Genomic DNA, 57,374 nt, shown 5'->3' with positions numbered 1-57,374 from the left:
CCGCGCGGCACGGTCCGGAGCCGCATCCCGCGTACGTCTTCGAAGTGTGCGTGCCCCACGACGGCCCGGTGCATGCCGACGCCGGCCCGGTGATCCGCGCCGCCGCAGCCGACCTGCGTGCCGGAGCCGCACCGGCGGCGATCGCCGCCCGCTTCCACGCCGCGGTGACCGCGCTGATCGTCACCCTGGCGGAACGCTTCCGGGAACAGACCGGGCTCGATGCCGTAGCGCTCGGCGGCGGGGTCTTCCAGAACGCGCTGCTGCTCGCGGAGTCCGAATCGGAACTCGCGAGCCGCGGATTCCGGGTGCTGCGCCCACATCTGCTGCCGCCGAACGACGGTGGCATCGCGCTCGGCCAGCTCGTCGCCGGAGCTTTTTGAGAGGAGGCGTCATGTGCCTTGCAGTCCCCGGCCGCGTGCTGAGCGTCAGCGACGTGGACGGCGTGCCGATGGCCGAGGTCGACTTCGGCGGGGTACGCAAGGAGGTGTGCCTGCAGTACGTGCCGGACGCGCGGCCCGGCGACTACGTGATCGTGCACGTCGGGTTCGCCATCCAGCAACTCGACGAGGAGTCGGCCCGGCAGACCCTCGCCAACTTCGAGCGGCTCGGCATCCTGGAGGAGGAGTTCGGTGAAGTACCTCGATGAGTTCAGCGACCCGGCGCTGGCCGCCCGCCTGGTCGAGCAGATCCACGCCGTGACCACCCGGCCCTGGGCGATGATGGAGGTCTGCGGCGGGCAGACCCACTCGATCATCCGGCACGGCATCGACCAGCTGCTGCCCGAGGGCGTCGAGATGATCCACGGGCCGGGCTGCCCGGTCTGCGTCACCCCCTTGGAGATCATCGACAAGGCCCTCGCGATCGCCGCCCGCCCCGGCGTGATCTTCTGCTCGTTCGGCGACATGCTGCGGGTGCCCGGCAGCGGCCAGGACCTGCTCGGCGTGAAGAGCGCCGGCGCGGACGTGCGGGTCGTCTACTCGCCGATGGACGCCCTCAAGCTTGCCCGGCAGAACCCGGACCGGCAGGTGGTGTTCTTCGGCATCGGCTTCGAGACCACCGCACCGGCCAACGCGATGACCGTTCACCAGGCCCGGCGGCTGGGCCTGACGAACTTCTCGCTGCTGGTCTCGCACGTGCTCGTCCCACCGGCCATCGCGGCGATCATGGAGTCGCCGCGCTGCCGGGTGCAGGCGTTCCTGGCCGCCGGGCACGTGTGCAGCGTGATGGGCACGGCCGAGTACCCGCCGCTCGCCGAGAAGTACGGCGTGCCGATCGTGGTGACCGGTTTCGAACCCCTCGACATCCTGGAGGGCATCCGGCAGACGGTCACGCTGCTGGAGGCGGGACGGGCGGAGATGCGTAACGCGTACCCGCGGGCTGTGCGGGACGAGGGCAACCCGGCGGCCATGGCGATGCTGCGCGACGTCTTCGAGGTGACCGACCGGACGTGGCGGGGCATCGGCGAGATCCCCCGCAGCGGCTGGCGGCTCTCGTCACGGTACGCGGAGTTCGACGCGGAGACGCGCTTCGACGTGGGCGGGGTGCGTACCGCGGAGTCGCCGCTGTGCCGGTCCGGTGAGGTGCTCCAGGGCCTGCTGAAACCGCACGAGTGTTCCGCGTTCGGCAAGCAGTGCACGCCGCGGAACCCGCTCGGCGCCACGATGGTCTCGTCCGAGGGCGCCTGCGCGGCGTACTACGCGTACCGGCTGGTGACGCTCTGATGGATCTCGACTTCGAGGGCTGGACATGCCCGGTGCCGCTGCGCGACACCCCGGCGATCACGATGGGGCACGGCGGCGGCGGGGCCATGTCCGGCGAGCTGGTCCGGCATCTTTTTCTTTCCGGGTACGGGGACGCCGGCGCGACCGGTGAACTCGGCGACTGTGCGGTGGTCGCGGCCGGCGGCGCGCGCCTCGCGTTCTCCACCGACGGTTACGTGGTCAAGCCGATGTTCTTCCCCGGCGGCTCGATCGGCGACCTCGCCGTCAACGGCACCGTCAACGACCTGGCGATGGCCGGCGCCACCCCGCTGCACCTGTCGGCGGCCTTCATCCTGCAGGAGGGCACGCCGCTCAGCGAGATCGGCCGGATCGCCGAGGCGATGGGCGCGGCCGCCCGAGCCGCCGGCGTCAAACTGGTCACCGGCGACACCAAGGTGGTGGACAGCGGCAGCGGCGACGGCGTGTTCGTGACGACGGCCGGGATCGGGGTGGTGCCGGACGGCGTCGACATCCGGCCCGGCCGCGCGGCACCCGGCGATGCGGTGCTGGTCAGCGGCGACCTCGGCGTGCACGGGGTGGCCGTGATGAGCTGCCGCGAGGGCCTGGAGTTCGGCACCGGGGTACGCAGCGACACGGCACCCCTGCACGGGCTCGTGGCCGCGATGCTGGCCACCGGGGCCGACGTCCACGTGCTGCGCGACCCGACCCGAGGTGGCGTGTCGGCGGCGCTCAACGAGATCGCCCGCGACGCCGGGGTGGGCGTCGAACTAGTCGAGCGGGACCTGCCCATTCCCGGCGAGGTGGCGGACGCGTGCAGCCTGCTGGGACTCGACCCTCTCCAGGTGGCGAACGAGGGCAAGCTGCTCGCGTTCGTCCCTTCGCCGTCCGCCGAGCTCGTCCTCGAAGCGATGCGCGCGCACCCGTACGGTAAAAATGCCCGCCGGATCGGCAGCTGCGTGACCGAACATCCGGGCATGGTGGTCGCCCGCACCGCACTGGGCGGCAGCCGGGTGATCAGCATGCCCATCGGCGAGCAGCTCCCACGGATCTGCTGACGTGAGCGAGTCCGGAACGCTCCTGTTCGCCCGCTACGCCTACCCGCCGAACGAACTCGGCTACTGCGGCCCTTCCGGCTCCGGCGTCCTGCTCTCCGGCGCCACCGCCGAGATAGCCGCGCGCGCCCGCTCGTTCGAGGGCGCGTGGGCCTACCTGGAGTTCCTGTCCCGCTCGGCGGGCATTCCCGACCCGCTCGACGACCGCGTGGTGGAGGCCTACTGGATCGGCAACGACCTGCTCGACCTCGTCTCCCCGGCGTCGCTGACCCGCTTCCTGCGGCACCGCTTCGCCGGCCAGCAGGGCGGAAGCTGGGCCTCCGCGGACGCCCGAGCCGTACCCCACCACAGCTTCCACGTGTTCGAGGTCTACCCCTGGCTCACCCTGCTGCGCCGGACCGGCAACCCCTCAGCCATCTCGGTCCTGGACCGCTGCCGCATCCGGACCGGCGTGGTGACAGCCGTCCACGGCCCCACCGCCACGGTCTCGTCGAAGCCCCTGTCCTGGGAGTCCGGCACCGTGGTCACCGGCGCCGCCCGCGAGGAGGTGGTCCGCTCCATGCCGATAGTCACTCCCGGCGACCGCGTGGCCCTGCACTGGGACTGGATCTGCGACATCCTGACCCCCGCCCAGCAGACGACCATAGAAACCCAGGAACAACGCCGCCTGGCCGCCCTCTTCTGATTCCGTCGCCGTCACCGTGTGTCAGCCGGTTCCCACCACGTCTGGTTTGTGGGGACCTGGGCCAGCGGTTCGATGAGCTCCCAGGCCTCGGTGATCAGGCCGGCGTCGATGCGCCAGAGGTCGACGACGGCGATCTCCGGTCCGCCGCCGGGAAGCCGGCGCAGCGAGTGCATCACGACGTGGTCGCCGTCGGCCAGTACCTGCTGGATCTCGACCCGCATGCCGGTGAGCGGCACCATCGCGGCACGGACGGCGTCGAGCCACTCCCGTTTGGTCGACGGGGTCGTGCCCGGCCGGTGGTGGACGAAGTCGTCACTCAGGAACCGCGCGAGCGCGTCGACGTCGCCCGTCTCGATCAAGCCGGTGAGCGCCCGCTCGACGAGGTTCTTGTTCTCCGTTGTCATGGACGCAGTGTTTCCACGGGCCCCGGCGGTTGTCGATGACATCGGACTTCATGGCGCACGGCGCGACGATGCGTACGCTTCATGACCGTGTACACCGTCGGGGAGCTGCTGCGGCACTGGCGGCAACGCCGGGGAATCAGCCAACTGGATCTCTCGATCGCCGCGGACATCTCGGCACGTCACGTCAGCCTCGTCGAGACCGGCAAGTCCAGGCCGAGCGCCACCATGATCCTCCGGCTCGCGGATCACCTGCACGTGCCGCTGCGTGATCGCAACCGGCTGCTGCTCGCCGGGGGATTCGCACCCCGGTACGCCGAGCGGCCGCTCGCCGACAACGCGCTGTCGGCCGTCTCCGACGCGATCCACCGGGTTCTGCGCGCTCACGAGCCGTACCCGGCGGTGGTCTTCGACCGCCGGTGGAACATCGTGATGACCAACCGGGCCGTCGACCCGTTCTTCGCGCGGGTGGCGCCCGACCTGCTGCGGCCGCCGGTCAACCTGGTGCGGCTGGGCCTGGACCCGCGCGGGTTCGCCCCCATGGTCGTCAACCTGGCCGACGTGCGCGCGGTGTTCCGCGCCCGGATCTCGCGCCAGCTCGCCGCCGCGCCCGACCCCGAGCTCACCGCGCTCTACGAGGAGTTGCTGGCGCCCGAACCGGAGAACCCGCCCGGTCCGCGGGTCGAGAACGACGTCGTGATCCCGATGATCATCCGCATCGGCGGGCGGGAGCTGCGGCTGTTCTCGACCATCACCACGTTCGGCACGCCGATGGACATCACCGTCGACGAGATCGCGATCGAGTCGTATTACCCGGCGGACGCGGAGAGCGCCGCCTATTTCACTCGCGATCCATGAGGTGGCGCAGGTCCGCGACGTGTTTGACGCGTTCGGCCCTGGTCTCGGCGAGCGGGGAGACCAGCAGGGTGGTCACGCCGGCTTCGGTGAGGGCGGTGAGCTTTCGGCGTACGTCATCGGGGTGACCGACCAACGACGTCGCGGCAACCAGGTCGTCCGGCACCGCGGCCGCGGCCTGCGCCCTGCGGCCCGCGAGATAGAGATCCTGGATGACCGACGCCTCGCGCGCATAGCCGTAGCGCCGCACCAGGTCGTTGGAGAAGTTGCGCTTCCGCGCACCCATGCCGCCCAGGTAGAGAGCCAGTTGCGCACGGTGCCGCGACAGCAGCGCCGTCGTGGGTTCAGCAAGGGCAAAGGGTACGGGGACCGACACCTCCAGCGGTCCCAGTGAGGGATCCCGGCGTCCCCGCCCGTCGGCCAGCGCGTCCCCGAAGACCCGGCCCGCCGCTCGTGGATCGAGGAACAGCGCCTGCCAGCCGTCAGCGACCTCGGCGGCGAGCGCCACGTTGCGCGGCCCCATGGCGGCCAGCCAGACCGGGATCCGATCCCGGATCGGGCGGTTGATCAGTTTGAGGGGTTTGCCGTATTCGCCCGGCAACGGGATCCGATAGTGATCACCCGTGTGAACCAGCGTCTCCCGCCGCCACACCGTACGGCAGATCTCCACGATCTCCCGCGTCCTGGCGACCGGAGCGTCGTACCGCACCCCGTGGAACCCTTCGATCACCTGCGGGCCGGAGGTGCCGAGACCCAGGGAGAACCGCCCGCCGGACACATAGTCGAGACCGGCCGCGGTCATGGCGGTGAGCGTCGGTGTACGCGTGTAGGTCTGCATCACCCCCGACGCCAGCCCCATCGTCCGGGTCCGCGCCGCCAGATAGCCCAGCTGGCTGACCGCGTCGAAGCTGTAGGCCTCCGGGACCACGACCAGCTCCGCGCCGGCCTGCTCGAACTCGGCCACCTCGTCGACCGCGTCCGCGAAGCCCTCGCCGCTGTAGCCGAGCTGGATGCCCAGGCGCATCAGGTCTCGCTCTGGACGATGACCTGCCGGATGACGTCGCCGCTGCCGAGGTTGCCGAGGGCCTCGCCGACCTGGTCGAGGCGCAGCCGGCGGCTGATCATGCCCTCGATGTCGAGGCGGCCGGCCTTCCAGAGGGCGAGCAGGCGGGAGAAGTCGCGCGGCGGGTCGGCCGAGCCGTAGAGCGACGGGATGATCGACTTGCCCTCGAAGAGCAACTCGAACGGGCTGAACTCGACCTGGTGCTCGGCCCGGCCGGCGCCGACGACCACGACCGTGCCGCCGCGACGGGTCGACGCCCACGCCGTACGCAACGTCTGCGGCACGGCCACGACGTCGAACGAGTAGTCGAAGCCCTCGGGGACGACCTCCATCTGGAGATCACTCAGCTCGTCGGGAGTGACCGAGTGGGTGGCGCCGAACCGCAGGGCCGCCTGGTGCCGCGCAGGAACCGTGTCGACCGCGACGATGACGGCAGCGCCGGCCAGCCGGGCACCCTGCACCGCGGCGATGCCCACACCGCCGCAGCCGATCACCACGACCGTGTCGCCGGGCCGCACCCGCGCCGTGTTGATCACCGCGCCGACGCCGGTGGTGACGCCGCAGCCGACCAGGGCGGCCACCTCGTACGGCACGTCGGCGTCGATCCGCACGGCACCGGCCCGCGGAACGACCATCTCCTCGGCAAAGGAGCCGCAGCCGGCCATCCCGAAGACCGGCAGGTCACCGGCCATGAAGCGGGGCATCACGTAGCCCGCCATCACGTGCGTCATGCACAGGTGGTTCTCACCGCGGCGGCAGTGCGAGCAGATCCCGCAGGACGGCAGCCAGTTCACCGCGACGCGGTCGCCCGGCTCCAGATCGTCCACGCCGTCGCCGACCGCGAGCACGTCACCGGCCGCCTCGTGACCGAGCACGGCGGGCACCGGCTGCGGCAGGCCACCGTTGATCGCCGAGAGGTCGGAGTGGCAGACGCCCGCGGCGCGCACCCTGATGTGCACCTCACCGGGACCGGGACCGAGGACGGCCACGTCGTCACGGATCTCGAGCTTCTCGTCCCCGATCGTGTGCAGAACGGCCGCGCGCATCCCGGCACCCCCCTCGAAAAATAGAACGCGTTCTACGCTAGTCTCGAGGGATACACCAAGCAAGCATCGGCCGCTCTGGGGCTGAGGAACTCGGCGAAAACCAAGCAAGCGTTTGGCAGGGTCTTACCATTGGCTGGTGACGAGCCCCAAAAAGGCCGCGCCCGGCTCGGAGCGGCGCGCGCATCTGGTACAGCTTGCCGGAGATCTCTTCGCGGAGAAGGGTTTCCGCGCGACGACCGTCCGCGAGATAGCCGACGCGGCCGGCATCCTCTCCGGCAGCCTGTATCACCACTTCGACTCCAAGGAGTCGATCGGCGACGAGATCCTCAGCGCGTTCCTGGAGGACGTGCTCGAGGGGTACCGCGAGGCGACCCGCGACGCCGGCGACCCCCGGCGGGCGATCGAGCAGATCGTCCGGTCGTCGACGGCAACACTGGGCAGGCACCGGGCAGCGCTGACCATGCTGCAGAACGACTGGAACTACTTCAGTGGCCAGCCGCGCTTCGCGTACCTGCGGACGGCCATGAAGGAGATCGAGCAGACCTGGATCGAGCAGTTGGAGCGGGGCAAGGAGTCCGGGCAGTTCCGCGCCGACCTGGACGCCCGCCTGATCTACCGGCTGCTGCGGGACATCCTCTGGATCCCCACGTCGTGGAAGCAGTCGCAGGGCAACGGCTGGAACGCCGATCAGGTCAACGACGGCCTCCTGCGACTTCTCTTCGAAGGCATCAACGCCCGCTGATCTGCCGCTGGCGCGGCCCGGTGCATCAGCGTTAGCCTCCCAAGCAAACGCTTGGTCGGACGCTCTTCTCCGGCCGGGGCCGAACGCTTGGTCGGACGGAGGCGCGCGATGGGGCGGCTGGACGGCAAGGTAGCGCTGATCACCGGTGGCGCGCGGGGCATGGGCAAGGCGCATGCCCGGCACTTCGTCGCCGAGGGCGCCCGCGTGGTGATCGGCGACGTGCTCGACGACAAGGGCCAGTCGGTGGCCGAGGGGCTGGGCGAGCAGTCCTGCCGGTTCGTGCATCACGACGTGACCAGCGAGGACGAGTGGGCGGCGGCGGTCGCGGCCACGATGTCGGCGTTCGGGCGGCTCGACGTGCTGGTCAACAACGCCGGGATCCTGCGGCACGCGGCGGTCGCGGAGATGGACCCGGCCGAGTTCCGGCAGGTCATCGAGGTCAACCTGGTCGGCACGTGGCTCGGCATCCGGCAGGTGGTGCCGGCCATGACCGCGGCCGGCGGCGGGTCGATCGTCAACATCTCGTCGATCGAGGGCATCGCGGGGGCGGCGGGGCTCTCCGCCTACAGTGCGAGCAAGTTCGGCGTACGGGGCCTGACCCGCTCGGCCGCGCAGGAGCTCGGGCCGCTCGGCATCCGCGTGAACTCGGTGCACCCGGGCGGCGTGATGACGTCGATGGCGCTCTCCGCGGCGCAGTTCATGACCGGGGTGGACGGCGCGGGCTTCCTGAAGCAGCTGCCGATCGCCCGGTTCGCCGAACCCGTCGAGATCTCCCGGCTGGTCGCGTTCCTGGCGTCGGACGAGGCGTCCTACACCACCGGCGCCGAGTTCCTCGCCGACGGCGGGCTGCTCAGCGGACCGGGCTACTGAGATGACGCGCACTCCCGGCCCCGGGCTCGACGGGCGGGTCGCGATCGTCACCGGTGCCGCGCAGGGACTGGGCGCGGCGGAGGCTCTCGCGCTGGCGGCGGAGGGCGCCCGAGTCGTGCTCAACGACCTGCCCGGACCCGCGCTCGACGAGGTCGCCGACCGCATCCTCGCGGCCGGGGGCGACGCGGTGGTCTGCCCCGGCGACGTCGGCGACTGGCACACCGGCGAGGCGCTGCTCAAGACCGCCACGGACACGTTCGGCGGGCTCGACGTGCTGGTCAACAACGCCGGGGTGCTCCGCGACCGGATGGTCTTCTCGATGTCCGAGCAGGAGTGGGACACGGTGATCCGGGTGCATCTGCGTGGACATTTCGTCACCACCAGGTTCGCCACCGCGTACTGGCGTTCCGCCCACAAGTCGTCGGGTGTCCAGCCCTATGCGCGGATAGTCAACACCTCCTCCGAAGCGTTCCTCCTCGGTTCGGCCGGTCAGCCGAACTACGCCGCGGCCAAGGGCGGGATCGTGGCGCTGACCCTGGCCACCGCCCGGGGATGCGCTCGCTACGGCGTGCGCGCGAACGCCATCTGCCCCCGGGCGCGCACCTCGATGACCGGTGAACTGATGGGCCCGGCGCCGGACGGACCCGACCCGATGGCGCCGGAGCGGGTGACACCGCTGGTCACCTATCTGGCCGGGCCCGAAGCGAGCCGGATCACCGGTGAGGTGTTCGTGGTGCACGGTGACGTGGTGGCGCTGCTCGGCCCGCCCACGGTCCGTGCGGCGTTCCACGCTGCGAGCGGGCAGTGGACACCGACGGAACTCGACGGGGCCCTCGCGCCGTACTTCACCGAGGACCCGCCCCGCCCCGGATTCGTGTGCGAGGAGACGATTCCGCTGGCCGAGACGACCTTCGGGGAGTAGGACATGGCGAACCAGCGCGAGACCGTCCGGATGAGCGAGGCCGAGATCGGGCAGCTTTTCGCGTACGCAAGAAAGGTCCAGATTGCCACGATCAACCTGGACGGAACCCCCCACCTGGTGACGATGTTCTTCGGTCTTGCCGACGGCAAGATCGCTTTCTGGACCTATCGCAGCTCGCGCAAGGCACTGAATCTGGCTCGCGATCCACGGCTGACGTGCCTGGTCGAGGACGGCGAGGACTACTTCGAGCTGCGGGGCGTGCAGGTCGGCGGGGAGGTCCGGGTGATCGACGACCTGGCCGGTGTCACCGAGGTCGGCAAGCTGATCGCGGCGCGCATGCCGGACGTGCCGAAAGAGGCGCTGGACGCCTACGTGGAGCACGCGGCGCGCAAGCGGGTCGCCTATGTCGTGGAGCCGCGAAACGTCGCCAGCTGGGACCACCGGAAACTGCTCTCCTGATCTATGTTGATCCGGTGCTCGAGGCGGAGATCCTGCGATACCTGGCAGATCCGGACGAAGAGGTAGCGGCGGCGGCACTCGACGAGTTCGCCACGTCGATCTGGCATCAGGGGACCGTTTTCCCGGAGGCTGTGGCGGCGGTGCCGGCGCTCGTGGAGCTGGCGACGACTCCGGGGGTGCATCAGCGCGCCCACCTCCTCCATGTGCTCGGCGCGATGAGCGACCCGGCGCACAGTCGTGGTGACGACCTGCCGGCGGTGCGTGCCGCGCTGGCCGAGCACGCCGGCTGGCTGCTGCCGTTGCTGGGCGACCACGATCCGGGCATCCGGGAGCACGCGGCCTTCGCTCTTGTGTCCGCCCCCGGGGTTACCGCGCAGGTGCTGGCGGGGCTCGAGGAGCGGTGGGCGACCGAGACCGATCCTCGCGTGCGTTCCTCCCTGCTGATGGGTCTCGCCCGCCTGGACCCGCGATCGGCCGGGCCGAAGCTGCGCACCGCCGCCGTCGAGGAGAAATTCCCGATGCCGGTGGCGGCGGCGCTCGCCCTCACCCGGGCCGGGCTGCGCCTGCCCGCCGAGACGATCCGCCCGATCGCGGACGCGCTGGCCGCCGACGAGCAGTGGGACTCCCCGTGGACGGACCGGGATCCGCTCGCCGAGTTGCTCGCCACGGTGGACCGGGCCTCTGCGGACGCGCTGACCGCGGCGATGACGAAGCCGGCCCGCCGCAGCCGGTTCGCGGGACCGAGGGCGCGGCGCCGCGCCGCGGCCGCTCTCCGGGAGTCGTTCGTGACGAGCCGGTCCGCGCCGATCCGGATGATGCCGCAGCTACGGATGTACCTGACCGACCCCGACGCCGACGTGCGCGCCGCCGCTGCGACGACAGCCGGGTGGGCCGGGACAGCGGCCGCGGCCGTCGCGGAGGAACTGCTCCCGTTCGCGTTCGGCGTGTATGACGACCTGCGCTACAGCCCCGCCCAGTTCTCCCTGGTCACCCTGATCCGCCTCGGCGTCCAGCGCTGGCGGGAACCGCTGATGGCGGCCTGGGCGGCCGGCGCCGACCCGTGGGGTGTCCGGCTCCTCGCCGCCTCGCCACCCCCTTTCGACCATGAGCTGTTCGAGGCCGCACGACAGCGTCTCGCCGCTCGGCCGACCAGTGAGGTGATCAGCCTGCTCGGCTCGTGGGGGGCGGCCGCCGCGGGGGCGGTACCTGAGATCGCCGCGGCCCTGGTCGCCGAACCGGCGGCGGTCTGCGCCGCCCTGGGAAACATCGGCGCCGCAGCCGGCGACGCCGCGTCCGAATTGCTGCGGGCTCTGCACCGTGGCATCGACGAACCGCTGCCCGGGATGATCCGCTGGCCGGACGCCGAGGGCACCCGGTTCCGCGCGGCGCACGCCCTCTGGCGCGTCACCGGCGAGACGGAACCTCTCCTCCGCACGTCGCACGACCTGCTGGCCTTCAACGGCGGCACGGCCGGCGGCTGGGAGCTGACCAGAATGGCCGACCTGGGCCCGGCCGCCGCACCGCTGCTCCCGGTGGTGAGCGCGGTGGCCGCGCAGTCCCCGGACCCGAACTCGCGGGTGGGCGCGGCCCGGGTGCTCTGGCGGGCCACCGGAGATCCGGAACAGGCACTGCCGACCGTCGAGGAGATGCTGCGCTCCGGCGATTCCCACGCCCGCGCCGCCGCCGAACTGGCAGCCGACCTGACCACCGCCGACCCGACCGCCGCCGTCCCGACCGCCGCCGTCCCGAGCACCGCCGGGCTGTTGGCGGCGGCTCCGGAGGCGGGCCGGCTGACGGTGGATTCGCCGGCTGCCCGTGGACTGATCTCGGCGCTGCGGGCCGCCCTGGGTGCCGAGTGGGCCCAGCTGGCTGCCGCCCGCGCACTCTGGCATCTCGGCACCGAGCCGGCCGACCTGGTCAAACCGCTGTTCTCCGCCATGACGACCAGCATCGACGCGAGTGACCGCGTCCGGCTGATCGTCGAGATGGGCGCCACCGGCGCGGTCGAGAGCCTCACCCGGCTGGCCGAACAGGACGAACGGATCTTCGGCGACACCGACGACACCGTCTGGCGGGACGACCGCCTGCGCCGCGACCTGTTCGAAGCCGTGACGGCCCTGACCAACCGCCGCCCCGCGCACCCGTGAATGCGGAGACTCACGGTGGCCAGCGCAGCAGTGGTATTCCGCGCTACCGTCCATGGCGCCGAAAGGTGTCTAGACTCCTCGACCATGTCCGCCGTCATCCCTCAGGGACGTCCCCGCGACCCCGGCGTCGACGACCGGATCACCCGTGCCGCCGCTGAGGTCTACGGTGCCGAGGGCTGGGCGCGGTTCTCCGTCGACGCGGTCGCGCGCAGGGCCGGCGTCGGCAAGGCCTCGATCTATCTGCGCTGGCCCAACAAGGAGGCGCTGTTCGCCGCGGTCCTGGCGAGCCGGCTCGAAGGTGTCCGCGACATCGACACCGGCTCGGTCCGTGACGACCTGGTGATGCTGGCCCGGCAGGTGCTGCACGCGTTCCTGGACGAGGCCGGCGGTGCGGTGCTGCGGCTCATGGTGGAGGCGGAGAGCATCCCGGCCGGGCGGGAGCACCTGGACCGGTTCCTGCGGTCGCAGGCCACGGCGGGCCGGGCGATCGTGCGGCGGGGCATCGAGCGCGGCGAGCTGGGCGCCGGGACGCGGGCGACGATGCTGCTCGACTGCATCAGCGGCGGGGCGCTCAGCCACGCGCTGGCCACCCCGGCGCGGTTGCGCGCGCAGGTGGCGGCGGGAGCCGACGTCTACGCCGAGGAGCTCGTGGATTTCGTCCTGACCTCAGTGAGCACGGCTGACCAGGGCCCCTGACTTCCACTTGAGATCCCCGGTCGCCACGAGCAGCTCGACGTGCGCCGCGGTCTCCGCGACCGCACCCACCCGCATCGGCCCGATCTGTTCCCAGGGGCGCGACCAGCTCAGATTCGCCGCCAGCTCCCAGACGCTCAGGGAGCCCAGCCGCTCCACCGCCGACACGATCTCCGCGCACCGCTGCCGGTGATGCCCCGTCAGCTCGGCCGCCCGGTCCGCGATACCCCGGAACCGGTACTCATGGGCCGGCAGCGCCGCGCAGGAGTCGTACTCGGCGAGTTTCGCCAGCGAGTCGATGTAGCGGGCGAGCGCGCCGTCGTCCCCGTCCAGCTGCAACCCGATGTTCGGGCTGATCCGCGGCAGCAGGTGGTCGCCGGTGAGCAGAAGTTCGGCGTCCGGCTCGAGCAGGCACAGATGACCCGGCGTGTGTCCCGGTGTCCACACCGCCCGCAGCCGCCGCCCGGCCAGGGGCACGTAGTCGCCGTCGTCGAGGAGCACGTCGGCGTCGGCGAGCGGCGCGAGATGCCGGTCCGCCTCGGCCGCGAACGTCGCGAGCAGGTATTCGATCTCCGACGCAGGCGCCTGGAAGGACCGCAGCCACCGACCGAGCCCCTCGCGTGCGCCGGTCCCCTTGTCGCGGACCAGCGCCGCCCGCTCCTTCGGGTGCATGGCGACCCACGCGCCGGACGCCTCGCGCAGCCGGCACGTCAGCCCGTGATGGTCCGGGTGCACGTGGGTGATCACGATGCCGGTGACGTCACCGAGGCGGGCTCCCGCCACGGCCAGGCCGTCCCGCAGCGCCGCCCAGCCCTCCTCGCTGTCCCAGCCCGGGTCGACCACGACCAGACCGTTGTCGCCGGGAACCAGATAGGTCAGCGTGTACCGCAGCGGGTTGTCCGGGATCGGCACGGGCACCGAGACGAGGCCGCCGGGCAGGCGCTCGACCGGCGGCAGGGTCCGCGCCCGCCAGGCGGCCTGTTGCGCTTCGCCGAGGACCTGCACACCCACCGGGGAACCCCTTTCCTAGACGAACCTCGTCTAGGAAAGGACGATAGCCGACCTCACATCATTTCGTCAGTGGTGGGGATCAGCACGGTCTTCACCTCGGTGTACGCCTCGATCGACGACCGGCCGCCCTCCCGCCCGAGGCCGGACTGCCCGAATCCGCCGAACTCCACGTGCGGCTCCAGCTGGTAACCGTTCACCCCGACCGTGCCCGCGCGCACCGCCCGGGTCAGCCGCATCGCCCGCTTCACGTCGCCGGTCCAGACCGTGGCCGCCAGCCCGTACGAAGTGTCGTTGGCCAGCCGCAGCGCCTCGTCCTCGTCGGTGAACGGCACCACGGCCAGCACCGGCCCGAAGATCTCCTCGCGGGCGATCGTGTGGTCGTTGCTGACCTCGGCGAAGACGGTCGGCAGCACGAAGTTGCCGGCCGCCAGGTCCCCGTCCGCCCGGCCGCCGCCGGTCACGAGGCGGGCGCCCTCCTCCTGGCCGCGCTCGATGTAGCCCAGCACCCGGTTCATCTGCCGCTCGTTGATCAGCGGCGACGCGGTGGTCTCCGGGTGGAACGGGTCGCCGTAGTTGACCAGGGCGGCCATCGCCTCGACGATCGCCAGGAACTCGTCGTAGACGTCACGGTGGACCAGCGCCCGGGTGTGCGCCACGCACGCCTGCCCGGAGAGCCCGAGCGTGACCGTACCCATCGTGGTGGTGGCGGCCGCGTAGACGTCGGCGTCGGCGAAGACCAGCGACGGGCTCTTGCCGCCGAGTTCGAGGCTGCTGCGCTTCATGCCGTTCGCGGCGGCGGCGAGCACCTTGCGGCCGACCGCCCGGCTGCCGGTGAACGTGATCTTGTCGACCAGCGGGTGGTTGATCAGCGCGTCGCCGGTCGGCTCGCCGGGGCCGGTGACGACATTGAGGACACCCGGCGGGAGCCCGGCCTCCTCGACGATGCGCGCCAGCCGCAACGCGCTGAAGGTGGCGTACTCCGAAGGCTTGAGCACCACGGTGCACCCGACGGCGAGGGCCGGTGCGAGCTTCTGCGCGGCCAGCAGCAACGGGCCGTTCCACGGGATGATCGCGGCGACCACCCCGACCGGCTCGCGCAGCGTCATCACCATGTGCTCACCGCCCTGATATCCGGGGAGCGTCTCGCCGCCGAGCTTGTCGATCCAGCCGGCGTGGTGGTCGAAGACGTCGGCCACGCACTCGACCGACATCGCGTACGTCTCCCCGAAACTGACCGGCACCCCGTTGTCGAGCGCGACCAGCGCCTGCAGCTCGGTGGCGTGCGCGCGGATCTCGTCGGCGATGCGGCGCAGCACCCGGATCCGGTCCTTCGCGCGAGCCCGCGGCCACGGCCCCTCGTCGAACGCCTTGCGGGCGGCGCGCACGGCGGCGTCCACGTCGTGCTCGGTCGCCACCGCGAACGAGCCGACCTCCTCGGCGGTGGCCGGGTGCGGGTGTGTCCACGTGCGCCCCTCGGCCGCCGCCCGCCACGTGCCGCCGACGAGCAACTCGCCGGTGGACAGGCCGATCTCGTCACGCTTCGTCTTGATCGAGAGAACCACGCCGCACCTCCGGAAGCCGTACGAAATTGGAACGCGTTCTACTTCTGCGGAGGGTACGCCGCACCCCGGAACTCCGCCAGGTACGCCGGCCACTCGCCGCCGCCGTGCACAGCCAGGGCCGCGCCGCTCACGTAACCGGCCAGCGGCGAGGCCAGGAGCAGGCACGCGCCGGCCACATCAGCGGGATCGGCGGCGCGGCCGGCCACCAGCTCGCCGGCCGGTCCGCCCACCGGGCCGACGACGAGGCTGTTCACCCGTACGAAAGGAGCCCATTCCACAGCGAGACTCGCCGCCAGATGCAGGAGCCCCGCCTTGGCCGCGCCGTAGGCCGCGGTCCCCGGTGACGGCCGCACCCCGCTGACACTGGCGATCATCAGGATCGACCCGCCGCCGCGCTGGTCGCGCATGACCGGGAAGGCCGCCTGCGAGACGTGCAGGGGCGCGATCAGGTTCAGCTCGATCACCTTGGCGTGCAGCCGCGGCGAGGCGTCGGCGGCCATCACCTGCGGGCTGCCACCGGCGTTGTTGACCAACACGTCGAGGCGCCCGAACCGGTCCACGGCCGTCTCGATCAGCGCGGCGGCCTGCTCGGGGTCCCGCACGTCGGCCTGGACGTATCCGGGCACCTCGGCGAGCGACCGGCCGCACACCAGCACGTTCGCACCCGCCATCCGGAACGCGTGTGCGATCGCGGCGCCGATCCCGCGCGTGCCGCCGGTGACGACCACGGCCCGGCCGGTGAAGTCGAGGGGGTTCATGTCCCGATGCTAGCTACCCAAGCAAGCGCTAGGTTAGGGTCGCGAGCATGGGCATAGGGCTGCACCGCGGCGCCGTCGCCGAGGTGGTCATCGATTTCCCGCCGGTCAACGCGATCCCCGCGGCCGGCTGGCACGACATCGCCGCCGCGCTGGCCGAGGCCGGCACCGATCGGCGGACACGCGCCGTGGTGCTCGCCGCCGAGGGCCGGGGGTTCTGCGCCGGTGTCGACATCAAGGAGATGCAGCGGACCGAGGGCCACGGGGCGCTCCTGGAGGCGAACCGGGGCTGTGCGGCGGCGTTCGCGGCGGTCTACGACTGCCCGGTCCCGGTGATCGCCGCGGTGCACGGTTTCTGCCTGGGCGGCGGCGTCGGGCTGGCCGGCAACGCGGACCTGGTGGTGGCGACCGACGACGCGACGTTCGCGCTGCCCGAGGTCGACCGGGGCGCGCTCGGCGCCGCCACGCATCTGGCCCGCCTCGTCCCGCATCAGCTGATGCGCACCATGGTCTACACCTGCCGCCCGGTCACCGCGTGGGAGCTGCACCGCTTCGGCACGGTCCTGGAGGTGGTGCCGCCCGCGGGCCTGCGCCGGGCCGCGCGGCGGGTCGCCGAGGAGATCGCGAGCAAGGATCCGCTGGTCATCCGCCGGGCCAAGGAGTCGCTCAACGGGATCGACCCGATCGACGTGAAGCGCTCCTACCGGTTCGAGCAGGGCTTCACGTTCGAGCTCAACCTGAACGGCGCCGGCGACCGGGCACGACAGAGGTTCGTGGAGGGCCGATGAACCGGGTGGTCACCATCGACGAGATCGTCGGCGAGCTGCGCGACGGGATGACGGTCGGCATCGGCGGATGGGGGTCGCGGCGCAAGCCGATGGCGCTGGTCCGGGCCATAGCGCGGGCCGGGCTGAGAAATTTGACTTTGGTGACGTACGGAGGACCCGACGTCGGTCTCCTCCTCGCCGAGGGTTGCGTCAGCCGGGTGGTGACCGGTTTCGTCTCGCTGGACAGCATCCCCCTGGAGCCGCACTTCCGTCGCGCCCGCAGCGCCGGCACCGTGGCCCTGACCGAGTACGACGAGGGAATGCTCTACTGGGGCCTGCTCGCCGCCGCCAACCGGCTCCCGTTCCTGCCGATCCGCGCCGGCCTCGGCTCCGACGTCATGCGGATCAACCCGGACCTACGAACGGTCCGGTCGCCCTATCCCGACGCCACCGAGCTGGTCGCCATGCCCGCGATCACCCTCGACGTCGCGCTGATCCACCTCAACCGCGCCGACGCGTTCGGCAACGGCCGCTACCTCGGTCCCGACCCCTACTTCGACGACCTCTTCTGTCTCGCCGCGAAACGCCGCTTCGTCTCCTGCGAGCGGATCCTCGGCACCGGCGACCTGATGGCGGCCGGCCCACCGCAGACCCTGCTGGTCAACCGCTCGATGGTCGACGGCGTCGTGGAGACACCGCACGGCGCGCACTTCACCAGCTGCGAACCCGACTACGGCCGCGACGAGGCGTTCCAGCGCGAGTACGCGACAGCCGACTGGGACACGTTCCGAGCGCGCTATCTCGACCGCGACGAGGCGGACTACCAGAAAGCGGTAGGGGCATGAGCCGCGCCGACGTCTGCGTGGTCGCCTGCGCCGAGGCGTGGCGCGGCGACGGGGCGATCCTGGCGAGCTTCGCCGGTCTGATCCCCCGGCTCGGCGCCCGGCTGGCCCAGCTCACCTTCTCCCCCGACCTGCTGGTGACCGACGGCGAGGCCACCCTGCTGCGCGACGAGCAGGTGGAGGGCTGGTTGCCCTACCGGACGGTGTTCACCATGGTGGCGGCCGGCACGCGGCACGTGATGATGGGTGCCAGTCAGCTGGACCGGTTCGGCAATCAGAACATCTCCTGCATCGGCGACTGGCACCGGCCGAAGTCCCAGCTGCTCGGCGTCCGCGGCGCCCCGGGGAACACGGTCAACCACACCACCAGCTACTGGGTGCCTCGCCACTCGCCGCGCGTGTTCACGCCGGCGGTCGACATGGTCTCCGGGATCGGCCACGACCGCGGCGCCGTGGAGATCCGTGTGGTGGTCACCGACCTGGCGGTGCTCGACTTCGCCACGCCGGACCGCTCGATGCGGCTGCGCTCGGTGCATCCCGGCGTGACCGTGGACGACGTGGTCGCCGCCACCGGCTTCGCGCTGACCGTGCCCGATCAGGTGCCGGCGACCCGTGAGCCGACCGCCGCGGAACTCGCGCTGATCGCCGGTCACCTGGATCCGCACGGCGCGCGCGAGCGGGAGATCCGGTGAGGACGCCGCTGACCGACCTGCTCGGCTGCCGGCATCCGATCGTGCAGACGGGCATGGGGTACGTGGCCGGCGCGGGACTGGTCTCCGCGGTGTCGGGCGCCGGCGGTTTCGGCATCGTCGCCTCCGCCACGATGAGCCTCGACCAGCTGCGCGACACCATCCACCGGATCCGCGAGCGCACCGCCGAGCCGTTCGGCGTGAACATCCGCGCCGACGCGCCGGACGCCCGCGAGCGCATCGACCTGCTGATCAGCGAGCGGGTGCGGCTGGCGTCGTTCGCACTGGCGCCGGACCGCGACCTGATCCGCCGGTGCGCGGACAACGGGATCCTGACCATGCCGTCGGTCGGTGCTCGCCGGCACGCCGAGAAGGTGGCGGCGTGGGGCGTGGACGCGGTGCTCGTGCAGGGCGGCGAGGGCGGCGGGCACACCGGTCCGGTGCCGACGTCGCTGCTGCTGCCGCAGGTGGTGGACGCGGTGGACGTGCCGGTCGTGGCGGCGGGCGGCTACTTCGACGGGCGCGGGCTGGTGGCCGCGCTCGCCTACGGTGCGGCCGGGATCGCGATGGGCACCCGGTTCCTGCTCACCTCGGACAGCCCGGTCGGGATGCGGGTCAAACAGCTGTACCTCGACGCGCCGGTGACGGGCACGGTGGTGACGACGAGGGTGGACGGTGTGCCGCATCGCGTGCTGCGCACCGCGTACATCCAGGGTTTGGAGAAATCGGGAAGCGTGCGCGCCCTGCTCAGATCGGCCCGGCACGCGGTCGCGTTTCGCCGCCTGAGCGGGCTTTCGTGGCCGGAAATGATCCGTGCCGGGCGCATGGCCCGGCACGGGCGCGAGCTGAGCTGGGGGCAGACCATGCGGGCGGCGAGCACACCGATTCTCTTGCGCAAGGCGATGGTCGAAGGGCAGCCAGGGTACGGAGTGATGTCCGCCGGTCAGGTAGCCGGCCTGATCGACGACCTGCCCTCATGCGCCGATCTGATCGCCCGGATCATGAAGGAGGCGGCGTCGTCACTGGACCGGGTCAACACCTTTCGATGATCGTCACGTTGGCCTGCCCACCGCCCTCGCACATGGTCAACAGTCCGTAGCGGCCACCCGACCGCTCGAGTTCGTGCAACAGCCCGGTCATCAGGCGCGCCCCTGTCGCACCCAGCGGATGTCCGAGAGCGATCGCTCCACCGTTCACGTTGACGCGAGCCGGATCGGCGCCGGTCTCGCGCAGCCAGGCCAGGACGACGCTCGCGAAGGCCTCGTTGACCTCGAAGCGGTCGATGTCGTCGACGGTGAGCCGGCAGCGGCGCAGGGCGTGGGCGGTGGCCTGGATGGGCGCGGTGAGCATCAGGACGGGGTCGTCGCCGCGGGCGGAGATGTGGTGGATCCTGGCCCTCGGGGTGAGATGGTGGCGTTTCATGGCGCGGCGGGAGGCCACCAATAGGGCCGCGGCGCCGTCGGCTATCTGGCTCGACGTGGCGGCGGTGGTCAGGCCGTTCTCGCGCAGCGGTTTCAGGGCCGCCATCTTGGCAAGCGACGTGTCCGCCCTCGGACACTCATCCGTCCTGTCGTCGACGATCTCAGCAGCCACGCCCGCCGCGCCCGCCGCCTGCGGCATCGAAGCTGTTGTCGCTTTTATCGCCTTTTCATGCGACTTAATGGCGTAATTCTCCAGCTCCTCGCGGGTCAGACCCCACTTCATCGCGATCTCGTCGGCGCTCCGGAACTGATTGATCTCTTGGCCGCCGTAGCGGTGCGCCCACCCTTTTGACCCGATATATGGCCCGCCGGGGGACATAGCGCTCCCGATCGGCACCTGGCTCATGCTCTGCACACCGCCGGCCACGACCAGCCCGGCCGTCCCGCTCGCCACCGCCTGAGCGGCGAAGTGGACCGCCTGCTGACCGGAACCGCACTGCCGGTCCACGGTCACCCCGGGAACGTGTTCCGGTAGGCCGGCCGCCAGCCAGGCCGTCCGGGCGATGTCACCGGACTGCGGGCCGAGGGTGTCCACACAGCCCAGGATCACGTCGTCCACCGCCGCCGGATCGACCCCGGCCCGCTCGACCAGGGCGCTGAGCACGCTGCCCGCCAGGTCGGCGGGGTGCACCCCGGACAGCATCCCGCCCCGGCGGCCCACCGCGGTCCGAACCGCACCGACCAGAAACGCGTCCACTGTTGACGACCTCCCCCAGGCTCGGTCTACTTGTAGAACGTGTTCTAACTTATCTGTCGGGGAGTGGGTTTCGTCCATGCTTGTGGGCTACACACCGGACCAGGAGAAGTTACGCGACCGACTGAAGGCCTACTTCTCCACGTTTCCTGAATTTACGGATATCGAGGAGGACAACGGCTACCGGGAGGCCGTCCGCAAGCTCGGCCGGGACGGCTGGCTCACCACCGACGGCCGGTCCCGCATGGACCAGCTGATCTTCGCCGAGGAGGCCGCGCTCGCCGGCGTACCCGTCCCGTTCCTCACCCTCTACACCGTCGCGCCGACCATCGAGCGCCACGGCACCCCGGAGCAGAAGGCCGAGCTCCTCCCCCGGATCGCCGCCGGCGAGGTCCACTTCTCGATCGGCTACTCCGAGCCGGACGCCGGCACCGACCTCGCGGCCCTGCGCACCCGCGCCGTGCGCGACGGCGACCACTACGTGATCAACGGCCAGAAGATGTGGACCAGCCTCATCCAGCACGCGGACTACGTGTGGCTCGCCTGCCGCACCGACCCGTCCGCCGAGCGCCACCGGGGCCTGTCCATCCTGATCGTGCCGACCGGCTCGCCCGGCTTCTCGTGGACGCCGGTGCGTACGGTCGCCGGCCCCTCCACCAGCGCCACCTACTACGAGGACGTGGTCGTGCCGGTGTCCGCGCTGGTCGGCGAGGAGAACCAGGGCTGGCGGCTGATCACCAACCAGCTCAACCACGAGCGGGTCGCGCTCACCCCGGCCGCGCCGCTGCAACGGGCGCTGCGCGAGGTGACCGCGTGGGCGGTGGAGTCCGGCGCGATCGAGAGGGAGTGGGTGCGGCTGCACCTGGCCCGGGTGCACGCCAGGACCGAGGCGCTGAAGCTGTTCAACTGGAGGGTCGCGTCGTCGTCGTCCGCCACGCCGTCGGCACCCGACGCGAGCGCCGGCAAGGTCTACGGGACCGAGCTGGCGACGGAGGCGTACCGATTGCTCATGGAAATTCTCGGCCCGGCGGCGACGGTGCGTGCCGGCTCACCCGGTGCGCTGCTGGCCGGGCGCATCGAGCGGATGCACCGGGCAGCGCTGATCCTGACCTTCGGCGGCGGCACCAACGAGGTGCAGCGCGACATCATCGCGGCCGGCGCGCTCGGCCTCCCGATCCGGCGCTAGGAGGCCGTGGTGGATTTCGAACTCAGCGGCGAGGCGGAGGAACTGGTCACCCTCACCCGCGATCTCGCGGCCTCCGGCCACTCGCTCTGGCCCGCGCTGGCCGAGGCAGGCGTTCTGGCTGCGGCTTTACCCAAACAGGCAGGAGGAGAGGGGTACGGGCTGAGCGAGCAAGCCGCGATCCTGAGCGAGCTCGGCCGCGCTGCCGCCACGGTTCCGTACCTGACGTCGATCGTCGCCGGCGCGTCCACACTCGCCCGCTTCGACCCGTCGTTCGTCTTTGTCGGGCAGGTCATTGCCGTGTCCCACAATGATCAGGTCCACGGCATCACACCGTCGTTCTCCGCCGTCCTGGTTCCCTCGTCCACGGGCGTCTTCCTCCTCGACTCCGCGATCGTTGATCCACAAGACGTCGCGGGTGGCCCCGGCACCGGCCTGCTTCGCTCGCCGCTGCCCGAGACGCCTTTCCTGACCGACCCGGCCGCCGCGCCCTGGCTGCGGACCCGCCTCACCGTCGGCGCGGCCGCCTACCAACTCGGCGTCGTCGAGCGCGCGCTGTCGATGACGGCCGAGTACGCCCGGACCCGCGTCCAGTTCGGGCGGCCGATCGGCTCGTTCCAGGCGGTGTCGCAGCGGCTTGCCGACGCGTACATCGACGTCGAAGCGCTGCGGGTGGCGCTCTGGCAGGCCGTCTCGCTCCTCGAGTCGGACCAGCCCGCCGCCGCGGCCGTCGCCACGGCCGGCTTCTGGGCCGCCGAGGCCGGGCACCGCGTCCTGCACACCGCCGCCCACGTGCACGGCGGCGTCGGCCTGGACCTCGAATACCCGCTGCACCGCTACTTCCTCGCCGCCAAGTACCACGAGTTCCTCCTCGGCGGGGCTACCACCCAACTTCTCGCCCTCGCCAAGGAGCTCGGATGAAGTTCTCCCTGGGCATCGTCTTCAGCCCTCTCGACCAGCTGACCGAACTCGCCCGCACCGCCGAGGAGTGCGGCTTCACCTCGATCGCCCTGCCCGACTCGCTGTTCTACTCCGAGCAGGTGTCGGCGTCGTACCCGTACACGCCTGACGGCCGCCGCTTCTGGGACGGCGACACCCCCTGGGCCGACCCGATGGTCGCCGCCGCCGCGATGGGCGCCGTGACCAGCCGGATCCACTTCTACACCCAGGTACTCAAACTCGACCCGCGCAACCCGGTCCTGCTCGCCCGCCAGATCAACTCGGTGGCCAACCTGACCGGCAACCGCTTCGGCCTGGGCGTAGGCCTGGGCTGGTCCCCCGAGGAGTCCCGCTGGTGCGGCACCGAGTTCCGCGACCGCGGCGCCCGCGCCGACGAGGCCATCGAGGTCCTGCGCCTCATCCTGGGCGGCGGCATGGTCTCCTACCACGGAAAACACTTCGCCTTCGAGAAGCTCCAGATGAGCCCCACCCCGACCGCGCCGGTCCCCATCTACATTGGCGGCCACACCGAACCCGCCCTGCGCCGAGCCGCCCGCGTCGGCGACGGCTGGTCCTCGGCGATGATGCGCTTCGAGGATTTACGCACCACCATCAACCGCCTGCACGACCTGCGCGCCGGGTTCGGCCGCGCCGACCGCCCCTTCGAGATCCAGGCAGTCTGCATCGACCGCTTCGGCCTCGACGGCTACCAGGCCCAGCAGTCCATCGGCGTAACCGACGCGATCGTGGTGCCTTGGCGCCGCTTCGACGCCCCCCTGAACGCCAAACTCGAAGCCCTCCACCGCTTCGGCGAGGACATCATCGCCCCACTGTCCGGATAGGCCGTCCATGGTGGCGGAGGCACCATCCCCCTTCCGGGTGAACAGCCGTTCACCGCCCGTCCAGTAGCCTCGTTGAACGTCCGGGGCAGAGTGCGGGAGCGGTGTGAGCAACTTCTTCCAGGAGAACGAGGTAGCCGCGCGCCTCGGTGACATCGCCACCAAGGTGCTGGCCTCCTTCCTCCTGGACGGCGGGTGGGGCGCACTGCTCGGCGAGACCGCGGCCTTCGTCCTGCAGCGGCGCATCGGCCAGGCGGATCCCGAGGAGGCCCTGCGCAACGAGATTCGCAGGCTGGCGAAAGGCATAGGCAAGGCAACGGTACGGGCGGCGCTCACCGACGCCCAGCGCGAGGAGGCCCTGCCCGCCGCCGACCAGGTCGCCGAGACCGTCGAAGCCGTTCCGCTCGACGACGAACTGGTCAGGCAGAGCGTTTTCCACCCGGACAAGCTCTACCGGCGATACCGCGAGGCCTACACACCGGACGGCCTCGGTGCGGGGCTCGCCGTCTACGAGAAGGTGCTCCGCGACTACTGCGAACGCCTCGTCAAGGTGCTCGGCGACTCGACGCGAACGCATCAGCAGTTGCTGCGTTACCTGCTGGAACGGACCCAGTTCCAGGACGCCGCGATCGCCGACGGCAGTCTGGCCACCGCGTTGCAGGCAGGCTCCGACAACGCCTTCATCCTCACCTACCGCTACGACGTGGTCGACCATCTCCCGTCGACCCCGTTCACCGACCCCGGCGGCATCGTCGGCGCCATCCCGCTCGCCCGCCTCGACAGTCCGCTCGACGCCACCGACGGCGTGACAGCCGGGCCGGCCGCCGAGCTTCTCACCACGGGCCGGACCACCGTCCTGACCGGCCGGCCCGGTGCCGGCAAATCTCACGTTCTCCAGCAACTCCTTGTCGAACGGGCCGCCGGCGCTTTTCCGGCGCTGCACGGCAAGATGCCCTTCTACGTCGATCTCCGCCAGCACCACGGCGTCCCGACGCCGACCGAAGCCCTCCAGGCATTCGACAAGTTCCTGGCCGAGGACGCGCCCCCACAGTGGGCCGCCCACCTGATCGGCGGAGGCAGAGCGCTCGTCCTGTTCGACCACGCCGAGGCCCTGGCCGACCTGACCAAGCTGGACCAGATGATCCAGAAGTGGACCACGGCGGGCACCACGGTGATCGTCTCCGGACGTGATCTACCCGTCCTGCGGACGTGGGCCACGGAGAAGGGCCATCCCGTGGTGACCCTGCAACCGCTCACCGCCACCCGAATCGTGCGCTTCGCGGACTCCTGGTTCCGCGCCGCCGCCGCGACGTGCCGGACGCGAGCCGAGCAGGAGGCGGTTCTCCTTCGCGGGCGCCAACTGCTGCGCACCTTCGGTCTGTGCCCGGACCTGCTCGCCCTGTCCCACAGCCCGCGGATGCTGTCCCTGATCTGCGCCGGCTACCTGGCCGAGGACTACGGCCTGCCGGACGACGCCGCCGCCCTGACCGAGAAGGTGCTCAAGGCGCTGACCGAGGCCGACGCCACCCTCGTCGACCGGACACCGGCCGACATCGCCGACCGCTACGGCGAGTTGGCCCGATGGGCGACCCAGAACCCCGGACCCTTCACCGCGGGCACAGTCCGGCGTGCGATCGAGGCGACCGAGGCCGAGATCGACCTTCTGGTGGCCCGCGCCGCCCCGCTCACACACCAGGCGGGACGCCTCTCCTTCACCAATGCGGCCCTGCGCAACCATCTCGCCGCCGGCGACTTCGTCCAGCACGAGTACGTCCCGTACCTGGTCGAACAGGCATCCCACCCCGAGCGCTCCGCCGTGGTGATAGCGGCGGCAAGCCACCTCCGCCAGGCGCGGGCCACCGCACTGGTCACCGGAATCCTCGACCGTGTCGACAGCGCGCGACCCGAGGACGACATCGCCGTTCTGTGCCTTTACGCGGCAATGCGCGCTGCTCCGAGCCTCGACAGTTCTCTCCGCGACCGGGTGGCGGACGTGGCCGGCGCTCTACTGCCACCGGACACCGACGAGAAGGTGGCCAGGGTCGTCGCCGCCGGTCCGGTCGCGCTGTCCGCCCTCCTCGCCTGGCCCCGGACCAAGACCGCCGACGCGGTCGCCGTCGCACGCTGCGTGACCCGGGTCGTCTGCGCGCTCGGTGACGACATGCTTCCGGCACTGATCCCGTTCGCGGCCGACGACCGGCATGACGTCAGAAACGCCGCACTGGAGGCGCCGGAACCGATGAATCGAACGGCCTTCGCCGAGATCGTGTTAACCTGCGGCATCGCCATCGACCCGGAGTTGCACGCTCACCTGAGCACGACTCCGCAGGCCGACGATGGTGGCGCTGCCGATGGCGAGGGGAAGTCGCCTTGCTAGTCGACGATGCAGTCACCTATCTCTCCGACGCCGTGATGCGACTGGTTGTGCGGCGCTGGCTCCGCCGTTCCTCGGATTCTGGCTTCACCCGCGTCGCGCAGATGATCGACGAGGAAGTCGTCGACAGCCGAGACCGTCAACGGTTACGACGCGAGATCGCGGACATCGAAGAGACGATCCGTGAGCGGCTCCTGACCGACGTCGCGAGCTCCGGCACACTCAGCGAATCAGAACGAGCCACCTGCATAGAGATCGTCGTCAGTTGCCTCACCTCGGCTCAGCTTTCCGAGCATGACTACGACATTGTCGGCATGAATGCCGCGGACCTCGCAGCAATCGTCGAAGAACGCGGCCGGGATCGCATCGCCAAGCGCATCCACACACTTGCGGGGCGCGTCTACTTCACCGATGTCCTGATCGGCACCTCGGCGATCCTCCTGGCAACCATCGCGGCCGGCCCAAGCCCGTCACCATACGTATTCGCCACTCTTCTACGGGAGCCGGGCGGAGTGAGCGCCGCGGTCCGCCGATCGATCGGCGGAACGGCCATCCCCGCCACTCAGCCCGAGAATGGATCTCTCTACCTCAGGACCCTGGTGACCGCGCTGGATCAGGGTGAGCTGATCGGCTTCACTCTCGCCGAGTCCCTCCGGCGGTTCCGGCTCAGTGGCGTCTACACCGAGCAGACCGTCGTGGTCGAGGACACCGAGTTGAACGCCGACATCGCGCTGGCCGACTCGCGGCGGCTGCACATCCTCGGCGTGGCCGGCAGCGGCAAGACGACGATGCTGTGCCGCCTCGCCGTCGCCTGCGCGCGCGATGATCTGCCGGAGTCGCTTGTCCACCTCCGCGGGCTGTTGCCGGTCTATGTGCCGGCTCGCCGCCTCACCAGGGACGCGCTGCGCGCGGACTCCGCGGTGGACGTCCTGGAGTCCGCCATGCATCCGGGTCCGGAAGGGCTTCTGGACCCCGGCACGGTCGGGCGGACACTGGCCGACGGCCGGGCCCTCGTGTTGATCGACGGCATGGACGAGGTCACCGAGGACCAGCGGATGTCGTGCTCCAACTGGCTTCGCAGCCTGGTGACAAGCTTCCCGGACTGCCGCTATGTCGTGTCCTCGCGTACCGGATCGGCCGGTGACGACACCCGCTTCGGCCCCGGTTTCGTGCGAGCCCAGATCCGACCGCTGACTGAGCGCGGCGTCGCCACACTGGTGCACCGCTGGTTCACCTCGGCCGGGGAACCCGGCAAGGCCGACGAACTGCTCGATCTCGTCCGCCGCACGCCGCAGCTCAGCGAGTTGGTCACGTTGCCGCTTCTCTGCGCTGTCATCTGCGCCGTCTACGGCGAGCGGGGCGCCAGGGCCCTGCAGGGCGGCGACATCTACGAGGCGCTCCTGGAGATGCTCGTCGAGCGCCGGGACGTCGAGCGTGGCCTGCCCGCCGCGAACCAACTGCCCCGGTCGCTGAGCCTGCTCTTCCTGGAGGAGATGGCCGGCCACATGGTCCGCAACGACATCCGGGAGTGGACGACAGCCGACGCCGAGGAGTTCATCGGGCATCTGACCAGGTCCATGTCACGAGACCTGCCCGAGCCCGACGGGGTGCTGAACCACCTGGTCGACCGCAGCGGCGTCCTGATCAAACCTGCTCCCGACGTGGTCGGGTTTCTGCACGTCACGTTCCTCGACTTCCTGGCCGCCCGCCACTTCGTCCTCAACGACGAGATCACGCTTCTCGCCGACAACGCGCACCGCCCGACGTGGCGCCGGGTCGTCGCCATGGCTGCGCCGCAGTTGCGGCCCAAGCAGGGCGAATATCTGCTGCGGCGGTTGCTGACGCTGGTCATCGACGACGAGGGCCATCGTCCCGCGCTGGCCTCGCTCCTCCAGCAGTGTGTGGACGCCGTGCCTCGCCTCGATCCGGAGCTCCGCAACCGTGTCGAGGACGTCCTGGGATCGACTCAGATCTGGGGCGACGACGTCTGGATCATCTCGTTCTCCTCTCGCGACATGGCGTCCCACCACGCCGTCGCCGAGGAGATGTTCGGCTGGATCCGGCAGCACACCGCCTCCCGCCCCGATGTCGTCATCAACAACGGCGCCCTGCCGCAAACCCTGCGCGCGGCCGGCCGCCTGGCACTCCCGGCTGTGTTGGAGGCCGTCGTCGAATGGCGAACGATCACCGCCCGCATGCCGCGCCCAGCGGTGACCGTCCGCGGCGCCGAGACACGCATCACCATCGCCGACGACGAACGGGCCTGATCGCCGTCACGAATAGGAGTCGTCGTTGATGTTCTCGCCGTGCATGGTGGCGGCGGCGATGCACAGGTCCTCGCCGAAGAGCTGGTTCCCGGCGGTGCCGGTGCCCCACTCCGCGTCGGCGAGGGTCGCCACTACGCGGTAACTGCACTGGTCCTCGACCCGCCACGCGCGGATCCGTCGGGCCATCGCCATAGTGACCGTGAGGTCCCACACCCGGACGGGCTCGCTGCCCCGGACCTCAACCGGCTCAGCCCCGCGGCGGTAGTGCACGACCTCGAACGGCCACGCCTCCCGCAGCCACTCCCCGACGATCTCGGTGAGCGGCCCGTCCAGCTCCGCGCGGTCCGCGCTCACCCACGATCTGGCCACCGCCTCACCCGGTGCCTCACGCACCGGTGTGAAATAGACGCAGCCCACGACCACGCCGGCCTCGTCGAGGACCGAGTAGGCGAAGTCGGCCCGCCTCGTCGAGCGGTCGGCGTGGCTCTCCAGGTCCCGCAGGTTCTCTTCGAGGGTCATCCCGGCGGGCGGCGGCCAGCGCCAGGTGTCGAAGCCCGGCGTGGCCCGGATGTGCTCGATGCTGGACATCCAGGCCCGGTGATCGGACTCGTTATGTTGAGGGCCCAGCAACTCCAGCCGCAGACCACCGGCGGCGTGCCCGCCGGGGACCACGAACGACTCGTCCACCATGCCCATGCCGGGCAGGGTAGCGGGCGCGGCCCTCCTACACTGCCCGGCCATGGACTGCATGGCGTGCGATCTCACCGCCGGCCGCGCCGATCTTCCCGGTGGCCGGATCGGCGAGACCGGGAACTGGGTGGTTGAGCACTGCGTCGGCCCGCTCGGCGTCGGCACGCTGATCGTCAAGCCGATCCGGCACGTGCTGCACGTGGCCGATCTGAACACCGCCGAGGACGCAGAGCTGGGCCCGTTGCTGCAACGGACCACTGCCGCGCTGACCGAGTTGACCGGGCCCGAGCAGGTCTACGTGACGCTCTGGTCCCACGCCGGCGGCGTACCCGGCCACATCCACTTCGTGCTTCAGCCCATCCACCGCGCCGACCGGGACCGCCACGGCCGCACCGGCCCGGCTTTGCAGACGGCATTGTTCGCCACCGGCAGCCCGCCCGATCCCACTGAGGTCCAGGCTTTCGCCGACCGGATGCGAGCCCTCTGACCGGTCAGTTGCGGGCGCCGCCCTCCTCGTAGCCGACCAGGCCCTCTTCGGCGGCTGCGGCGCGGAGGAGGTCGCCGTGTGTGGCGATGATCGGGGCCGCGCTCTCGGCGAGCTTGCGCACGGCGGCGTTGGAGCCCTCGGCGATCTGGGTCTCGGTGAGTTTCACGGCCTCGCGGTGGCCGGACAGCTGGGTCTGGATGTAGTACTCGTCGAACGTGTCAGCCCCGGCCGCCCGGTACCGCTCGGCAACGGCCGTCTGTTCCTCGGTCGGTGCCGCCGGGAGCTGGACGCCGAGGTCGCGGGCGGTCAGGTAGAGGTTCGCGTCGAGGCGGATGTGGTCGCGCATGAACGTCGCGGCGACGTTCTTCACGGTTGTGTCCGTGGACTTCTGGAAGGCGATCCGCCCGGCGGCGATCTCCGCGAGATTGATCTGGTGCGCCGCCTTGAGGAATTCGGCGTCGAGGGCGGGCTCCTCCGCGGCCCGCGCTGCCGTGGCGGGAACGAGCATCAACCCGGACACGCCGAGCGTGGTGAGAAAACGACGAAATGACATGGCCCCAAGATTTCAAGTAATGCCATTAGACGAGGAACTTTCCGGGAATTGGCCCCTCGGTGCCATCGAAGGCCGCATCCACCGTTGATTCGGTCAGACCGAAGGTGGCCAGGTCGTAGCGGTGCGCCGGCTTCCGCGTACCCCGCTGGCTCTCCGCATGCAGTGAGCCCATCGCAGACCGAGCCTGATCACTCAGCTCGACCCCCAGGCGATCGTAGATCGCCTCGATCGTCCCCATCGGATCCGCGACGAAGTCCTCGTAACGCACGTCGATGAAGTGCCGCGGATCGTGCCCGGCCCGGTCCTGTTGGAAGCGGCGCAGCCCGCGCGACCACAGCGACAGCTGCGTGCGGCCCACGACCGAACCGGAGAAAATCGTGGACCATCCGGCAGCAGCGTGCGCGTTCAGGCTGCAGACCGACGCGATCGCGGTGCGCGGGTCGCGATGAGTTTGGATGATCACGGCGTCCGGATAGACGGCGAGCAGGGCGTCGAGGGCGAACAGGTGGCTCGGGTTCTTCAGCACCCAGCGCCGATCCTGATCGGACAGGCCGATCAGCTGCAGCATGCGGCGGTGCCGGCGGTACGCCGAAGTCCAATCGTGCCCGGCGAGCCACGCCGAGTAGGACGGGATGTGCGCGGTGCACTCGAACGACACTGACGTCATCGACTGGCAGAAGATCCGCCAGCACTCCTCGACCTGGTCCGGGCCCATGTAGTGCATGCCCATCAGGTCGGGACGGCTCCCGTAGGCGTCCCGCAGCGCCACATAGATCGGGTGCGACTCCCACGTCTCACGAGGCGGGCGCGGCTGCGGAACCTCGGTGAGCCACAGCTCCGCGCCCTGATGGGCAGGATCGGCCGCGAGCAGCCGATGCAGCGCGGTGGTCCCGGTTCGCGGCAGGCCGGTCACGAAGATCGGCCGCGGCAGCGCTACCTCGGCATGCTGCGGATACGCGTTCCACGCCGCCTCCGCCAGCAGGCGGGAGACCAGAGCGGATCGCAACAGGCCGCGGGTCTGCTTGCTGCCGGCGGGGGTCAGGCTCGCGTCTTTCGCGTACGCCGAAAGCAGCTCCCCCATCCCCTCGATGTAGTCGTCCCCGTCCCCGAAATTGTCGAGTCCAGTCAGACGGCTCGCCGAAGCGTGCAGATCCGCGACAGTTCCGACGTCGGTCCTCTCCGTCGTGCCCAATGGTGGAACTCCCCACAGTTGACGTCCTCAACACGTGAACCCCAATGCAGTTGACGCACTCAACTGTGAATCCCCTACAGTCAACGCGCTCAACACGTGAACCCCAATGCAGTTGACCCGCTCAATGGTGGAACTCCCCGCAGTTGACGTCGAGGCAGGCACCCGTCACGCCCCGTGCCAGGTCGGACGCCAGGAACAGCACCGCGTCCGCCACCTCGTCCGGCTCGGGCAGCCGCCGCAGGTCGGTGTTCGCCGCCACCTCGTCGTAGATCTGCCGCGCCGGCACACCCCGCTCCATGGCCTGGAAGTCGAACCATGCCCGCAACTGATCAGCCCAGATCCATCCCGGTGCCACCGAGTTGACCCGGACCCCTTTCGGCCCGAGCTCGCTGGCCAGGTTCTGCGCGACCGCGAGCAGTCCCGCCTTCACCACCTTGTACGGCCCGAACGGCTTCCGTGAGTGCCGCAGCACCGCCGAGTTCACGACGACCACCGACCCGCCCGACTCGATCAGGGCGGGTGTGCAGAGCCGGATCGTGTTGAGCGCCGCCAGGACGTTTGCGTCGAAGCCGGACCGCAGGTCGTCCAGGTCGACCCGGCCCAGGCTGCGCATCGGCGGCATCGCGAACGCGTTCTGCACGAGCGCGTCGATGCGGCCGAACTCGTCCAGCGCCGCCTCGACCAGTCGCTGCACCGCCGCGTCGTCGGTCAGGTCGGTCGGCACCGCGATCGCCCGCCGCCCGGCCGCCACCACCTTCCCGGCCACCTCGGTGAGCAGCGACTCCGTCCTGGCCGCCAGCACCACGTCGGCGCCGTGCTGTGCTGCGCGCACCGCGATCGCCTGGCCGAGCCCGGGCCCGACACCGGCCACCACCAGCACTTTCTCGGCGAGCACCGCGGTCACCCCAGCATCCGGTTCGCGGTCGCCGCCTGGCGCGCGGCGATCCGTTCCCGGTACGCCTCCTCGCCGATCGCCTCGTAGTAGGGCAACTGTTTCGGCAGGTCGTCCACGGCCACGATGTCAACTTTGGGCCCGTCCTCGGCGGTGAGCGCCCGCGACAGCCGCTGCCAGCGCAGCTGCACATATCCACGGTGGTGCCCGGTACGTTCCAGCCAGTTCGCCACGCCCGGATTCCGCTCGCTGACGACGTACCGGATCATGCCGTCCGCATCGACGCTCGCCTGCGCCGCCGTGAGGCTCGTCTGGTGGTTGATGTAGTCGAGCGACACGTACCACATGCTGCCGAGCTGAATGCCCTGGTAGGGCGCGTCCGAGGCGGGCACCGTAACGATCATGGCCTGGTCGTCGGTGAGGTCGTAGTGCCCGACCGACGAGTACTGCGTGGACAGCCCGCCGGGTGTCGGCCGCGGCGCCGTGAGCGTGTTGACGGGCAGGCCGAGATAGAAGCGCTCGGCGAAGGCGAGGAACGTCCGGAGGCGACTGAGCAGGATTTTGCCGGCTACTCCGTACCTTTTGGTGATCTTGTCGAGGGTGACCGGCGGCGGAGCGTAACCGGCGCGCCCGGCTCGCTCGACGCGCAGCGTGCCGGGTCGCTCGGTGGCCCAGTCGCTGAAGACCTCCCGGACCACGAGCATGGCCGCGCCGGGAGCCGGGCCGACGGTGAGCCGGAACGAGCCGTCGGGTCCGATTTCGATCTCACGGTCGTCGAAGGCGGCGAGGCTGCCGGGCACCTCGACCGGTGAGTAGTCGCCGTCGAGGATCTGGAAACTCAGGTCGGCCGTGCTGCCGCGCACCCCCGTGACGACATACTCCGCGTCTTCGCGCAGCCATGCGTGAAAATACAAGGTGTCCGGATTGTCCAGGCCCATCTTCGTGTAGGGCCCGGTCGAGCGCACGAAGTACGGAAAATCGCGTTCGTAGGCCCAGGCCATCTGGATCGAGGCCCGGATGCTGCCGGCCAGGTAGTCGTAGCCCTCGACGAGGTCCTGCTCGCCGAGCACGTGCGGCGCGCTGGTGATGATCTTCTCAGCGGCTCGGATGGCTTCCGCGAACGGCTGCGTGAGCATGCCGACGAGCCTAGAACGAGTTCTAATATTCGGTCAACGTGGCAGCTGATTATTGCGATAACGTGTTCCAGTGGAGTCGATGCGGGCGTACCGGATGACGAGCTGGGGTTCGCCCGGAGAGGCGTGCATCGTGCCGGTGCCGTCACCCGGGCCGGGCGAGGTGCTGGTGCGGGTGGCCGGCTGCGGGCTGTGCCGCTCGGACCTGACGATGCGGCAGATGCCGCAGGTCATCGGCGAAAAACTGGGCTGGCGGATGCCGTTCACCCTGGGCCACGAAACCGCCGGGCGGGTGGCGGCGTTCGGCGCGGGCGTCGAGGGCCTCACCCCGGGCGAGGCGGTCGCGCTGGTTTCGCCGACATCATGCGGGCGGTGCCGATTCTGCCTACGGGGACGCGACAGCATGTGCCCGCAAGGGCAAACCGGGAGAGGGTACGGGCAGGACGGCGGCCTGGCCGATTTTGTGCTCGCGTCGTCAGCGCGCGGGGTGCTGCCGCTCGGGTCGCTCGATCCAGTTTCCGCCGGCCCGCTGATGGACGCCGGCGCCACCGCCTATCACGCGGTCCGCCGTGTTCTGCCGCACGTTCTCGACCGGGTCGTGGTCGTCGGTGCGGGCGGGCTGGGCGCTTTCGCCGTGCAATTCCTGCGAGTGTTGAGTGGCGCGCAGGTGATTGCCGTCGACCCTTCCTCGGCGCGCCGCGAATACGCGCTCTCCGTGGGCGCCTCGACCGCCCTGCCGCCCGACTTCTCGACCATTCATGACGTCGATGCCGTGCTGGACTTCGTCGGTACCGACGACACCATCGCGGCGGGCATTCGCGCTGTCCGGCCCGGCGGCGCGTTCGGGCTGATCGGCTCGGCCGGCGGGCGGCTCACGAAGCCCTGGTTCGGCACACTGCCCCGCGACGGCGAGGTGTTCACCTTCCAGGGCTCGTCGATCGCGGACGCCCAGGAGGTCATCGCCCTGGCGCGGTCCGGTCAGATCCGCAGCGAGGTGACCGCCTTCCCGTTCGAGGAGGCCGGTCTCGCCTACGAGCGGCTGGCCGCCGGGACCCTGTCCGGCCGCGCCGTGATCGTCCTCGAATAAATTCGCGCGACAGCCGATCACGACGGTTGCTACGTTTCTTCCCGCACCCCGGAGCCATTCGGGAGTGCGCAATGTCTGATGTGGGTGCCCGGTGCGCAGGTGCCGGCTACTTCGACTCTGAATCGAGTGGTCGCGGGTTCGAGTCCCGCCCTCCCGGCTCTTCGGGAGGTAGCTCAGGGGATAGAGCACTTACGTTTCCGTCACCGCCTTTGATCTCGGGCACCCGCTTCAGATTTTGCTGTTTCGGAAAGGGGCCCCGTCGTGGCCAAGTTCAACAAGACCGCGGTGCGCCCGGCGGCGACCGGTCCGATCACCACGACCGGCCGGGCCCGGACCCACGAGGGCGGGGCCGGCGCGGTCCGTGACCCCAAGGGTGAGCTCTTCCTGCTCGCGGTCGCCAACATGGCCGGCGAGGACACGTTCTACGAGGCCGCCGGCGACCGGGACGCCCGTTTCGCCGCCCTCGTCCAGCGGGTCGCCGTCGCCGATCCGCAGTGGATCACCGACTTCCTCGGCTGGCTGCGCACGGGTGCGAACATGCGCTCGGCCTCGCTGGTGGGTGCGGCCGAGGCCGCCCGTGCCCTGCTCACCGCCGGACAGCCCGGCGGGCGCCGGCTGATCAGCTCGGTGCTCCAGCGCGCTGACGAGCCGGGCGAGCTGCTCGGTTACTGGACCTCGCGGTACGGGCGCGCCCTCCCGAAGCCGGTCAAGCGCGGGCTCGCCGACGCCGTGCAGCGCCTGTACACGGAGTTCAGCCTGCTCAAGTACGACACCGGCAGCAAGGGTTTCCGCTTCGCCGACGTGATCGAGCTGGTGCACCCGGTGGCGGCGACGCCCGCGCAGGGCGAGGTGTTCAAGCATGCCCTGGACCGCCGGCACAACCGGCCGTTCCCACCCGCTCCCGACCTCCGGATGATCAGCGCGAACGCGGCGCTGCGTTCGGCCGCGGCGGACGACCCCACGGCGCTGCTCAACACCGAGTCGCTCCGGGCCGCCGGGCTGACCTGGGAGGACGCGCTGTCGCTCACGGGTTCGCGGGTGGCCAAGGGCAAGCTGTGGACCGCGCTGATCCCGACCATGGGTTACATGGCCCTGCTGCGTAACCTGCGGAGCTTCGACGAGGCCGGTGTGTCCGACTCGGTGGCCGAGGTCATCTGCGCACGGCTGTCCGACCCGGCCGAGGTCGCGCGGAGCAGGCAGTTCCCGTTCCGCTTCCTCTCGGCTCACCGCGCCGCGCCCTCGCTGCGCTGGGGACACGCGCTGGACAAGGCGCTCACGGCGTCGCTGGCGAACGTCCCGGTGCTCCCCGGCCGTACCCTCGTGCTCGTCGACCGCTCGGGCTCGATGTTCTACGGAACGTCGCGCAACGCGCGGCTGACCAACGCGGACGCGGCGGCGATCTTCGGCACCGCGGTGGCGATGCGCAACCTCGGCCGGGCCGACCTGGTCCAGTTCGGGAGCAGCGCCAAGCGGGTCGACGTGCGCGCGGGCGAGTCGCTGCTGCGGATCGTGGACCGGTTCGGCGACCTCGGCGGGACCAACACGCTCGCCGCGGTGCAGCGGTTCTACAACCGCCACGACCGGGTTCTGATCGTCACCGACGAGCAGGCGCACGCCGGCCAGGGCAACCCGGGTTCGGCGCTGCCGCCCACGGTTCCGCTCTACACCTGGAACCTGGCCGGCTACCGCCCCGGACACGGCCCGGCCGGGCCGTACCGGCACACTTTCGGCGGCCTCACCGACGCGGCGTTCCGGCTGGTACCGCTGCTGGAGTCGGGCGCGAACGGAAACTGGCCGTGGAAAACGGCTTGACCTGAACCTTGGGTGAGGTGGCAGCTTGCTCTCCATGAGCATGGAGATGGCTGCCTGGAACTCGATGTATCACGCGATGCACCAGCAGGACGACAAACGCCCGTTCTCGCTGGCGACGCTGCGCCGCATCGCCGCCTTCGCGAGGCCACACCGGCGCGCGCTGACCGGGTTCCTGTTAGTCAGCGTGGTCACGGCCGTCCTGGCCGTGGCCACGCCGGTGCTGGCCGGCCGGGTGGTGGACGCGATCGTCGACGGCGAGGACTCCGACCTTGTCGTCGTCCTGGCCGTGGCGATCGGCGCCTTCGCCCTGCTCGAGGCCGGCCTCGGCCTGGTGCAGCGCTGGTTCTCCGCCAGCATCGGCGAGGGCCTCATCCTCGACCTGCGCACCGCCGTCTTCGACCACGTGCAGCGGATGCCCGTGGCGTTCTTCACCCGCACCCGCACCGGCGCCCTGGTCAGCCGCCTCAACAACGACGTCATCGGCGCCCAGCGGGCCTTCAGCGACACCCTCTCCGGCGTCGTCGGCAACCTGGTCGGCCTGATCCTCACGCTGATCGTCATGATCGGCATCTCCTGGCAGATCACCCTCCTCTCCCTCGCGCTGCTCCCGGTCTTCGTCCTCCCCGCCCGCCGGATGGGCGGCCGCCTGGCCCGGCTCGAGCGCGAGGCCGCCACACACAACGCGGCGATGAACACGCAGATGACCGAGCGCTTCTCCGCACCGGGCGCCACACTCGTCAAGCTCTACGGCCGGCCGGGTGCCGAGTCAGCCGAGTTCGCCGCGCGCGCCCGCCGTGTGCGCGACATCGGCGTACGCACCGCGATGTCCCAATGGCTCTTCCTCACCGCCCTGGTCTCCGTCTCCGGTGTCGCCATCGCTCTCGTCTACGGCCTCGGCGGCGTCTACGCCCTCCAGGGCCGCCTCGAGCCCGGTGCCGTGGTGGCTCTCGCCATCCTGCTCACGCGTCTGTACGCCCCGCTCACCTCCCTGGCCAGCGCCCGCGTCGAGGTGATGAGCGCCCTGGTCAGCTTCGAGCGCGTCTTCGAGGTCCTCGACCTCAAGCCCCTCATCGAGGAGAAACCCGACGCCCGCACCGTCCCCGACGGCCCGGTCTCCGTCGAGTTCGACAGCGTCCGATTCGCCTACCCCTCAGCCGACAAGGTCTCCCTGGCCTCGCTGGAGGAGGTCGCCGTCCTCGACAGCCGAGGCGGCGTCGAGGTCCTCCACGACGTCACCTTCCGCGCCGACCCGGGCCAGATGATCGCCCTCGTCGGCTCCTCCGGCGCCGGCAAGTCCACGATGGCCTCACTGCTCCCCCGCCTCTACGACGCCGGCTCCGGCACAGTCCGCCTGGCCGGCGTCGACGTCCGCGACCTGTCCGCAGTCTCGCTGCGCCAGACCCTCGGCATGGTCACCCAGGACGGCCACCTCTTCCACGATTCAGTACGCGCCAACCTCCTCTTCGCCGCCCCCACCGCCACCGAGGACGAGATCTGGGACGTCCTGCGCCGAGCCCGCGTGGCAGACCTGGTCACCTCCCTCCCCGACGGCCTCGACACCGTCATCGGCGAACGCGGTTACCGCCTCTCCGGAGGCGAACGCCAGCGCCTGACCATCGCCCGCCTCCTGCTGGCCAAACCCCGAGTGGTGGTCCTCGACGAAGCCACCGCCCACCTCGACTCCACCTCCGAACAGGCCGTCCAGGCAGCCCTCGCCGAAGCACTCTCCGGCCGCACCGCCGTCGTGATCGCCCACCGCCTCTCCACAGTCCGAGCAGCCGACCAGATCCTGGTGATCGAATCCGGCCGAGTCCTCGAACAGGGCACCCACACCGAACTACTCATGGCCGGAGGCCGATACACCGAGCTCTACAACACCCAGTTCGCCGACTCCCCCACCCAGCCCACAACCGCCTGACCCCGCGCGACGCAACCCGCACCACCGCGGGGGAAAGTGGACTCCAGAAGTCACCCAGCATGGTCGCAAACGGCGTGGTCGACGAAACCCGGAAGCCACCCAGAGCAAATGCGTGAAACTCGCGGTCGCCTGTCACAAAAGGCCGTTTCGCAGACTCGGCCACGCGCGGTGGCAAGAGCCACGCGCGGTGGCAAGAGAGCGGGACGGTGACACAACAAGGTCCTGGCAAATCGTGAGCGTTTCCGAGCTGATTGGGTGGACGCGGGACACCCGATCGGTGCCCCGCGTCCGCGTGTGAACGCACCCGCCGAAGGGCCCGCCGCAGCGCGGCGGCTGAAGCTCACCGACACCCGTAGCGCCGAGGAGCAGGGGTCAGCTGCCCTGCTCCCAGTAGAAGCTGACCAGCACCTGCGGTGAGGTGAACCGGGCTCCGGTGGCGTCGGTGACCACCGCCACCCAGCCCGACTCGCAGTAGAACGTATGGCGGATGCCCGACAGCGGTCGCAGGAAGCTGGTGGTGCAGCTCGACGGGCTCTGCGCCGACGAATACAGGTCGCCGCCCACCTTTTGCCACGCGCAGGTGTACGGGCCCGTGCCGCCGTCCGGGATCACCGTCACCGGACGGTCGTACTCGGGTGGGCTGCTGAAGATCCGCTGGTACTCCCAGTGCGTGTCGCTCACGGTGGCGGTGAGCGACTTTCGGCACGTGAATGCCGTGCTTCCCGTGCTCTGGCCGTCGTCGGGGTTGTCGAAGCCGATCGTCAACCCGATCACCAACGTCTGGCCGGACGAGCAGCTCACCAGGATCTGCCTTCTCTCGTTGAGATCGGGCCGGGCATTGCCGTCCGTCGTCCACTGGATGAAGTCGATCTTCCGGTCGTCGACGTCCGGTGGAATGGTGCAAACGACGTCGAGTGTGCCGGTCAACGCCATTCTGCAAATGGGGGCCTTCCCATCGGCGTGGGCCGCGGTCGCTCCGATCAGCAGACTTCCGAGCATTGCGGCGAGCAGCACAAAAGCGGCGCCTAATCGTGATCGCATCTGATCTCCTGATCAGGTAGACAATGCTCGATGGATGGCCCGTTCGAGCTACCGGGTATTCGCGCGCCGCGGCTCTGCGGATGGCCCAGGACGCCAGGACGCCGGTGCCCGAACCCTCAGGTCTTGCGGACCGCGCCGGTGAAGCCGGCGATGAACAACGCCGCGAACGCCCACGCCAGCGCCTGCAGGAACCACCCCGCCACCGCCAGCGCCTGTCCGGCCGGCGCTGTCGTCGGGGCGCACGTCTCCCGCGCGCCGGTTTTGAGCAACGGAGTTCCCAGGTCCAGGCCGACCCCGATCTGCTCCAGCGTGCTGCACGGCGTCCCCACCGACGGGGTGCGGCTCGTGTGCGCCAGCCCGCCCTCACTCCCCGCCCACAGCGCCGCGACCACCGACAGGATCAGGACCCCCAGGAGTACGACGAGAGCACGCCACGTCTGATAACCGAAGCCCAGCGTCCAGCCGGTGAGTCTCGTCCAGAAGCGGTCCCAGCCGGTGATCGCTCGGCGGTCGATCTGGGCCTGCCGCTGCGCCATCAGGATGGTGCGGACCTCGCGGTCGTGGCCGGCGGCTCGGTGGACGGCGGCCAGTTGCTGGTACGGCTGGGCGGCGTAGGCGGGAGTGCGGCGCAGCAGGCGCAACCAGTCCGACAGGCGGCCGGGGCGGGGCAGGCCGATGTATGTGGTGCCGTCCAGGTCGATCAGTGCGCCGCCGCTGGACGAACCGATGGTCGAGGTGTCCAGCCACAGGTGGCCGCCGATGGTCGCGTACGGGACCTGGATCGTGCCGTGCTCGGCGGCTCCGGTGGCGGTGAAGCCGCCGCCCATCCAGACGCCCTGGTCGACTCGCAGGCCGTGCGCGTCGATCGCGGGGCCGGCGGTGTTCTGCAGCTGGGCGCCGTTGCAGTCGAGGACGCCGAGGTGGGCGTCGACGAGCCGGAGGGTGCCGGTGAGGCCGGTGTTCGTGAGGGTGCAGTCGCGCAGGAAGAAAGCCTCGTCCACGCGGAGCAGGTCGGCGTCGACGGCCGGGCCGGCGTCGTTGGACAGCGTGGCGCCGTCGCATTCGAGGCGGCGGAAGTGGGCGCTGGCCAGGCGGACGGCGCCCAGGGGGCCGACGCCGGTCGCGGCGAAGCCGTGGCGCAGGAACACACTCTGCTCGACGCGCAGGACGTTGGCGTTGAGGGCGGGGCCGTTCGTGTTGGCGAGCTGGGTGTTGTCGCACTCGAGGGAGCCCAGGTGCGCGCCGAGCAGGTGGATGGTGGCGAGCTCGCCGGCGCCGGTGGCCTCGCAGCCGCGCAGGAACAGGCCGTGTTCGACGCGGAGTTCGTTGGCGTTGAGGACCGGGCCCGCGCTGTTGGACAGTCGCGCGCCGTCCGCGTCGAGGTTGGCGAGGTGTGCGCCCATCAGGTAGATCGAGGCCGCCTCGTCCGCGCTGGTGATCGTGCTGTTGCGCAGGAACAGCCCCTGGTCGGCGCGCAGGCCGTTGCCGTTCAGGACGAGGCCCGAGGTGGTGCTCAGCCGCGCGTCGTCGCACTGAACACCGCCCACCCGGCCGCCGGACAGCAGGATCGCGCCGGTGACCGTCGCACCGATCAGGCTCAGCAGCCTGGTCTCGAGACGCCCGGCCTCGATGCCGTCGCCGATCCACGAGTTGTCCAGGGACACCGAGATCAGGGTGGCGTCGTTGAGCAGCAGCCCGTCCGGCAGGTAGCAGTGGTTCAGCCGTATCTCCAGGTCACGGCTGACGTTCTCCAGATCGATGCGGCCGGTGACACGGACGCCGCGCAGGCGCAGCCCGCGCGGGTCGGGCCGTTCCACGAGGCGGCCGGTGACGATGTCGCGGACGACCTCGGCGCGGATCGTGCGGGTGGGGCCGGTCCACGAGCGCATCGCGGCCTCGTCGACCGGGCCGGCACCGGCCACGTCCAGTTCGACACCGTCCTCGACCGCTTTGACGAGGCGGCTTTCCAACGGGGTCAGTGATCCGGCCATGCCGTAGCGTGGCAAGCCTCCGGACCGGCCGCCAGTACACGGCCGGTACCCGACACCACGATCAGGTGAGCTTGGACAGACGGGACAGCGTCTCGTCGGCCTCCGCGACGAGATCGGACAGGACGGCGGCGACCGGGCGGACCTCGTTCATCCGGCCGACGATCTGGCCCACCGGCATCGGGACGACCGACGGGTCGCCGGATTCCATGAGGCGGTCGTGCGCCCCCGAGACCAGCAGGTTCTGCAGGGGCATCGGCAGCGGTTGCGGTGCCGAAGCCTCGGCCCAGGCCTCGGTCCAGCGGTTGCGCAGCAGGCGGGCCGGTTTGCCGGTGTAGATGCGGGTGCGCACGGTGTCGCTGGAACCCGCGGCCAGCAGGGCGGCGCGCAGTGCTTCGGACGCCTGGTACTCCGCGGTGCCCAGCCAGACCGAGCCCATCCACACACCGCGCGCGCCCAGGGCCAGGGCTGCGGCGATCTGGCGCCCGCTGCCGATGCCGCCGGCGGCCAGGACCGGTACGCCCGGCCCCACGGCGTCGACGACCTCGGGCACCAGGACCATGCTGGCGATCTCACCGGTGTGGCCGCCGGCCTCGTACCCCTGGGCGACCACCACGTCGACGCCGCCGGCGAGGTGGCTGCGGGCGTGGTCGGCCCGGCCGGCCAGAGCGGCCACCACGAGGCCGTTGCGGTGTGCCTGGTCGATGACGTCGGGCGGCGGCGGGCCGAGCGCGTTGGCGATCAGCCGGGGCGGGTGGGTGAGCGCCACCTCGACGTGCGAGCGGGCCACCGAGTGCAGCCACCCGAGGACACCGTCGCGGCGGGGGCCCTCGGCGTCGAGCGGTGGTACGCCGAGCCGCAGCAGGGTCCGCTCGACGAAGTCGCGGTGGCCGGGCGGGATCATCGAGTTCAGGTCGGCCGGTGTGCCCTCGGCCGGGACCTTGCCGGGCATCACGATGTCCACGCCGTACGGTCGCCCGTCCAGCTCCCGGTCCAGCCAGGTGAGGACGCGGTCCAGTTCGCCGGGGTCGTTGAAGCGCACGCACCCCAGCACGCCGAGCCCGCCGGCCCTGCTGATCGCGGCGACCACCTGCTCGGAGGGGCTGAACCCGACGATCGGGACGTCGATGCCGAGCAGGTCGCACAGGTCAGTCCGCACTGGTGGCCTCCCCAGCGGCGGAGTCGTGTGCCCGCGCGTACTCGTGTGCCCACCGGTAGTCGGCCTTACCGCTGATCGTGCGGGCTATGTGGTCGACGAACCAGACCTTGCGAGGCACCTTGTACCCGGCGACCTTCCGGCGGACGTGGGATTCGAGATCGCCGAGCTCTACACGTACCCCTGAACGGGTTTGAACGAGCGCAACCACCCGCTGGCCCAGCAGATCGTCCGGAGCCCCGATGACAAGGGCGTCGAAGACGCCGGGGTGCGCCTTCAGCGCGCCCTCCACCTCCTCCGGGAAAACCTTCTCGCCGGCCGTGTTGATGCAGGTGTTGCCCCGGCCCAGCAGGGTGATCGTGCCGTCCTCCTCGAGCCGTGCGAAGTCGCCGGGCATCGCGTAGCGGATGCCCTCCACCTCGGTGAGCAGCGCGGCCGTCTTGACCGGGTCCTTGTAGTAGCCGAGCGGGACGTGCCCGCCGCGCGCGAGGCGGCCGACGACACCGGGTGGCGCCTTCTTGCCGTACTCGTCGATGACGATCGTGTTCGGTCCGGGCATGACCCGCGGGCCGTCGACCGCGCCGCCCTCCACATCGGCGACGATGCCGATGCCCGCGAAACCGGTCTCCGAGGAGCCGATCGCGTCGGTGACCATGATGTTCGGCAGCGCGTCGAGGTACTGCCGTTTCACCGACGGGGAGAACAGCGCGGCGCTGGAGGAGACGGCGACGAGCGAGGTGCCGTCGTGGGAGCCGGACAGGTACTCCTCGATGATCGGGCGGGCCATCGCGTCGCCGATCAGGACCACGACGTTGACCTTGCGCGCTTCGATGACCCGCCACACCTCGGCGGCGTCGAAGTGCGGCAGCACCACCACGGTGTCGCCGGCGAAGAGCGCCATGAGAGCCGCCCACTGCGCGTTGCCGTGGATCAGCGGGGCCAGGCAGAGCCGGGTCATCTGCGGCATCTCGGCGCCGCGTCTGGTCTGCGCCCACTCGTCCTCGAGAGGCACGCCCGACATGAAGTCGATGCCGCCACCGAGCACACGCCAGACGTCCTCGTGCCGCCAGATGACACCCTTCGGATAGCCGGTGGTGCCGCCGGTGTAGAGCAGGTAGATGTCGTCGCCGGAACGTTCCCCGAAGTCACGGCCGGGATCGCCGGCCGCGAGGGTCTCCTCCCAGCCGTCGCCGATCGTGACGACGGTGTGCATCTCGGGAGGTCGAACCTTTGCCACTTTGTCCGCGAAACGGTCGTCGTGAACGAGCGCTTTCAGTTCGGCGTCCGCGAAAAGATATTGCAACTCGTTCTCGACGTACCGGTAGTTGACGTTAACGACCACGGCGCGCAGCTTGTACACCGCGATCATCGACACCACGGCCTCGATCGAGTTGCCCGCGTAGAGTCCGATGTGGTCACCCTTGCCCAATCCATGATCACGCAGGAAGTGGGCCAGACGGTTGGCTGCGTCCTCCAGCTGGGCGTAAGTCAGCTCACGCTCGCCGCAGGCCACCGCGACGCGGTCGGGAAAAGCGTCGACCGCATGCTCGAAGAGGTCCGCTATATTGGCCGCCATCCACAGAAAGTAGAACCTGTTATCGTTCCGGGCAAGCCCCTGTGAGCCCGGGAGGAAAACCAGGTGGACGCCCTTGTCGAGCAACGCGGACCGATCCTGATCGTGACGATGAACCGGCCGAGGGTCCGCAACGCCCTCTCCGCCGAGATGATGGCCGTGATGCGCGAGGCCTGGGACCGCGTCGACACCGACCCGGACATCCGGGTGGCGATCCTCACCGGGGCGGGCGGCTCGTTCTGCGCCGGGGCCGACCTGCGGGCGATGACCGAGTCACATCCCGGCGACGACCTCCGGGACGCGAATCTGGAAAGGATCGACGCGCTCCTCAAGGGACGGCGGCTGAGCAAACCCCTGATCGCGGCGGTGGAGGGACCGGCCGTCGCGGGCGGCACCGAGATCCTGCAGGCGACCGACCTCCGGGTGGCCGGGGAGAGCGCGCGCTTCGGTGTCTCCGAGGCGCGCTGGGGACTGTTCCCCCTGGGTGGCTCCGCGGTGCGGCTGCCGCGGCAGATGCCGTACACGATCGCCGCCGAACTGCTGCTCACCGGCCGCCACCTGTCCGCGGCCGAGGCCCGCGAGTTCGGCCTGATCGGGCACGTCGTCCCGGACGGGCAGGCCCTCGCGAAAGCCGTCGAACTCGCCGAGATGATCGCCGCCAACGGCCCCCTCGCCGTCCAGGCGATCCTGCGCACGATCCGCGAGACCGAGGGCATGCCGGAGAACGAGGCGTTCGCCATCGAGTCGAAGATCGGCATGCAGGTCTTCACCAGCGACGACGCCAAGGAGGGACCGCGCGCCTTCATCGAGAAGCGCAAACCAGTCTTCCACGGCCGCTGAGAATTCGGTTGCCGCCCGGCGCCGGGCTCCGCTTGGCTCGCCCGGGTGAGCCTTCTACGCCCGGACCGCTATCCCCGATCGTCGCGCTACGACCAGGACTGGGTGCTGAGCCTGGACATGGGACCCCACCCGCTGTGGCTCCTCGAGGACCTGATGACCGACCTCGACCTGCGCCCCGGCATGCGCGTGCTCGACCTGGGCTCCGGGCGGGGCGCCACCTCGGTCTTCCTTGCCCGCGAATACGGCGTCCAGGTCGTCGCCGCCGACCTGTGGATCCCCGCCGACGAGGCCACCGCCGTCCTCACCGCCGCCGGCGTGGCCGACTCCGTGACCGCCGTGCACGCCGAGGCCCACGCGCTCCCGTTCGCCGAGGACGAGTTCGACGCGATCATCAGCATCGACGCTTTTGAGTACTTCGGAACGGCCGACAGCTACCTGCCCTACCTGGTGCGCTTCCTGCGCCCGGGCGGCCAGCTGGGCGTCGCCACCCCAGGCATGACCCGCGAGATCCGCGACCTGGGCGCCATCCCCGCACACATCAAGGACGTCGTCGGCTGGGAGGCCATCGCCTGGCACACTCCGCAGTGGTGGCGCTTCCAGTGGGAGATCACCGAACTGGTCACGGTGACCTCGGCCCGCCTCCAGAAGGACGGCTGGCGCGACTGGCTGCTGTGGACGAGGGCCACCTCCGTCCCGTCCCAGTCCGTCATCGACATGCTGGAGAAGGACGCCGGCGAGCTGCTGGGCTTCGCGATGATCACCGCAAGAAAAAACCACCCATAGGGTACGCGCTACGTGCTCTGCCTCCGCCAGACCCGCGACCACCCGCACCGCGAGGCCGTCCGGCGACCATCGCTACCTGTGCATGGTCACCGTCCCGGCCGCTGAGTTCGAGGGTCAGCGGACCTCCCAGAGGCGGACGGTTTCGTCGGTGCTGCCGGTTATCAGTACCCGGCCGTTCGGGGTGAAGGTGCCGGCCGTCACCTCGCCGGTGTGGCCGGTCAGGCGCTGGACCACCTGACCGGTGGTGGTCTCGCGCAGCTCCGCCGTGTCGCCGGAGCCCGGCATCGCGATCAGGCCGCCGTCCGGGCTGAACGCCCACCACCAGCCGCTGAGGTTCGCCACGTCGGTGACGGCGCCGAACTCGCGGCTGGTCCGCATGTCGGCCACCACCCGGCCGGTCCGCATGTCCCACAACCGGACACCGATCCGCGACGTGATCTCGGAGACCGAATAGGCCACCGTCGCGGCGGCGAGCCGGCCATCGGGGCTGAAGACCAGCGGGCCGAGCCTGTCCGTGGGTGCGGCGGCGGCGAGCAGGTGCCGGAAACCCCCGGACGGCACGTCCCAGAGGAACACGCCCTCGTCGGCCAGCGCGGCCACCGTGGCGCCGTCGCGGGAGAACACCAGGTCCGTCATCGCCGTGCCGCCGGTGAGGTCCCGGATCGGCGCCCCGGTCCGCGGGTTCCACAGGCGGACCGTCCGGCCGTCGGTGGCGGCCAGGACGTCACCGCGCGGCGCGAAGGCGATCGCGCTGACGTCGTCCGCGGAGACCGCCAGCAGACGGTCGGCCTCGTGGTCGCCCGGCCGGCGGAGCAGCATCTGCTCGTCCTCCGAGCTGTACGCGGCGAACAGCGAACCGTCCGGCGAGAAGACGACCTCGGCCGTCGCACCGCGCAGGACGTCCACCTCGTCCACCACCGCACCGGTCGCCGCGTCCCAGACCTTGGCGACGCCGCTGCCGGCAACCGTGGCGAGCAGCCGGCCGGTGGGGGCGAAGACGACCATCGACGTACGCCCACCCGGCGTCAGCGTCGCGACCCGCTCGCCACCGCCGGTCTGCCAGACCCCCGCGGTGTCCGGGGCGTCGCCGGCGAACGCCACCGTCCGCCCGTCCGGTGCGGCCGCCATCACGCCGAGCTCACCGGTGTTGGCCAGCCGGGTGAGCGGCTCGGCCCGGTCCGCGTGCCAGACCGCGAGCCGGCCCTCGCCCGCGGCGAGCACGGTGTGGCCGTCCGGTGTGACGGCCAGCTGCTCCACCCGCCGGTCCAGCCCGGTGAGCACCCCGGCCGAGTTCACCCGAGGTGTCATGACCAGCAGCGACCATCCGGAGAGCAGGACGGCGACCGTGACCGCGAGTGCGAAGACGCGGAACCTGCGCGACCGGCGCAGCCTGGCGAGCAGACCCCTGGCGGGCGCCTCGCCGTCCAGCCCGGTCGGCGCGTCGTCCGTGGCCAGCCGCTCCTGCAGGCGCACGTGCCGGAACTGGAAGACCCCGCCCGACCGGCGCAGCAACTGGTGGTCCTGCGCCTGCTCCAGGAACTCCAGCAGCCGGAACGGCAGCTGGCTCCGGGCCGCCATGGCGATCCGGAAGACCAGGAAGCGCGTCCAGGCACGGGTCGAGAACATGATGAGGGCATAGACGAATCCGGCCAGCAGGCTCACGGCGGCGAGGACGTCGTAGCGGCCCTGTATGCCGGCCGGTGTGACGTCGTTCCAGAAGTCGAGAACGACATCGCCCAGGTCCGGGCGGCCGGGCTCCCCCGGCCAGCCGACCATGGCCATGCCGAGAAAACCGCAGAACGCCACGAAGAACGCGGCCACCGGAATGCTCACCGCCACCGCGACAGCGCTCAGCACGGCACCGATCGCGGCGGAGACACCGTCGTCGCGAAGCAGTGCGTGCGGCTCGGCGAGTCGCGCCTGCAGGGGTGACTGACTGGCGCAGTTGTGCGCGAGTGCTCCGAGCCAGACAACCGCCGACGCGGCTACGAACAGTCCGGTACCGGTCGCATAGATGTTCACCATGAAGAACGACCACGGCTGGACGGCGAACACCGGGATCAGCGGAAACACGACGGCCGGTGCGACGGCGACGAACCCGAGGAACCTGCTGGCGGTGTTCCGGCGCCGGAGGGCACCCCGCAGCGACAGGGCCGGCCGGGCCGGCGGCCGGGTGTCCGGGGCCATCATGCCGGCCATGAAGCCGAAGATGGCCATGAAACCCGCAATGGCCAGGGCGGACTCGCCGGCCGCCACCGGCCGCAGAGCCGCGAAGGTCGCCACGCTCATCGCGGCGGCGAGCGAGATCGAGAGGAGTACCCCGCCGCCGCCGTCGCCGCGGTCGGGCATCTGCCACCAGACCAGGTCCCGTTCCCGCCAGACGTGCAGCTGCCGGGCCAGGTACCTCAGGTAGGCGCGCTCCTTCTGCTCCGGGTACGCCGTTTCCACCAGCCTGTCGAGCAGGTGGTTCTCCAGGTCATAGCGGCCGTCGAACCGCAGCAGCTCCTGCGGGTCGGTGCCGGGGTGCGAGTACGCCGTGCGGGCCACAGCGACCATCAGCGGGCTCTGGAACGTCCCGGCGAGCGGCCCTTCCCGGTCGCGGCGCAACTCGGCGAACACGCGCTGCCAGCCCGGGTCCGCACCGGCCCCGATGAAGTCCACCACGTCGTCGACACCGACCGGGCAGACCCGGACCAGCGCGGCCCGCCGCAGGACCGGCCCGCCGCCGGCGACCACGTCGCGGAACTCGGTCAGCCGGCAGGTCAGCACGACCGGCCGCTTGCCGCCGGTCGACCTGTTGATGCCGTCGACCGCGACCGCCCGCGCCGACTCGGTGATCTCGTCGAGGCCGTCCAGGACCGGTGTCAGCAGTCCCCGGACCAGCAGCTCGCGGGGGATGGTCGAGGCGCCGTCGTAGTACGTCGAGGCGATCGTGCTGGTCATCCAGTTCTCCAGCGAGACACTGGCCGGATCCCAGGACGAGAGCGACAACAGCACCGGCACCGGCTCACCGGGCCGGCGCCGTTCCAGGAGGCCGAGGGTCAGCATCAGCGCGAGCACGGTCTTGCCGGATCCGGGCTCGCCGAGCATCACCAGGCGGCCGTCCGGGATGGCCCGGTAGGCGGCGGCCAGGCTCTTCACGGCGGCGTCGAAGTCACCGTCGAGCCGCCCCGGGCTGACCCGGATCTCCGACTCGCTGACCAGGTTCTCCGCGCCCTCCCAGGCCAGCGGCAGCACGCCGGAGCCGTGCAGCTCACGGGCGGCGGCCTCGGCCAGCCAGGTCGAGCGCACCCGCGGCCAGGTCGTCCGCGACGTCGCCGGCCGGCGGCGCAACCGGCCGGGCGAAGAGCTGCAGGGCGGTCAGGAGAAGGCTGAGACCGCCGAAGACGGCGCCGAGGAGACCGGCTGCCGAGTCCAGCTCCATGCCGGTGAGGACGACCAGCAGGAAACAGAGGAGGAATCCCGCGGCCGAGGCCAGGGTGATCCATGTGAGAACCCGTCGTCGCGGCCACCCGGAAAGCACAGACCCACAGTAGAGAGACTCCCGCGCCTGGCTATAAGTCGAACGGGTGATCCGGTCAGATGGCTCGGTCGCGGCCTGTCCAGTACGGGTCGCGGAGGTGGCGTTTGTAGAGCTTGCCGTTGGGGTCTCGCGGCAGGGTGTCGACGTAGTCGATGGTGCGCGGGAGTTTGAACCTGGCGAGGCGGGTGGTCAGGAAGCTCAGGAGGTCCTCGGTGAGCTGGGGGCCGGGGGTGGTGCCTGGGGCGGGCTGGACGACGGCCTTGATCTCCTCGCCCCACTCGTCGTGGGGGATGCCGAAGACGGCGGCGTCGGCGACGGCGGGGTGGCCGGCGAGTTCGTTCTCGATCTCGGCGGGGTAGACGTTGACGCCGCCGGTGATGATGACGTCGCTGGCGCGGTCGCAGAGGAACAGGTAGCCGTCGTCGTCGAGGTAGCCGATGTCGCCGACGGTGAACATGCGGTCCCGCCAGGAGGCGCGGGTCTTCTCGGCGTCGCCGTGGTACTCGAAGGTGGCGTCGCCCATCTGCAGGTAGACGGTGCCGGGCTCGCCCGGTGCGGCGTCCTTGCCGTCGTCGTCGAGGACGCGGACGCGGGAGCCGGGCCAGGCACGGCCGACCGAGCCGGGGCGTTCGAGCCACTCGGGGGCGGTGATCAGGGTGCCGCCGCCCTCGGAGGCCGCGTAGTACTCGATCACCACGGGACCGAACCAGTCGAGCATGTCGCGCTTGACGGGCTGGGGGCAGGGGGCGGCGCCGTGGATCATCGCGCGCATCGAGGAGACGTCGGAGGCGGCGCGGACGTCGGCGGGCAGGGCGAGCAGGCGGCGGAACTGGGTGGGGACCATGTGGCTGTGGGTGACGCGGTGCCGGTCGACGAGGCGGAGGAACTCGGCGGCGTCCCAGTGGTCCATCACGACGACGGTGTGCCCCAGCTGGATCGAGATGATCGCGAAGTTCATGACGGCCGTGTGGTAGAGCGGTGAGCAGCACAGATGCACGTGATCGTCGAACGGGCGCAGCCCGAACAGGCCGAAGAACCAGAGCGAGACGGGCGGGACGTCGTCGGGGTCGAGGCCGAGCAGCGGGCGGCGGACGCCCTTGGGCCGGCCGGAGGTGCCCGAGGTGTAGACCATGAGCGCGCCGAGCGTACGCGAATCTGGTCTTCCGGATCCGCCCGCGCCCAGCGTGACCAATGGCTCGAAGCCCGGGATGTCGCCGACCGCGAAGCGCGCGGCGGCCGATGCGCCCGCACCCCGCGCTGCCTCGGCGAAGCGCTCGTGAGCGACGAAGGCCTTCGCCCCGCTGTCGCGCACGATGTAACCGAGCTCGGCGGCGGTCAGATGCCAGTTGAGCGGGACGACGTGCAGGCCGATCTGCGCGGCCGCGAAGTAGGCGGTGAGGATGTCCGCGCCGTTGGGCAGCAGCAGCGCCACGGTGTCGCCGGCGCCGAGACCCGCCGCGCGCAGCCCACGGGCGATCCGGTCGGCCTCCGCGGCCAGCTCGCCGTAGGTGATCGTCCGGCCGTCCGGATCGACGACCGCCGCGAGCTGCGGCGACCGGTGCGCGATGTTCCACATGCCCGTCATGGGCCAACCTTATAACTCGTTCCATCTGGCGAAAAGCCGTTGCAGGCTGCACTTGCCGGGCAATATTGGAACGTGTTTCACTCGACGCGTGGAAGCGCCGATGTCGATCGCCTTCGATTACACGCGCTCGCTCGGGCCGGTGCTGGGCCGGTTCATGGCGGGGCTGCGTGACCGTCGGGTGCTGGGCGCGCGGACCTCGGACGGCCGGGTGCACGTGCCGCCGCTGGAGTTCGACCCGGTGACGATGGAGCCGGTGACGGACCTGGTTCCGGTGAGTGCCGGCGGGGTCGTGGTTAGCTGGACGACGGGGTGGGCACTGGTCCGGCTGGACGGCGCGGACACCCCGATGCTGCACCGGCTGGAGGCGGACGATCCGCACACCGGAATGCGGGTCCGGATCCGGTGGGCCGACCAGCGAACCGGACATATCCAGGATATTTCGGGTTTTGAGCCAGGCGAGACCGACGGCTCGGTGGCGGCAGCCGCCACTGAGCCCGTCACGATCATGACGGTGCCGATCCAGCTCGACTACCGGCACACCACCTCCCACGAGGAGGACCGCTACCTGCGGGCACTCGCCGAGGGACGGATCATCGGGCAGCGCTGCCCGGCGTGCCGCAAGGTCTACGTGCCGCCGCGCGTCTGCCCGGCCGACGGCGTGGCCACCGTCGAGGTGGTGAACCTCCCCGACCGCGGCACCGTCACCACGTTCTGCGTGGTCAACGTGCCGTTCGCGGGGCAGCGGCTCACCCCGCCCTACGTCGTCGCGCAGGTCCTGCTGGACGGCGCGGACATCCCGATCCCGCACCTGGTCCTCGGCGTCCAAGCCGGCGACGTGCGGATGGGCCTGCGGGTGGCGGCGGTCTGGCGCGATCGCTCGCGGTGGTCGGCCACGCCCGAGAACATCGCGCATTTCGAGCCCACCGGGGAGCCGGACGCACCCTACGAGACGTACGCGGAGCACCTGTGAACACCGTCGCCGTCATCGGCTTCGCCCAGTCGAACCAGTCGCTCACCACCAGCGGCGTGGAGACCCTCGTGCCGGTGTTCGAGGAGGCACTGCGGGACGCCGGGCTGGGCCGTCGCGAGATCGACTTCTGGTGCTCGGGCTCCTCGGACTATCTGGCCGGGCGGGCGTTCTCCTTCGTCAACGCGGTGGACGCGATCGGTGCGGTGCCGCCGATCAGCGAGTCGCACGTGGAGATGGACGCGGCGTGGGCGCTCTACGAGGCCTACCTGAAGATTCTGACCGGGGAGGCGGAGACGGCCCTCGTCTACGGCTTCGGCAAGGCGTCCGCGGGCGACCTGCATCGCGTCCTGGCGCTGCAACTGGACCCATACACGGTCGCGCCACTGTGGCCGGACGCGGTGAGCATCGCGGCTCTGCAGGCGCGCCTCGCCCTGGAAGCCGGGCTGTTCACCGAACGGGACATGGCGGCCGTGGCGGCCCGTGGATCGGGTGGTGATGTCGAGGAGATGCTCGGTCACCCGTACATCTCAGATCCTCTGCGGAACCACGACGTCGCGCGAGTGGACGACGGTGCCGCAGCCGTCGTCCTGGCCGGGGGTGACCGCGTGGGCAGGCAGCGTGACCGGCCCGCCTGGATCTCCGGGATCGCCCATCGGATCGACCCGCAGGGTCTCGGTGAGCGTGACCTGACCACCGTGCCGTCCGCCGCTCTCGCCGCCGCCGACGCCGGCCTGGACGATTGCCCGGTCGCGCTGCACGCGCCCTTCACGCACCAGGAGCTGCTGCTGCGCCGGGCTCTCAGCATCTCGGACATGTTGCCAACGGGCGGCAACGCCATGTTCTCCGCCGGTCTGTCCCGCATCGGCGCGGCGGCCACCGAGATCATGTCCGGCCGGGCGCGGCGGGCCGCGGGGCACGCGACGAGCGGGCCGGCACTGCAGCAGAACCTGGTATGCGTGATGGAGGCGGCGTGATGCGACGGGCGGCCGTTCTCGGGACCGGGCAGACGGATCACCGCACCCGGCGCACGGACGTGTCGATGGCGGGACTGTGCCGGGAGGCGATCGACCGGGCCCTGGCGGACGCCGGGACGGACTGGTCGCAGATCGACGCGGTGGTGCTGGGCAAGGCGCCGGACCTGTTCGAGGGCGTCATGATGCCGGAGCTCTTCCTGGCGCAGGCGATCGGCGCGGCGGGGAAGCCGCTGCTCAGGGTGCACACGGCCGGGTCGGTGGGCGGCGCGACAGCGATCGTGGCGACGAGCCTGATCCGGGCCGGGGTGCATCGGCGGGTGCTGGCGGTGGCGTTCGAGAAGCAGTCGGAGTCGAATGCGATGTGGGCGCTGTCGATCCAGCCGCCGTTCACCGCGCCGATCGGGGCGGGGGCGGGCGGCTACTTCGCCCCCCATATACGCTCATATATCCGGCGGTTTGATGCTCCGTCCCATATCGGGGCCCTGGTCGCCGTCAAGGACCGCCGGAACGGGGCATTGAACCCCCACGCTCATCTGCGGCAGCCGGAGATCACGCTGGAGTCGGTGCAGGCGTCACCGATGCTGTGGGACCCGATCCGTTATGACGAGACATGTCCGTCATCGGACGGTGCCTGTGCCATCGTTCTCGGCGATCAGGCCGCTGCGGAGTCGTGTGATCGCCAGGTCGCGTGGATCCGTGCCACCGCCATGCGGACAGAACCGACATTTTACTCGGGTAAGGATCACGTCAATCCTCGCGCGGGCTTCGAGGCGGCGCAGGCATTGTGGACTGTCGCCGGCATCAAGGACCCGCTGGCCGAGATCGACACCGCCGAGCTTTATGTGCCTTTTTCATGGTTCGAGCCGATGTGGCTGGAAAATGTGGGATTTGTCGGGCCGGGTGAGGGCTGGAAACTCGTCGAGTCCGGCGAGACCAGGATCGGCGGAACACTGCCGGTCAACCCGTCCGGCGGCGTCCTCTGCTCCAACCCTATCGGCGCCTCCGGGCTGCTCCGCTTCGCCGAAGCCGCCATGCAGGTCATGGGCCGCGCCGGTGAGCACCAGGTGGCGGGCGCGTCCACCGCGCTCGGTCACGCCTACGGGGGCGGTTCCCAGTTCTTCTCCATGTGGGTGGTCGGGAGGACCCCGTGAACGTCAGCCGTCGCACCGTACTCCGCCTCGCCTCAGCCGGTGCCCTCGCTCAACTACCCACCATGGCCGCACCGGCACTGCGCGGCCGCAGCGCCGTCATCATCGGCAGCGGGTTCGGTGGTGCGGTCGCCGCGCACCGGCTGGCCCAGGCCGGGATGGTGGTGACCGTTCTGGAACGGGGCCGGCGATGGACGCTGGACGGCTCCGGCACCACGTTCTGCACGATCGGCAACCCCGACTGGCGATGCGCCTGGTTCGGCGACCGGCCGCCGCTCGGTCTGGACACCAGCAAGGTCATCGAGCGCCGGGCCGGGCTGATCCAGAAGCACGTCGGCGACGGCATCCAGGTCATGTGCGGCGCGGGCGTGGGCGGCGGCTCCCTCGTGATCGGCATGTTCTTCCCGCAACCGCGCCGGTCGGACTGGGAGCGGGTCTACCCGTCCGCCCTGCCCTACACCGAGTTCGACACCGTCTATTGGCCGCGTGCTCGGCAGAATCTGGGCGCGACGGTCATTCCTTCAGACATTCAAAACCATGCGAGGTACGCGGGCGCGCGCGCATGGCTCCAATACGTGTCCGAGTTCGGCCGCACCGCCGAACCCGTACCGTTCGGGGTCGACTGGGACGTGGTCCGCGCCGAACTGGCCGGTCAGGTGACCCCCTGCCACACGATCGGCGAGGGCCCGTTCGGCAGCAACTCCGGCGCGAAGAACAGTGTCGACCGCAACTACCTCGCGTGGGCCGAGGCGACCGGCAACGTGACGGTGCTGCCGCTGCACGAGGTCACCGAGATCCGCGAGGTGTCCGGTTCGGAGCTGTTCGAGGTGGCCTGCCGGCAGATCGACGAGCGGGGAGCGGTCGTCGGCTCCAAGCTGATCACCACCGAGTTCCTGTTCCTGGCCGCCGGGTCGCTGGGCAGCACCGCACTGCTGCAATCCTCCCGCGCCAAGGGCCGTCTCCCCCGGCTGACCAGCACCGAGGTCGGCAAGGGCTGGGGCAACAACGGCGACTTCCTGGTGGCCCGGCTCAACCTGCGCAGGACCGTGGGCAGCGCGCAGGGCGGCCCGGGGAACGTGCGCTTCCACGACGACAGCAACCCGTACGCGCCGGCGTCGATGGCGTGGGAGGCGGCACCGATACCGTCGTGGCTCCCGAACACCACCGCACACCTGATCACCAGCCTCGCACCGGAGCGCGGGGAGATCCGGTACGACGCGGCCACCGGCACCTCCAAAGTCCACTGGCCGTACGCGGAGATGGCGACCTCCTCCGACAAGGCCGGTCGTGATCTGGCGACCCGGCTGTGGTGGGCGACCGAGGGCAGCAAGGGTTCGCTGCTGACCGGGCTGCCGTCCTACGACCGGAACACCGGGATGGGCCTGGGCTCGCGGAACACGTACCACCCGCTGGGCGGCCTGGTCATGGGCAAGGTCACGGGGTACGACGGCAAGGTCGGCGGATACTCGAATCTGTACTGTGTGGACGGCGCGCTCCTTCCCGGTTCGGCCGCCCTGTCCAACCCCTCGCTGACCATCACGGCCAATGCGGAACGCTGTATGGACCTTTTCCTGGCGTCAATGGCTTGACGGCCGATCCGATTTGTCACCCGGTCTACTTAAGATCGTCTTCCATCGAAACGGGGGAGGACGAAACTTGCGCAAAATCAGTGTGGCCGCCGGGGTGCTGAGCACCGCCCTGGTCGTGTCACTCGCTGCTGTTCCGGGGGCCGCGCAGGCCGGGGACGGCAACGACATCGAGTCCCGTAAGCGGCAGGCGCGCGCCGTGGGTGCCGCCGAGGCCGCACCGGGCAGCCGGGAGGCCGCGTCGAAGGAAGCCGGTAACGCCGCCGACAAGGCGGCCGGTGACTCGGTCCGCCTGGTGGTCGGCTTCAAGAACGGCGTGTCCGCGAGCGCGCTCAGCTCCGCGGGCGTCCGCAGTTCCGGCAGCCGGGAACTCACGAAACTCGGTGCCACCACGGTCACGGTGTCCAAGTCGGACCGGGCACGGGTCGTGGCCGACCTGAAAGCCGATCCCGCGGTGAAATACGTGGAGGAGGCTTCGGTCGACCGTGCCGCGGTCGTGCCCAACGACCCGGAGTACGTCAACCAGACCGAACTGCCGCAGATCACCGTGCCGCAGGCGTGGGACACCACGACCGGCTCGGCGATCACGGTCGCGGTCATCGACACCGGCGTCAGCGCCATCGGTGACCTGGCCGGCGGCGTCGTGCTGCCCGGCTGGGACTTCATCAACAACGACGCCGACGCCTCCGACGACCAGGGTCACGGCACCGCAGTCGCGTCGCTGATCGCATCCCGCGGCAACGACGGTGCGGGCCTGGCCGGCGTCTGCTGGTCCTGCCAGATCCTGCCGGTCAAGGTCCTCAACGACGAGGGTGTCGGCGACTCCACCATCACCGCCGCCGGCATCGTGTGGGCCGTCGACCAGGGCGCGCGGATCATCAACCTGTCGCTCGGCGGAGGCGGCGGCACGGCGCAGGCGGACGCGGTGGCGTACGCGCAGTCCAAGGGCGCCATCGTCATCGCCGCGGCGGGCAACGACGCGGTCGGTGACAAGTTCTACCCGGCGGCCTACCCCGGCGTGATCGGCGTCGGCGGCACCGACGAGAACAGCGACTGGTACGTGGCGTGGGATCCGTACATCGGCTTCTACGGCTCGAACTGGGGACCGGACTGGGTCGACGTGGCCGCGCCGTGGTGCACCCGGGCACTCGACCTGGAGACCACCGGTTACGGCTGGTTCTGTGGCACGTCGGCGGCGACGCCGCTCGTGGCCGGAACCGTCGCATTGCTGAAGTCGAAGGACCCGGCGGCCCGCAACGCCGCGCTGGTGCACGCCCTGACCAGCACGGCACAGCCGACGTACACCACCGGCTTCACGCAGTACGGCGAGATCCGCGCCGGCAGCGCGATCTCGGCGATCGACTCGGCCAGCCCGCGGGTCACCGGTGCCGCCCCGGCACACGGCTACCGGTTCCGGGGCACCACGACCGTGACGGCCTACGGAGTGGCGGACTCGGGTCCGTCGGGTGTCAACTACGTGGAGCTGTGGGCCAACGGACGCTACATCGGGCGGGACTACTCGTACCCGTACCAGGTCCGTTACAACAGCGGCTCGTCCAACGGCACGGTCCGGTTCGTGTTGCGGGCGGTCGACCGGGCGGGCAACTGGGGTGACTACACCCGTTACCTGGTCGCCGACAACAAGGCACCGTCGGTGAAGTTCACGGCGGGTCCGGGCAACAACAAGAAGGTGAAGGGAACCGTCACTGTCAAGGCGGGCGCCAGCGACGCGAGCGGCATCGCCCGCGTCGAGCTGCTGATCGACGGGAAGGTGGTGGCCCGCGACTACAAGGCGGGCTACTCCTTCAAGATCAAGGTCAGCAAGTACGGCAAGAAGTTGAAGGTCCAGCTGCGAGCTGTGGACAAGGTCGGCAACACGAAGACCGTCACTCGCTACTGGAAGCGCTGAGGCTCGCCCTCCGAGGTGCCGGGGCGGCTCCACGAGTCGCCCCGGCACCGCGCCACCACCACCCACTCACCGCGCCGCCCGACTCACCGCGCCGCCCGACTCACCGCGCCGCCCGACTCACCGCGCCACCCCACTAACCGCGACGTTGGCCCGCCCACCGCGACGTTGGCCCGCCCACCGCGACGTTGGCGGTTTTGGGGCAGGGATGGCCCACTCCGGGCGGTCAGGCTTGATCCCTGCGTGGGCCATCCCTGCCCCAAAACCTTTCCCATCGCGGTAAGCGGGGCGACTTGCGCTCGGCGGGGGGTTCGCCAGGCGCGGAGCCAGCTTTCCGGTTCGGCGCCGGCTTCCGGGCGGAGACCAGGCGCGGGGCTGGTGCAGTGCGGAACAGTGCTGCGGCCCTGGGCACCATGAGCTTCCGCATTCATCTTCGGCGCGCCGAAAGTGGCGCTACGGCCGCGACCAAACACCCCGC

General features: G+C 70.5%; 50 protein-coding genes and 1 pseudogene (1 of these 51 only partly in view). 32 read left to right on the top strand and 19 right to left on the bottom strand.

Annotated elements, in window-relative coordinates:
• The 5 genes in view from hypF to AB0M02_RS23485 are tightly spaced (at most 11 nt apart) and all read left to right on the top strand, a layout consistent with a single transcriptional unit that may run on beyond the window.
• Positions 1-380, top strand: the 3' portion of a protein-coding gene (hypF, locus tag AB0M02_RS23505) for a carbamoyltransferase HypF (RefSeq protein WP_364229958.1). Its footprint begins 2,137 nt before the window's first position; only the last 380 of its 2,517 coding nucleotides appear in the window; its start codon lies off the left edge, out of view; its stop codon occupies positions 378-380.
• 11 nt (positions 381-391) lie between these two features.
• Positions 392-646 (top strand): HypC/HybG/HupF family hydrogenase formation chaperone, encoded by a 255-nt coding sequence (locus AB0M02_RS23500; RefSeq protein ID WP_364229956.1) that lies wholly within the window; start codon positions 392-394, stop codon positions 644-646.
• Complete coding sequence (gene hypD, locus AB0M02_RS23495) at positions 630-1,721, top strand: hydrogenase formation protein HypD (RefSeq protein WP_364229954.1); 1,092 nt, start codon at positions 630-632, stop codon at positions 1,719-1,721. The genes AB0M02_RS23500 and hypD overlap by 17 nt, the downstream gene beginning before the upstream one ends.
• A complete protein-coding gene (gene hypE / locus AB0M02_RS23490) occupies positions 1,721-2,776 on the top strand; it encodes a hydrogenase expression/formation protein HypE (RefSeq protein ID WP_364229953.1) in 1,056 nt (351 codons plus the stop codon). Before hypD ends, hypE begins: the two co-directional genes overlap by 1 nt.
• Before the next feature lies 1 nt (position 2,777).
• Positions 2,778-3,458, top strand: a complete 681-nt coding sequence (locus tag AB0M02_RS23485) for a DUF6390 family protein (RefSeq protein ID WP_364229951.1) — start codon at positions 2,778-2,780, stop codon at positions 3,456-3,458.
• 11 nt (positions 3,459-3,469) lie between these two features.
• Here the strand turns inward: AB0M02_RS23485 and AB0M02_RS23480 are convergent, their stop codons facing one another.
• Positions 3,470-3,862 carry a nuclear transport factor 2 family protein gene (locus AB0M02_RS23480; protein ID WP_364229949.1) on the bottom strand — a complete coding sequence of 131 codons (393 nt, stop codon included), beginning with the start codon at positions 3,860-3,862 and terminating at the stop codon, positions 3,470-3,472.
• Between the two features lie 81 nt (positions 3,863-3,943).
• Here AB0M02_RS23480 and AB0M02_RS23475 point away from each other — a divergent pair, with 81 nt between their 5' ends.
• Positions 3,944-4,717 carry a helix-turn-helix transcriptional regulator gene (locus AB0M02_RS23475; protein WP_364229947.1) on the top strand — a complete coding sequence of 258 codons (774 nt, stop codon included), beginning with the start codon at positions 3,944-3,946 and terminating at the stop codon, positions 4,715-4,717.
• On the opposite strand, the gene AB0M02_RS23470 is transcribed toward AB0M02_RS23475, so the two are convergent.
• On the bottom strand, positions 4,701-5,738 hold the full coding sequence (locus tag AB0M02_RS23470) for an LLM class F420-dependent oxidoreductase (RefSeq protein WP_364229945.1): 1,038 nt from the start codon (positions 5,736-5,738) through the stop codon (positions 4,701-4,703). The genes AB0M02_RS23475 and AB0M02_RS23470 overlap by 17 nt on opposite strands.
• Positions 5,738-6,823: an alcohol dehydrogenase catalytic domain-containing protein gene (locus tag AB0M02_RS23465; RefSeq protein ID WP_364229943.1), complete on the bottom strand. Its 1,086-nt coding sequence runs from the start codon at positions 6,821-6,823 to the stop codon at positions 5,738-5,740. The genes AB0M02_RS23470 and AB0M02_RS23465 overlap by 1 nt, the downstream gene beginning before the upstream one ends.
• A gap of 136 nt (positions 6,824-6,959) precedes the next feature.
• On the opposite strand from AB0M02_RS23465, the gene AB0M02_RS23460 reads away from it, so the two are divergent.
• The 6 genes from AB0M02_RS23460 to AB0M02_RS23435 all read left to right on the top strand — a co-directional run bounded on the left by AB0M02_RS23460 (position 6,960) and on the right by AB0M02_RS23435 (position 12,659).
• A complete protein-coding gene (locus AB0M02_RS23460; RefSeq protein WP_364229941.1) occupies positions 6,960-7,565 on the top strand; it encodes a TetR/AcrR family transcriptional regulator in 606 nt (201 codons plus the stop codon).
• Positions 7,566-7,673: 108 nt separating this feature from the next.
• Positions 7,674-8,435 (top strand): glucose 1-dehydrogenase, encoded by a 762-nt coding sequence (locus AB0M02_RS23455; RefSeq protein ID WP_364229939.1) that lies wholly within the window; start codon positions 7,674-7,676, stop codon positions 8,433-8,435.
• A 1-nt stretch (position 8,436) separates the two neighbouring features.
• Positions 8,437-9,357 (top strand): SDR family NAD(P)-dependent oxidoreductase, encoded by a 921-nt coding sequence (locus AB0M02_RS23450; RefSeq protein WP_364229937.1) that lies wholly within the window; start codon positions 8,437-8,439, stop codon positions 9,355-9,357.
• 3 nt (positions 9,358-9,360) lie between these two features.
• A complete protein-coding gene (locus AB0M02_RS23445) occupies positions 9,361-9,816 on the top strand; it encodes a pyridoxamine 5'-phosphate oxidase family protein (RefSeq protein WP_364229935.1) in 456 nt (151 codons plus the stop codon).
• Positions 9,817-9,830: 14 nt separating this feature from the next.
• Positions 9,831-11,963, top strand: coding sequence for a hypothetical protein (locus tag AB0M02_RS23440; RefSeq protein WP_364229933.1), 2,133 nt, complete (start codon positions 9,831-9,833; stop codon positions 11,961-11,963).
• 84 nt (positions 11,964-12,047) lie between these two features.
• The gene (locus AB0M02_RS23435) at positions 12,048-12,659 is read left to right on the top strand and encodes a TetR/AcrR family transcriptional regulator (protein WP_364229931.1); all 612 of its coding nucleotides are present in this window, start codon (positions 12,048-12,050) and stop codon (positions 12,657-12,659) included.
• Here the strand turns inward: AB0M02_RS23435 and AB0M02_RS23430 are convergent.
• From AB0M02_RS23430 to AB0M02_RS23420, 3 genes are read right to left on the bottom strand one after another with little or no spacing between them, the layout of a single operon-like run.
• Entirely contained in the window at positions 12,630-13,667 is a 1,038-nt protein-coding gene (locus AB0M02_RS23430) for an MBL fold metallo-hydrolase (protein ID WP_364229930.1), read from the bottom strand. The genes AB0M02_RS23435 and AB0M02_RS23430 overlap by 30 nt on opposite strands.
• Before the next feature lie 53 nt (positions 13,668-13,720).
• Positions 13,721-15,229: an aldehyde dehydrogenase family protein gene (locus tag AB0M02_RS23425; protein ID WP_364229928.1), complete on the bottom strand. Its 1,509-nt coding sequence runs from the start codon at positions 15,227-15,229 to the stop codon at positions 13,721-13,723.
• A gap of 38 nt (positions 15,230-15,267) precedes the next feature.
• Positions 15,268-15,987, bottom strand: a complete 720-nt coding sequence (locus AB0M02_RS23420) for an SDR family oxidoreductase (RefSeq protein ID WP_364229927.1) — start codon at positions 15,985-15,987, stop codon at positions 15,268-15,270.
• A 47-nt stretch (positions 15,988-16,034) separates the two neighbouring features.
• Between AB0M02_RS23420 and AB0M02_RS23415 the strand changes: the two genes are divergently transcribed.
• Genes AB0M02_RS23415 through AB0M02_RS23400 form a run of 4 tightly spaced genes read left to right on the top strand, consistent with a single transcriptional unit; the run spans position 16,035 to position 19,331 of the window.
• Positions 16,035-16,772 (top strand): enoyl-CoA hydratase family protein, encoded by a 738-nt coding sequence (locus AB0M02_RS23415; protein ID WP_364229925.1) that lies wholly within the window; start codon positions 16,035-16,037, stop codon positions 16,770-16,772.
• Positions 16,769-17,596: a CoA-transferase gene (locus AB0M02_RS23410; RefSeq protein WP_364229923.1), complete on the top strand. Its 828-nt coding sequence runs from the start codon at positions 16,769-16,771 to the stop codon at positions 17,594-17,596. Before AB0M02_RS23415 ends, AB0M02_RS23410 begins: the two co-directional genes overlap by 4 nt.
• Positions 17,593-18,285 carry a CoA-transferase gene (locus tag AB0M02_RS23405; protein ID WP_364229921.1) on the top strand — a complete coding sequence of 231 codons (693 nt, stop codon included), beginning with the start codon at positions 17,593-17,595 and terminating at the stop codon, positions 18,283-18,285. The genes AB0M02_RS23410 and AB0M02_RS23405 overlap by 4 nt, the downstream gene beginning before the upstream one ends.
• A complete protein-coding gene (locus AB0M02_RS23400) occupies positions 18,282-19,331 on the top strand; it encodes a nitronate monooxygenase family protein (protein WP_364229919.1) in 1,050 nt (349 codons plus the stop codon). Before AB0M02_RS23405 ends, AB0M02_RS23400 begins: the two co-directional genes overlap by 4 nt.
• On the opposite strand, the gene AB0M02_RS23395 is transcribed toward AB0M02_RS23400, so the two are convergent.
• Positions 19,315-20,460 (bottom strand): acetyl-CoA C-acetyltransferase, encoded by a 1,146-nt coding sequence (locus tag AB0M02_RS23395; protein ID WP_364229917.1) that lies wholly within the window; start codon positions 20,458-20,460, stop codon positions 19,315-19,317. The genes AB0M02_RS23400 and AB0M02_RS23395 overlap by 17 nt on opposite strands.
• A gap of 76 nt (positions 20,461-20,536) precedes the next feature.
• Here AB0M02_RS23395 and AB0M02_RS23390 point away from each other — a divergent pair, with 76 nt between their 5' ends.
• The 5 genes from AB0M02_RS23390 (at position 20,537) to AB0M02_RS23370 (ending at position 28,059) form a co-directional block, all read left to right on the top strand.
• Positions 20,537-21,643 (top strand): acyl-CoA dehydrogenase family protein, encoded by a 1,107-nt coding sequence (locus AB0M02_RS23390; RefSeq protein ID WP_364229915.1) that lies wholly within the window; start codon positions 20,537-20,539, stop codon positions 21,641-21,643.
• A 9-nt stretch (positions 21,644-21,652) separates the two neighbouring features.
• Positions 21,653-22,561 carry an acyl-CoA dehydrogenase family protein gene (locus AB0M02_RS23385; protein ID WP_364229914.1) on the top strand — a complete coding sequence of 303 codons (909 nt, stop codon included), beginning with the start codon at positions 21,653-21,655 and terminating at the stop codon, positions 22,559-22,561.
• A complete protein-coding gene (locus AB0M02_RS23380) occupies positions 22,558-23,421 on the top strand; it encodes a TIGR03619 family F420-dependent LLM class oxidoreductase (RefSeq protein ID WP_364229912.1) in 864 nt (287 codons plus the stop codon). Before AB0M02_RS23385 ends, AB0M02_RS23380 begins: the two co-directional genes overlap by 4 nt.
• Positions 23,422-23,524: 103 nt before the next feature.
• The gene (locus AB0M02_RS23375) at positions 23,525-25,795 is read left to right on the top strand and encodes an NACHT domain-containing protein (protein ID WP_364229910.1); all 2,271 of its coding nucleotides are present in this window, start codon (positions 23,525-23,527) and stop codon (positions 25,793-25,795) included.
• A 101-nt stretch (positions 25,796-25,896) separates the two neighbouring features.
• Positions 25,897-28,059: an NACHT domain-containing protein gene (locus tag AB0M02_RS23370; protein ID WP_364229908.1), complete on the top strand. Its 2,163-nt coding sequence runs from the start codon at positions 25,897-25,899 to the stop codon at positions 28,057-28,059.
• 225 nt (positions 28,060-28,284) lie between these two features.
• Here AB0M02_RS23370 and AB0M02_RS23365 read toward each other — a convergent pair.
• Positions 28,285-28,755, bottom strand: a pseudogene (locus AB0M02_RS23365) (N-acetyltransferase); the annotation flags it as partial.
• Positions 28,756-28,798: 43 nt separating this feature from the next.
• Here AB0M02_RS23365 and AB0M02_RS23360 point away from each other — a divergent pair.
• Positions 28,799-29,236, top strand: a complete 438-nt coding sequence (locus AB0M02_RS23360) for a hypothetical protein (protein ID WP_364229907.1) — start codon at positions 28,799-28,801, stop codon at positions 29,234-29,236.
• Between the two features lie 4 nt (positions 29,237-29,240).
• On the opposite strand, the gene AB0M02_RS23355 is transcribed toward AB0M02_RS23360, so the two are convergent.
• From AB0M02_RS23355 to AB0M02_RS23340, 4 genes are all read right to left on the bottom strand, one after another.
• Positions 29,241-29,789 (bottom strand): DUF4142 domain-containing protein, encoded by a 549-nt coding sequence (locus tag AB0M02_RS23355; protein ID WP_364229905.1) that lies wholly within the window; start codon positions 29,787-29,789, stop codon positions 29,241-29,243.
• 25 nt (positions 29,790-29,814) lie between these two features.
• On the bottom strand, positions 29,815-30,981 hold the full coding sequence (locus tag AB0M02_RS23350; protein ID WP_364229903.1) for a sulfotransferase: 1,167 nt from the start codon (positions 30,979-30,981) through the stop codon (positions 29,815-29,817).
• 121 nt (positions 30,982-31,102) lie between these two features.
• The gene (locus AB0M02_RS23345; protein WP_364229901.1) at positions 31,103-31,876 is read right to left on the bottom strand and encodes an SDR family oxidoreductase; all 774 of its coding nucleotides are present in this window, start codon (positions 31,874-31,876) and stop codon (positions 31,103-31,105) included.
• 5 nt (positions 31,877-31,881) lie between these two features.
• Positions 31,882-33,009, bottom strand: coding sequence for a hypothetical protein (locus AB0M02_RS23340; protein WP_364229899.1), 1,128 nt, complete (start codon positions 33,007-33,009; stop codon positions 31,882-31,884).
• A gap of 79 nt (positions 33,010-33,088) precedes the next feature.
• Here AB0M02_RS23340 and AB0M02_RS23335 point away from each other — a divergent pair, with 79 nt between their 5' ends.
• The 3 genes from AB0M02_RS23335 (at position 33,089) to AB0M02_RS23325 (ending at position 37,823) form a co-directional block, all read left to right on the top strand.
• The gene (locus AB0M02_RS23335) at positions 33,089-34,093 is read left to right on the top strand and encodes an alcohol dehydrogenase catalytic domain-containing protein (RefSeq protein WP_364230017.1); all 1,005 of its coding nucleotides are present in this window, start codon (positions 33,089-33,091) and stop codon (positions 34,091-34,093) included.
• A 261-nt stretch (positions 34,094-34,354) separates the two neighbouring features.
• The gene (locus AB0M02_RS23330) at positions 34,355-35,905 is read left to right on the top strand and encodes a TROVE domain-containing protein (RefSeq protein WP_364229897.1); all 1,551 of its coding nucleotides are present in this window, start codon (positions 34,355-34,357) and stop codon (positions 35,903-35,905) included.
• Positions 35,906-35,939: 34 nt separating this feature from the next.
• Positions 35,940-37,823, top strand: coding sequence for an ABC transporter ATP-binding protein (locus tag AB0M02_RS23325; RefSeq protein WP_364229896.1), 1,884 nt, complete (start codon positions 35,940-35,942; stop codon positions 37,821-37,823).
• A gap of 372 nt (positions 37,824-38,195) precedes the next feature.
• Here the strand turns inward: AB0M02_RS23325 and AB0M02_RS23320 are convergent, their stop codons facing one another.
• From AB0M02_RS23320 to AB0M02_RS23305, 4 genes are all read right to left on the bottom strand, one after another.
• Positions 38,196-38,756 (bottom strand): hypothetical protein, encoded by a 561-nt coding sequence (locus AB0M02_RS23320; protein ID WP_364229894.1) that lies wholly within the window; start codon positions 38,754-38,756, stop codon positions 38,196-38,198.
• A gap of 224 nt (positions 38,757-38,980) precedes the next feature.
• Positions 38,981-40,855, bottom strand: coding sequence for a hypothetical protein (locus AB0M02_RS23315; RefSeq protein WP_364229892.1), 1,875 nt, complete (start codon positions 40,853-40,855; stop codon positions 38,981-38,983).
• Positions 40,856-40,916: 61 nt separating this feature from the next.
• Complete coding sequence (locus AB0M02_RS23310; protein ID WP_364229891.1) at positions 40,917-42,011, bottom strand: nitronate monooxygenase family protein; 1,095 nt, start codon at positions 42,009-42,011, stop codon at positions 40,917-40,919.
• Complete coding sequence (locus tag AB0M02_RS23305) at positions 42,001-43,584, bottom strand: acyl-CoA synthetase (RefSeq protein WP_364229890.1); 1,584 nt, start codon at positions 43,582-43,584, stop codon at positions 42,001-42,003. Before AB0M02_RS23305 ends, AB0M02_RS23310 begins: the two co-directional genes overlap by 11 nt.
• Positions 43,585-43,647: 63 nt before the next feature.
• On the opposite strand from AB0M02_RS23305, the gene AB0M02_RS23300 reads away from it, so the two are divergent.
• Both AB0M02_RS23300 and AB0M02_RS23295 read left to right on the top strand, forming a co-directional pair.
• Positions 43,648-44,421: a crotonase/enoyl-CoA hydratase family protein gene (locus AB0M02_RS23300; protein ID WP_364229889.1), complete on the top strand. Its 774-nt coding sequence runs from the start codon at positions 43,648-43,650 to the stop codon at positions 44,419-44,421.
• A gap of 45 nt (positions 44,422-44,466) precedes the next feature.
• The gene (locus tag AB0M02_RS23295; protein ID WP_364229888.1) at positions 44,467-45,204 is read left to right on the top strand and encodes a methyltransferase domain-containing protein; all 738 of its coding nucleotides are present in this window, start codon (positions 44,467-44,469) and stop codon (positions 45,202-45,204) included.
• Between the two features lie 114 nt (positions 45,205-45,318).
• Here the strand turns inward: AB0M02_RS23295 and AB0M02_RS23290 are convergent, their stop codons facing one another.
• The 3 genes from AB0M02_RS23290 to AB0M02_RS23280 are packed head-to-tail and all read right to left on the bottom strand — an operon-like array spanning position 45,319 to position 50,312.
• The gene (locus AB0M02_RS23290) at positions 45,319-48,495 is read right to left on the bottom strand and encodes a hypothetical protein (RefSeq protein WP_364229886.1); all 3,177 of its coding nucleotides are present in this window, start codon (positions 48,493-48,495) and stop codon (positions 45,319-45,321) included.
• Complete coding sequence (locus tag AB0M02_RS23285; protein ID WP_364229885.1) at positions 48,458-48,727, bottom strand: hypothetical protein; 270 nt, start codon at positions 48,725-48,727, stop codon at positions 48,458-48,460. The genes AB0M02_RS23290 and AB0M02_RS23285 overlap by 38 nt, the downstream gene beginning before the upstream one ends.
• 55 nt (positions 48,728-48,782) lie before the next feature.
• Complete coding sequence (locus AB0M02_RS23280) at positions 48,783-50,312, bottom strand: acyl-CoA synthetase (RefSeq protein WP_364229883.1); 1,530 nt, start codon at positions 50,310-50,312, stop codon at positions 48,783-48,785.
• Positions 50,313-50,412: 100 nt separating this feature from the next.
• On the opposite strand from AB0M02_RS23280, the gene AB0M02_RS23275 reads away from it, so the two are divergent.
• The 5 genes from AB0M02_RS23275 to AB0M02_RS23255 all read left to right on the top strand — a co-directional run bounded on the left by AB0M02_RS23275 (position 50,413) and on the right by AB0M02_RS23255 (position 56,899).
• Complete coding sequence (locus AB0M02_RS23275; RefSeq protein ID WP_364230015.1) at positions 50,413-51,282, top strand: OB-fold domain-containing protein; 870 nt, start codon at positions 50,413-50,415, stop codon at positions 51,280-51,282.
• Complete coding sequence (locus AB0M02_RS23270) at positions 51,279-52,256, top strand: lipid-transfer protein (protein ID WP_364229882.1); 978 nt, start codon at positions 51,279-51,281, stop codon at positions 52,254-52,256. The genes AB0M02_RS23275 and AB0M02_RS23270 overlap by 4 nt, the downstream gene beginning before the upstream one ends.
• Positions 52,256-53,407 (top strand): thiolase domain-containing protein, encoded by a 1,152-nt coding sequence (locus AB0M02_RS23265; RefSeq protein ID WP_364230013.1) that lies wholly within the window; start codon positions 52,256-52,258, stop codon positions 53,405-53,407. The genes AB0M02_RS23270 and AB0M02_RS23265 overlap by 1 nt, the downstream gene beginning before the upstream one ends.
• Complete coding sequence (locus tag AB0M02_RS23260; RefSeq protein WP_364229881.1) at positions 53,404-54,993, top strand: GMC oxidoreductase; 1,590 nt, start codon at positions 53,404-53,406, stop codon at positions 54,991-54,993. Before AB0M02_RS23265 ends, AB0M02_RS23260 begins: the two co-directional genes overlap by 4 nt.
• A gap of 67 nt (positions 54,994-55,060) precedes the next feature.
• On the top strand, positions 55,061-56,899 hold the full coding sequence (locus tag AB0M02_RS23255) for a S8 family serine peptidase (protein ID WP_364229880.1): 1,839 nt from the start codon (positions 55,061-55,063) through the stop codon (positions 56,897-56,899).
• Positions 56,900-57,374 lie beyond the last annotated feature (475 nt).

The organism is Actinoplanes sp. NPDC051861 (genome assembly GCF_040681145.1).
Lineage (GTDB): Bacteria > Actinomycetota > Actinomycetes > Mycobacteriales > Micromonosporaceae > Actinoplanes.
Note: the sequence above shows the minus strand (reverse complement) of the source record. Positions and strands in the feature narration are given on the sequence as shown.

Bases quoted from the DNA above. Each gene is read 5' to 3' on its own strand.
- AB0M02_RS23500 (WP_364229956.1), top strand. From the start codon at position 392: ATGTGCCTTGCAGTCCCCGGCCGCGTGCTGAGCGTCAGCGACGTGGAC.
- hypE (WP_364229953.1), top strand. From the start codon at position 1,721: ATGGATCTCGACTTCGAGGGCTGGACATGCCCGGTGCCGCTGCGCGAC.
- AB0M02_RS23480 (WP_364229949.1), bottom strand. From the start codon at position 3,862: ATGACAACGGAGAACAAGAACCTCGTCGAGCGGGCGCTCACCGGCTTG.
- AB0M02_RS23475 (WP_364229947.1), top strand. From the start codon at position 3,944: ATGACCGTGTACACCGTCGGGGAGCTGCTGCGGCACTGGCGGCAACGC.
- AB0M02_RS23470 (WP_364229945.1), bottom strand. From the start codon at position 5,738: ATGCGCCTGGGCATCCAGCTCGGCTACAGCGGCGAGGGCTTCGCGGAC.
- AB0M02_RS23465 (WP_364229943.1), bottom strand. From the start codon at position 6,823: ATGCGCGCGGCCGTTCTGCACACGATCGGGGACGAGAAGCTCGAGATC.
- AB0M02_RS23455 (WP_364229939.1), top strand. From the start codon at position 7,674: ATGGGGCGGCTGGACGGCAAGGTAGCGCTGATCACCGGTGGCGCGCGG.
- AB0M02_RS23450 (WP_364229937.1), top strand. From the start codon at position 8,437: ATGACGCGCACTCCCGGCCCCGGGCTCGACGGGCGGGTCGCGATCGTC.
- AB0M02_RS23445 (WP_364229935.1), top strand. From the start codon at position 9,361: ATGGCGAACCAGCGCGAGACCGTCCGGATGAGCGAGGCCGAGATCGGG.
- AB0M02_RS23435 (WP_364229931.1), top strand. From the start codon at position 12,048: ATGTCCGCCGTCATCCCTCAGGGACGTCCCCGCGACCCCGGCGTCGAC.
- AB0M02_RS23420 (WP_364229927.1), bottom strand. From the start codon at position 15,987: ATGAACCCCCTCGACTTCACCGGCCGGGCCGTGGTCGTCACCGGCGGC.
- AB0M02_RS23415 (WP_364229925.1), top strand. From the start codon at position 16,035: ATGGGCATAGGGCTGCACCGCGGCGCCGTCGCCGAGGTGGTCATCGAT.
- AB0M02_RS23410 (WP_364229923.1), top strand. From the start codon at position 16,769: ATGAACCGGGTGGTCACCATCGACGAGATCGTCGGCGAGCTGCGCGAC.
- AB0M02_RS23405 (WP_364229921.1), top strand. From the start codon at position 17,593: ATGAGCCGCGCCGACGTCTGCGTGGTCGCCTGCGCCGAGGCGTGGCGC.
- AB0M02_RS23390 (WP_364229915.1), top strand. From the start codon at position 20,537: ATGCTTGTGGGCTACACACCGGACCAGGAGAAGTTACGCGACCGACTG.
- AB0M02_RS23380 (WP_364229912.1), top strand. From the start codon at position 22,558: ATGAAGTTCTCCCTGGGCATCGTCTTCAGCCCTCTCGACCAGCTGACC.
- AB0M02_RS23370 (WP_364229908.1), top strand. From the start codon at position 25,897: ATGATCGACGAGGAAGTCGTCGACAGCCGAGACCGTCAACGGTTACGA.
- AB0M02_RS23360 (WP_364229907.1), top strand. From the start codon at position 28,799: ATGGACTGCATGGCGTGCGATCTCACCGCCGGCCGCGCCGATCTTCCC.
- AB0M02_RS23355 (WP_364229905.1), bottom strand. From the start codon at position 29,789: ATGTCATTTCGTCGTTTTCTCACCACGCTCGGCGTGTCCGGGTTGATG.
- AB0M02_RS23340 (WP_364229899.1), bottom strand. From the start codon at position 33,009: ATGCTCACGCAGCCGTTCGCGGAAGCCATCCGAGCCGCTGAGAAGATC.
- AB0M02_RS23335 (WP_364230017.1), top strand. From the start codon at position 33,089: ATGCGGGCGTACCGGATGACGAGCTGGGGTTCGCCCGGAGAGGCGTGC.
- AB0M02_RS23325 (WP_364229896.1), top strand. From the start codon at position 35,940: ATGAGCATGGAGATGGCTGCCTGGAACTCGATGTATCACGCGATGCAC.
- AB0M02_RS23320 (WP_364229894.1), bottom strand. From the start codon at position 38,756: ATGGCGTTGACCGGCACACTCGACGTCGTTTGCACCATTCCACCGGAC.
- AB0M02_RS23315 (WP_364229892.1), bottom strand. From the start codon at position 40,855: ATGGCCGGATCACTGACCCCGTTGGAAAGCCGCCTCGTCAAAGCGGTC.
- AB0M02_RS23305 (WP_364229890.1), bottom strand. From the start codon at position 43,584: ATGGCGGCCAATATAGCGGACCTCTTCGAGCATGCGGTCGACGCTTTT.
- AB0M02_RS23280 (WP_364229883.1), bottom strand. From the start codon at position 50,312: ATGACGGGCATGTGGAACATCGCGCACCGGTCGCCGCAGCTCGCGGCG.
- AB0M02_RS23275 (WP_364230015.1), top strand. From the start codon at position 50,413: ATGTCGATCGCCTTCGATTACACGCGCTCGCTCGGGCCGGTGCTGGGC.
- AB0M02_RS23265 (WP_364230013.1), top strand. From the start codon at position 52,256: ATGCGACGGGCGGCCGTTCTCGGGACCGGGCAGACGGATCACCGCACC.